Raw genomic sequence first — 55867 nt, forward strand, 5'->3', positions numbered from 1 at the left:
GCCGGGCTCAAGGTCGACAACGGCGTCGTCGTGGACGAGCGGCTGTGCTCCTCCCACCCGGACATCCATGCCGCGGGCGACGTCGCGAACGCCTACCACCCCCTCCTGGGCAAGCACCTGCGCGTCGAGCACTGGGCCAACGCCCTCCACCAGCCCGCGACGGCGGCCCGCGCCATGCTGGGCCGGGAGGCCGTCTACGACCGGCTGCCGTACTTCTTCACCGACCAGTACGACCTGGGCATGGAGTACACCGGCCATGTGGAACCGGGCGGGTACGACCGCGTGGTCTTCCGCGGCGACACCGCGGCCCGCGAGTTCATCGCCTTCTGGCTCTCCGGCGGCCGGGTGCTGGCCGGGATGAATGTGAACGTCTGGGACGTCACCGAGCCGATCCGGGCGCTGGTGGCGAGCGGGCGGGCCGTGGACCCCGAGCGGCTCGCCGACACCGACGTGCCGCTGGAGGAGCTGCTCCCCTGAGCGGCGGCCGGCGGCCGTCCTCACGCGGCCCGGCCGGCGGCTGTGTGGCCGCCGTAACGACGGGTGATCGCTGGGCGTGACACCCGGTTAACGGGCGATTCCTACCGTGGTGCACAGCAGCCGACCACGAAGGGATCCGCCCGTGACCGCACCGGAACCGCAGGCCGAGAGCATCACGCAGGTGCGGACGGCCTGCTCGTACTGCGGTGTGGGGTGCGGGATCGTGCTGGACGTCGCGACGGGCCCGGACGGGCGGCGGACGGTCCGCAGGGCGGCCGGCGACAAGGCCCACCCGGCGAACCGCGGGCGGCTGTGCACGAAGGGCGCGACCAGCGCCGAGCTGCTCGCGGCGCCGGGGCGGCTGTCGAGCGCCCTGGTGCGCGCCGACCGCGGCGACGCGCCGGCGGCCGCGGCGATGGAAACGGCGGTCAAGGAGACCGCGGGGCGGCTGCGCGCCATCGTCGACGAACACGGCCCGGACGCCCTCGCCCTCTATGTCTCGGGCCAGCTGACCCTGGAGGCGCAGTACTTGGCGAACAAGCTCGCCAAGGGCTTCGTCCGCACCCGGCACATCGAGTCCAACTCGCGGCTGTGCATGGCGAGCGCGGGCAGCGGCTACAAGCTGTCGCTGGGCGCGGACGGCCCGCCCGGTTCGTACCAGGACTTCGAGCACGCCGAGGTCTTCTTCGTCATCGGCTCGAACATGGCCGACTGCCACCCGATCCTCTTCCTGCGGATGATGGAACGGGTGAAGGCGGGCGCCAAACTGATCGTGGTCGATCCCCGGCGCACCGCCACCGCGGCCAAGGCCGACCTCTTCCTGCAGATCGCGCCGGGCACGGACCTGGCGCTGCTCAACGGCCTGCTGCACCTGCTGGTCGAAAACGGCGCCACCGACCCGGAGTTCATCGCCGAGCACACCGAGGGCTGGGAGGCGATGCCGGACTTCCTTTGCGACTATCCGCCCGCGACGGTCGCCGGGCTCACCGGGATACCGGAGGCGGACCTGCGCCGGGCAGCGGAGTGGATCGGCGCCGCGGGCGACTGGATGAGCTGCTGGACCATGGGCCTGAACCAGAGCACCCATGGCACCTGGAACACCAACGCGCTGGTCAACCTGCATCTGGCGACCGGCGCGATCTGCCGCCCCGGCAGCGGCCCGTTCTCGCTCACCGGCCAGCCCAACGCGATGGGCGGCCGCGAGATGGGCTACATGGGCCCGGGCCTGCCGGGCCAGCGCTCGGCGCTGGTGGCCGGGGACCGGGCGTTCGTCGAGGAGCTGTGGGGCCTGGAGGCGGGGACGCTGCGGGCGGACGAAGGGGGCCAAGGGACCGTCGAGATGTTCCGGCGGATGGCGGACGGGGACATCAAGGCGTGCTGGATCATCTGCACCAACCCCGTCGCCTCGGTCGCCAACCGCCGCACGGTCATCGAGGGGCTGGAGGCGGCGGACTTCGTCGTCTCGCAGGACGTCTTCGCCGAGACCGAGACCCACGCCTACGCCGATGTGGTGCTGCCGGCCGCCATGTGGGGCGAGACCGAGGGCGTGATGGTCAATTCGGAGCGCAATCTGACGCTGGTGCGGCCGGCCGCCGACGCCCCGGGCGAGGCCTGGCCGGACTGGCGGATCATCGCCCGGATCGCCTGCGAGATGGGCTACGAGGACGCCTTCGGATACGAGAGCGCGGAGGAGATATTCGAGGAGATCAAGCGCGCCTGGAATCCGCACACCGGCTACGACCTGCGCGGAGTGAGCTACGAGCGGCTGCGGCACACCCCCGTGCAGTGGCCCAGTGCGTCCGCCGACGGCCCCGACCGCAACCCCGTGCGCTACCTCAACGACGGCACCAGCCAGACCCTGCGGGAGCGGCCGGACGGCACCCGCCCCCGGCTGTCCTTCCCCACGGCGAGCGGCCGGGCCGCCTTCTTCGCCCGTCCGCACCTCCCGGCGGCCGAGCTGCCCGACGACGACTTCCCGTACGTGCTGAACACCGGCCGGCTGCCGCACCAGTGGCACACCCTCACCAAGACCGGCAAGGTCGCCAAGCTGAACAAGCTCAACCCCGGCCCCTTCGTGGAGCTCCATCCCGACGATGCGCGGGCGCTGGGCATCGCGGAGGGCGACACCGTCGAGGTCGCCTCGCGGCGCGGCCGGGCGGTGCTGCCCGCCGTGCCGACCGACCGGGTGCGGCCCGGGAACTGCTTTGCGCCCTTCCACTGGAACGACCTGTTCGGCGAGTACCTCAGCGTCAACGCGGTGACCCATGACGCGGTCGACCCGGTCTCCTTCCAGCCCGAGTTCAAGGCGTGCGCGGTGTCGCTGGCCCGGGTGGCGGGCGAGGCGGGGCACGGACAGGACGGGACGGACCCGACGCGGACGGGCGGCACGCCCGGGGCCGACGCGGGCCAGGGCCCCGGTACGGCTCAGCACCCCGGTACGGCGGGCGCGGTGGCCGTGCTGACCGAGGTGTTCCAGCTCGCCGGCTCCGCCCCGCCGGTGCTGGCCGAGCACGAACGCCGCTATCTGTCCGGATTCCTCGCCGGGCTGGGCGCCGGGCCCGCCGGCGGCACACCCGTGCTGCCCGACCGGGCGCCCTTCGCTCCAAAGAGCGCGCAGTGGGTCAATGGCGTGCTGGCCGGGATGTTCTCGCGGGCGCCGGACGCCCGGCAGACGCCCGCGGCGGACCCGGCGGACGCCCCCGCCGAAACGCCCGGCGCCCCGCCCGCCCGTACGGTCCTCGTCCTGTGGGCCTCGCAGACCGGCAACGCGGAGGAGGTCGCCGCCGACACGGCCCGGCGGCTGCGGGGCAGCGGGCGGGAGGCGACGCTGCTGAGCATGGCCGACAGCGCACCGGCGGCGCTGCCCCGCGGCGCCGATCTGCTCGTGGTCACCAGCACCTTCGGCGACGGCGACGCCCCCGACAACGGAGCGGGGTTCTGGGAGACCCTCAGCGCGCCGGACAGCCCGCGGCTGGAGGGGGTGCGCTACTCGGTCCTCGCGCTGGGCGATTCGTCGTACGACGACTTCTGCGGTCACGGCCGCCGGCTCGACGACCGGCTCGCCGAACTGGGCGCGCAGCGGCTGGCGCCCCGTACGGACTGCGAACCGGACTACGAGCAGCCCGCCGGGCAATGGCTCGACCAGGTCCTCACGGCCCTGGCATCCGGCGCGGAGCCGGGCGAGGGGGCGGATCCGGGCGGCGGTGCGGGGCCCGAGGGCGGTGCGGGGCCGCAAAGTGGCGGGGACACCCGCGCCACCACGGGCCGGGCCCCGGAGGTCCCCGCCCCGGAGGCCGTACCCGCGGCGCCCACGCCCGCCCGGCCCTCCAAGGCCGCGCCCGCCATCGTCCGTCTCGTCGGCAATCAGCTGCTCAGCCGGGCCGGGGCCGCCAAGGAGGTGCGGCAGTTCACCTTCGACACCCGTGAGGGCGAGGGCGCACCGCTGGAGTACGAGGCCGGGGACGCGCTCGGGGTGCTGCCGCGGAACTGCCCGGACCTCGTCGCGGAGTGGCTCGCCGTCACCGGTCTCGACCCGGCCGCCGGCGTCGACCTCGCGGGCCTCGGCACGGTGCCGCTGGGCGAGGCCCTGCACCGCCATCTGGACATCGCCCGGATCACCCCCGGCCTGCTCCGGCTGGTCGCCGAACGCACCGGTGACCGTGTCCTGAAGAAGCTGCTGCGACCGGACAACAAGGGCGAGTTGGCCCAGTGGACCTGGAGCCGGCAGGCCGTCGACGTCCTCGCCGAACACCCGGTACGGGCCGGTGCGGCGGAGTGGGCCGGCGTCCTCAAGCGCCTGCAGCCGCGGCTGTACTCCATCTCGTCGAGCCCGCTGACCGATCCCGGCCTGGTCCGTCTGACGGTCTCCGTGGTGCGCTACGAGAACCGCCGGGGGGACCGGCGCAAGGGCGTCGCCTCCACCTTTCTGGCCGATGCCGAGCCCGGGTGCCCGGTGCCGGTGTTCGTCCAGCGCGCCGCCCACTTCCGTCCGCCGGCCGATCCGGCCACCCCGATGGTGATGGTGGGACCCGGCACCGGCGTGGCGCCCTTCCTCGGCTTCCTCGACGAGCGGCGGGCCCGCGGCCACCGCGCCCCCAACTGGCTCTTCTTCGGCGAGCAGCGCCGGGCCACGGACTTCTACCACGAGGAGGCCCTCGGCCGGCTGCGCCGCGAGGGGCTGCTCACCCGGCTGGACACCGCCTTCTCCCGCGACCAGCGCGCCAAGGTCTACGTCCAGGACCGGATGCGCGAACACGGCGCCCAGCTGTGGTCCTGGCTCCAGGACGGCGCCCACTTCTATGTGTGCGGCGACGCGTCCCGGATGGCCAAGGACGTGGACCGTGCGCTGCGGGACATCGCCGTCGCCCACGGCGGGCTGGCGGAGGAGGCCGCCGCCGGCTACGTCAAGCAGCTCGCGGCGGAGAAGCGCTACGTCCGCGACGTGTACTGAGGATTCCGCCGGCCGGGCCCGGGGCACACGCACCTTCGCCGTCATCCACCACATGAACCACGTCATCACCGCGTGAACGGAGCGCTCCAGCGCCAGCCCCTCGGATTCACTTCTTGAACGGGCCGACCACGGGCATGGGACGGAGGATGGGGAGGAAGGAGAGCGCCATGACCCTGACGACCGTCCACGCCATGACCACCGAACCGCGGCCGAGGGGGCCCGAGCGGGTGCCGAGCGATCCGGACCCGGTGCCGTACGACCCGGTCCCCGCCGAGCCGGAACCGGATGAGCCGGGCCCGGTACCGGCGGAACCGCCCGGCGCGGAACCGGACGAGCACCCGGCCCCCGAACCGCCCGACTGACCGGCCCGCCCCGGTCGCCCGCCCTGTCCGGGGAGCCGCTGCCCCCTGCCGTCGTCGCCCGGAAGGCGGCGACCATGCAGGTACTCTCCGGCGGCCGGATCCGGCCGGGCCGCCGGCCGCACTGCGCACGCTGTGAACACCCGTGGCACGCGACCCTGACAGGGAGATGAGCATGCACGACGCGGAGAACGCGGCAGGGACGGGGACGAGCGGGAGTCCGGCGGCGCCGGGCCCCCTCGACGCCGCCGAGCTGCACCGGCTCGACGCCCACTGGCGGGCGGCCAACTACCTGGCCGTCGGGCAGATCTACCTGATGGCCAATCCGCTGCTGACGGCCCCGCTGCGCCCCGAGCACATCAAGCCGCGGCTGCTGGGCCACTGGGGCACCTCGCCGGGCCTGAACCTGGTCCACACCCACCTCAACCGCGTCATCAGGGCCCGCGAGCTGGAGGCCCTGTGCGTGTGGGGGCCGGGGCACGGCGGCCCCGCCGTGGTGGCCAACTCCTGGCTGGACGGCACGTACTCCGAGACGTACCCCGATGTCGGCCGGGACGGCGAGGGCATGGCCCGGCTCTTCCGGCAGTTCTCGTTCCCCGGCGGGGTACCCAGCCATGTCGCCCCGGAGACCCCGGGATCGATCCACGAGGGCGGTGAGCTGGGCTACTCCCTCACCCATGCCTACGGCGCCGCGTTCGACAACCCGGAGCTGGTCGTCGCCTGTGTGGTGGGCGACGGCGAGGCGGAGACCGGGCCGCTCGCCGCGTCCTGGCACGCCACGAAGTTCCTGGACCCGGTGCACGACGGCGCGGTGCTGCCGGTGCTGCACCTCAACGGCTACAAGATCGCCAACCCGACGGTGCTCGCCCGGATCCCGCGGGACGAGCTGGACGCCCTGCTGCGCGGCTACGGTCACGACCCGCTCCATGTCGCCGGCGACGACCCGGCGACGGTCCATCAGGCACTGGCCTCCGCCATGGACACCGCCCTGGACCGGATCGCGGACATCCAGCGCCGGGCCCGCACCGAGGGCGTGACGGAGCGGCCCCGCTGGCCCATGATCGTGCTGCGCACCCCCAAGGGCTGGACCGGACCGCACGAGGTCGACGGGCAGCCCGTCGAGGGCACCTGGCGCGCCCACCAGGTCCCGCTGCCCGGCGTGCGCGAGAACGCCGGGCACCTGCGGCAGCTGGAGGACTGGCTGCGCTCGTACCGGCCCGACGAGCTGTTCGACGAGGCGGGCCGGCCGCGCCCGGACGTGCTCGCCTGTGTGCCCGAGGGGTCGCGGCGGCTCGGCGCCTCTCCGCACGCCAACGGCGGCCTGCTGCTGCGCGATCTGCCGGTCCCGCCGCTGGAGCGGTACGCGGTGGAGGTCGGCAAGCGCGGCAGCGAACTGCACGAGCCGACCCGGGTGCTCGGCGGGCTGCTGGCGGCGGTCATGGAGGCCACGGCCGAGCGCCGCGACTTCCGCGTGGTGGGCCCCGACGAGACCGCGTCGAACCGCCTGGAGGCGCTCTACGACGCCACCGGCAAGGCCTGGCAGGGCACCTCGCTCGACACCGACGAGCACCTCGCGCACGACGGCCGGGTCATGGAGGTGCTCTCCGAGCACCTGTGCCAGGGGTGGCTGGAGGGCTATCTGCTCACCGGCCGGCACGGGCTCTTCTCCAGCTACGAGGCGTTCGCGCACATCGTCGACTCCATGGTCAACCAGCACATCAAATGGCTGCGCACCGCGCGCCGGCTCCCCTGGCGGCGCCCCATCGCCTCGCTGAACTACCTGCTCACCTCCCATGTCTGGCGGCAGGACCACAACGGCTTCTCGCACCAGGACCCCGGCTTCGTCGACCACATCCTCAACAAGAGCCCGGAGGTGGTCCGGGTCTATCTGCCGCCGGACGCCAACACCCTGCTCTCGGTGGCCGATCATGCGCTGCGCAGCCGCGACTACGTCAATGTGATCGTGGCCGGCAAACAGCCCGGCTTCGACTGGCTCACCCTCGACGAGGCCCGCGCCCACTGCGCCCGCGGCGCCGGCGCCTGGGAGTGGGCGGGCACCGAGGACGGCACCGAACCCGATGTGGTGCTGGCCTGCGCCGGGGACGTGCCCACCCAGGAGACGCTGGCGGCGGCGGGTCTGCTGCGCCGGCATCTGCCGGAGTTGGCGGTGCGGGTGGTGAACGTCGTCGACATGGCCCGGCTGCTGCCGCCGGGAGAGCATCCGCACGGCATGCCGGATCCCGAGTACGACGCGCTGTTCACCCGCGACAAGCCGGTCGTCTTCGCCTACCACGGCTATCCCTGGCTGATCCACCGTCTCTGCTACCGCCGCACCGGTCACCGGAACCTGCACGTCCGCGGCTACCGGGAGGAGGGCACCACGACCACTCCCTTCGACATGGTCGTGCGCAACGACCTCGACCGGTACCGGCTGGTGATGGATGTGATCGACCGGGTCCCGGGCCTGGGGGTGCGCGCGGTCGCGGTGCGGCAGGCGATGGCGGACGTCCGAACCCGCCACCACGCCTGGATCCGGGAGCACGGCACGGACCTGCCGGAGGTCGCCGACTGGACCTGGGCGGACTGACGGCACCGGGCCGTCAGGCGTCCGCCTCCGACGGAGTGCCGCGCGGCGCGGTGACGGGGCGGCCGCGCCCGGGCATGCCAGCCTGAGGCCCGGCTACCCGGGCCTCAGGAGGTACGCGGATGGCTCGACGGCTGGCCACGGGAGCCGAGCTCCTCGGCTGGTGGGCGGGGTTGACCGGGCTGTGGCTCGTCCTGATCGGCCCCGTGGACACGCTGGAGTGGGCGGTGGGCGGCGGCGCCGCTGCTGTCCGGCGTCATGGTCGAACTGGGCCTGTACGGCACGGCCCGCGTCTACTGGACGGTCTTCGCGGGCCCCGCGGCATCCCGGCGCCGGATGCGCACCGGGCGCTGCTGGTGCTGGGCGTGCTGACCGCCGTGCTGGGTGCGGTGCTGTGCGTCCTGGTCTCCGCGGTGACCGGGGGCGCGGTGCTGCTCGCCGGGGCGCTGGCGGTGGGTCTGGTCCCGGGCCTGCGCACGGGCGTCGGCCGGGCCGCCGACGCCTTCACCGACCACGCCGGTTACGTCGGGGCCGTCCTGTACGGCAGGGCGGCAGCGCCCGCGCCCACTTCCCCGCCGCACTGGGCTCTCTCCGGTGTCCTGTGGGGCCTGCTGGCCACCGCACTGGCCGTGGCCTTCGCCCTGGTCTCCGTGCGCCGTCCGGTACGCCAGGAGCCGGCGCAGCGGGCCGGTCCGCCGCGCCGGCTGCACTCCGGTCATGTCGGCGACTACGTCGCCTGGTTCCTGGCGGGCGTCACCCTGCTGGCGGCGCTGGTCGTGTGACGGCGGGAAGGGGCGGCTGTGCTCCCGGGCGCAGGGCCGGTGCCGGCCGCCCGCAGGTCAGGACCCCGCCGCCGCCCGTACGTCCTCGACGACCGAGCGGTCGAGGGCCGCGCGCACCAGGCCGGAGGCGAAGGCGGCGGCATCGTCCGGCCCGACCAGCCGGGCCAGCTTCCGGCCGTCGCCCGGCAGGCCCAGCCGCTCCGCCCCCTGGACGGCCTTGGCGTCGAGATACGGGGCGAGTTCGGGCCAGACGCCCTGCACCTCGCGCAGGAAGATGTCGCAGCCCGCGGGCCCCAGGCCCGGCACCTTCCGCAGCGCGCCGCGCAGCGCGGCGGTGTCGCCGCCGGCCTCGTCCCGCATCCGCCGCAGATCGCCGCCGTAAGTGTCCAGCAGCAGTGCGGCGCCGTCACCGAGCTGGGTGGCGGTGCGCTCGTCGTAGCGCCGGTAGCCGCCCTCCCCCAGGGCGTCGACCCGTTGCTGCCAGGTCGCCTCCGCCATCCGCCGCGGCGTGCGCATCCCCGCGTCGAACAGGGCGCGCGCGGACGCGACCGCCACCGACGCGCGGATCCGCGCGCTGAGCAGCCCGGCCAGTACCAGCACCTGGTACAGCGGCTGCGGTGTGTTGCCGAGGCGGATGCCGCTCTGTGCCGCGAAGGTCTCGCCGTGCCGCCCCAGCAGGGCGTGCGCGAGGGCCCGCTGTCCGCCGCGGGGACTCATGGCGCGCCCCCGGTACATCGCCGCAGGTCGCAGGGGGAAGTACGGGCCACGCGCTGTCCTTTGCCGGTCCGTTGGGTGGTGTGCTGTCACCGTCCCCGGTCCGCACGGCGGGAAACCGCCGCTGCTCCATGGGGCGCAACGGCGCACCGGGTGCGGAGCCACGCCCCGGCGGCTACGCTCGCGGCGGCTGTCCCACCGACGACGGGGAGGCGACGCTTGTCCCGGCACGCTGAGGCCGCGCACCACGCCACCGGACACCCCGCCGGCCGCCCCGACGGGGGCACGGACCAGGAGGACGCCCGGACCGCCGTCACCGTCTTCGTGGCGCTCGGCGCCAATCTGGTGATCGCCCTGGCCAAGCTGCTCGGCGGGCTGTTCACCGGCTCACCCGCGCTGCTCTCCGAGGCCGCGCACTCGGTGGCCGACAGCCTCAACGAGATCTTCCTGCTCGCCTCGCTCAAACGCAGCACCCGCGCGCCCGACAGCAAGCACCCCTTCGGCTACGGGAAGGAACGGTACTTCTGGTCCCTGCTCGCCGCCGTCGGCATCTTCGTCATGGGCGGCTGCTTCTCCTTCTTCCAGGGCATCGAGGCGTTGCGCGCGGACCACGCGGAGACCCGTACGGGCTATGTCGTCGGCCTCATCGTGCTGGCCGTCGCGCTGGTCGCCGAGGGCTCCTCGCTGATCCGGGCGCTGTCGCAGGTCCGCGGCCGGGCCCGGCAGGCCGGTCAGAGCATGCGGAAGGCGATCCGGTCGGCCGACGACCCCGCGCTGCGGACGGTGCTGGCCGAGGACTCGACCGCCTGTTTCGGTGTGGTGGTCGCCATGCTCGGCGTGGGACTTCACATGATCACCGGCGAGGTGCAGTGGGAGGCCTGGGCATCGATGATCATCGGCGCCCTGCTGGTGTTCGTCGCCTACCAGCTCGCCAAGGAGTCGCGCGGCCAGATCATCGGGGAGGCCGCCGACCCGGCGCTGCGCCGGGCCCTCCGGAATTTTCTGGAGGAACAGCCGGAGATCGACACCGTGACCACCCTGCTGTCGATGCGGCTGGGGACCCGGTCGACGCTGGTCGCGGCCCGTGTCGACCTCGCCGCCGGACTGGACAGCGAAGAGGTCGAGGAGGTCCTGGTGCGGCTGAAGACGGCCGTCCGGGAGCGATGGCCGATCGCCGACCAGGTCTTTCTGGACGTCACCGAGGCCTCGCCGGGGGACCGGGCACGGGCCCACCGGGAGCGGCGCCACCTGGACGCGGCGGTGGACGGCGCGCCCGAAGCGGACGAGGCGGAGCCGGGGCCGTGAGGCCCCGGGACGAGCGGCTCACCGCAGCGCGTCCAGCCGCCGCCGTGCCGGACGCAGTGAACACCCCCGGGCCGGCACCCCGGACCAGGGCCGCGACCCCGCCTGCTCCAGGACGGCGGCGACGTCCTGCAACGACCAGCTCTGCGCCGTGAGGTGCGGGTCGTCCAGCTGCTCCCGGCTGATCGGCGCGGCGACCGGGGCGCCCGCTTTCGGGCGCAGCGACCAGGGGGCGACCGCGGTCTGCGCGTAGGCGTTGCGCTGGACGTCGAGGTAGAGCCGGTCGCCGCGCGACTTCTTGCGCACGGCGGTGGTGAGCCGGTCCGGATGACGCTCCGCCAGCACCTGTGCCACCTGCTGGGCGAAGCCGCGTACCGCGTCGAAGTCGCCCGCGCCGTCCAGCGGAACGGTGACATGCAGCCCCTTGGACCCGGTGGTCATCAGGAGGGACGGCAGGCCGAGCTCGTCGAGCAGCGCGCAGAGCTGCCGGGCGGCCTCGCGTACCGCCTCGAAGTCCGGGCCCGGCGGGTCGAGGTCGAACACCAGCCGGTCCGGGTGGTGGGGGCGGCCGGCGCGCGACAGCCAGCGGTGGAACGTGAGGCATGCCTGGTCGGCGAGGAAGAGGAGGGTCGCCTTGTCGTCGCAGACGGTGTGGGTGACGGTGCCGCCCTCCTTGGCGACCCGCACCCGCCGGATCCAGTCGGGATAGTGGTCCGGGGTGTCCTTCTGCATGAACTGCGGGCCGCCCGGCCCCTCCGGAAGCCGTTCCAGCATCAGCGGCCGCCCCCGCAGCTGCGGAACCATCGAGGCGGCCACCCGGCGGTAGTAGCCGACCACGTCGGCCTTGGTCAGGCCGTCGTCGGGGAACAGCACCTTGTCCGGCCGGTGGATCTCGACCGTGCGGCGGCCCGCGCGCACGGTGTCCGTTCCCGTGCCTGTGCCGCTGTCCGAGGTCTTCATGCGGGCGGGGTTACCCGCTTTGGCCCGTCGTACGCTCGCGCATCCGGGTGGCGGGGCACGCGGGGCGTCCGTTCGCCTCCCGTGTCGCCGGGCGCCCCGCGGGGTCGCAGAGTGTGGGGTGGGCGGCCCGTGCGCCGGTACGCCCCGTGCCCGTACGCCGGTACGCCCCGTGCCCGTACGCCGGGCAGCAGAGTGCCCGGCAGCCGGGTGCCGTGCGGACCGCTTCCGCATGGTCGGCGCGGGACCGGCAAGGAGAGCAGCATGCCGCAGCGGTGCGAGCGTGCGGCGCTCGGCCGCCGAGGAGCGACGCAGGAGGAGGAGATGACGGTGCGACAGCCCCCAGGACCGCCGGGCCCCGGCCATCCGGACCCGGTGCCGCCCACTCCCGGTCCGGGCCCCGGCCCGCCCGGACCCACGCCGGGCCCGGCACCCGGCCCCGTCCCCGCCCCGGGACCCGATCCCGTACCTCCTGCGCCACCGACGCCCGAGCCGGACCCCGTCCCCCCGAACCCGCCACCGCCGACGCCGGGCCCGGAGCCCGGCCCCGCGCCCGGCCCGGTCCCCGCCCCGGGCACCGCCCGGCGGGCGCGCGGCGTCAGTGGGCGGTGAGCCCGCCGTCGACGACGACTTCGGAGCCGGTGACGAACGAGGACTCGTCGCCGGCGAGGAAGAGCATCGCGGGGGCGACCTCGTCCGCCCGGCCCGCACGGGCCATGGGCGTGCGCACGATGTCCGGCTGCCGGTCGCCCTGTTCGTCCAGCAGGTCCTGGATCATGGGCGTGGCGATCACGCCGGGGTGGACGGAGTTGACCCGTACGTTGTCGCGGGCGTACTCGACCGCCGCGGTCTTCGTCAGCAGACGGACGGCGCCCTTGGACGCCGTGTACGCGGCAGCGGCGCCGCCGCCCACCAGCCCCAGCACCGACGAGGTGTTGATCACCGACCCGCGGCCGCTCGCCCGCAGGAGCGGCATGGCCGCCTTCATGCCGAGCCAGGTGCCCTTCTGGTTCACCTCGACGACCCGGTCCCAGGACGTCTCGTCGGTGTCCTCGATACCGGGCCAGTCCACGATGCCCGCGATGTTGACGAGGACGTCGAGGCGGCCGAAGCGCCGGCGCACGGTGGCGATCACGGTGTCCCAGGCCCGGGCCGAGGTGACGTCGAGGACCGCGGTGACCACCTCGCCCCCGTGCTTGGCGAGCCGTTCCCCCATCTCCGCGAGCGGCTGCCGGTCCACGTCCGTGAGGACCAGCCGCGCCCCCTGCCGCGCGAAGAGTTCGGCGGTTGCCGCTCCGATGCCGCCGGTCGCGCCGGTGATCAGCGCGACCTTGCCGTGCAAACGTCCGCTCATGGGCTGAAGTCCTCGTCTCCGTCGTCCTGTTCCTTCGCCGGGCCGCCCCGTGCCGTGCGGCAGTGGATGCCGCCTCGTGGGGGGGGCCGGCGGCGGGGCGCATCCGGGACGCCCCGCCGACCGATGCTGCGCGGGCCGCCGGGCCCCGGCCAGGTCGCATCGTGCCCGGGTGCGTCACACCCAGGCACCGCGCCGGGCCCGCGGCCTAACCTGACGGGCATGGCTGACAACGACCTCGGAGACTTCCTGCGGGCCCGCCGGGCGGGCGTGCGGCCACAGGACGTCGGCATGGCGAGCTACGGGCTCCGCAGAGTCAGCGGACTGCGCCGCGAGGAGGTCGCCGTCCTGGCCGGTGTGAACGCGGACTACTACACCCGCCTGGAGCAGGGCCGCGAGCGCCACCCCTCACCGCAGGTGCTCGATGCCCTCGGCCGCGCCCTGTGCCTCGACGCGGACGCCAGGACACATCTGTTCCGGCTGGCCGGGGCCGTCCCCGACGACCGGTTCGCCCCCACCGTGGAGACGGTCAGCACCACCCTGGGCCAATTGATGGACGGCTGCCCGCACACCCCGGCGTTCGTGATCAACCGGGCCCTGGACATCCTCGCCGCCAACGCCCTGGCCGACGCCCTGTATTCCCCCTTCGAGCCCGCCGACAACCTGGCTCGTATGGCGTTCCTCGACCCCGCGGCCCGGCCCTTCTACGCACAGTGGGACTGGACCGCCGAGGTGACGGTGGCCAACCTGCGCCAGGCGGCGGGGCTCGCACCCGACGACCCGCGGCTGCGCGAACTCCTCACCGTCCTCACCGGGCACAGCGCGGAGTTCACCCGCCTGTGGAACACCCATACGGTGCGCGGCAAGACCCGCGACGCCAAGCACTTCCTCCACCCGGACGTCGGCCCGCTCACCCTGACCTACCAGGCCTTCGACGTCCGCGACGCCCCCGGACAGCAACTCGTCGTCTACCAGGCCGAACCGGAGAGCCCCAGCGCGCACGCGCTCAGCCTCCTCGGCTCCATCCACGCCACCCGCCGTCAGCCCGCCCCGCGCCCCCGGCCGTAGGCCCTGCCGCGCTGCCGCTTCGTCCTCACGTCGTCCGCCCCGTCGCCCTCGTGGGCGTCGCGGCCCCGTCGTCGGAATAGATCACCAGCGTCTGTTCCGGCTGCCCGGCCAGGTGGAACGCGGTGTAGGCGAAGTCGACCGTCCCGCGTCGCGGGTGCCGCAGCCGTTTGCGGCCGCCGTGCCGGTCCTGGACGTCGTACCGCGGCCACCAGTCGCGCACTTCCGGGCTGCCCGCCTTCAGCTCGTCGATCAGCCGGGTGTAGCGGGGGTCGCCCGGGTGGCGTCCGGCCAGCGTCCGCAGCCGGGCGAGCAGGCCGCGGGCGTCCGGCTCCCAGTCGACCAGGACGTCCCGGGCCGCGGGATCGAGGAACACCCAGCGGGCGAAGTTCGCCGGCCGGTCCGCCGCCGCGGTGAGGTTCGGGAAGAGCTCGTCGGCCGCCGGGTTGCAGCTGAGCACGTCGTAGGTGCCGCCGATGATGTAGGCCGGGTGCGGCTGGAGCAGGAGGGGCACGGCCGCCACCTCGGCGGCGAGCGGCTCGGGTTCCTCCGCTCCGGCCGCGGGTGCGTGCCCGGCGAGGCGGCGCAGATGCCCGCGCTCGTACGCGTCGAGGCGCAGCACCGAGGCCAGGGCGTCGAGCACCTGTTCCGAGGCGCGGATGTCGCGGCCCTGTTCCAGGTACGTGTACCAGGTGGCGCTGATCCCGGCGAGCAGCGCCAGTTCCTCCCGGCGCAGCCCCGGCGTCCGCCGCCGGGAGGTGGCCGGCAGGCCGACCTCCTCGGGGGTGAGCCGCTCCCTGCGGCTGCGCAGGAATGCGCCCAGTTCACGGCGTTGCTCCGGCTGCCTGTGCATGGTGGCAATTCTAGTTCCAGAATAAACGCATTCTGGATACCAGGCTCAGCTCCTCGCAGACTGGGTTCCGCGTGGGGGTCATGGGCTCTCACCGCGGTCTTCCCGGCGCCGGGCGGCCCCGGGTGCGCCGCGGCGTTCCGGGCGTGCGCCGGCACCGGCAGCGAGCGAGAAGAAAGAGGAAGACACCATGGCGGGAATCGACGGCAAGGTCGTGGCGATCACGGGAGCGAGCAGCGGCATCGGTGAGGCGACCGCGCTGCTGCTCGCCGAGCGGGGCGCCCGGCTCGTGCTCGGCGCGCGCCGGACCGAGCGCCTCGCGGATCTGGTGGCGCGGATCGAGGCGTCGGGCGGCACGGCCGTCCGGACGCGCACGGACGTGACCCGGCGGGAGGATCTGCACGCCCTGGTCGCCCTGGCCGTCGAACGGTTCGGCCGGCTCGATGTGCTGGTCGGCAACGCCGGGGCCGGTACGATCTCGCCGCTCGACGATCTGCGCGTCGACGAGTGGGACCGGATGGTCGACGTCAACCTCAAGGGCGTCCTGCACGGCATCGGCGCGGCGCTGCCGGTCTTCCGGGCGCAGGGCACGGGCCACTTCATCACCACCGCCTCCACGGCCGCCTTCCGCGTCGTCCCGGCCATGGCGGTCTACGCCGCCACGAAGGTCGCCGTCCGCGCCCTCTGCGAGGGCCTGCGCCAGGAGGCCGGTGACGCCCTGCGGGTGACCACCGTCTCGCCCGGTGCAATCCACACCGACTTCGCCGAAGCCTCGACGAATCCGCAGGTCAGAGCGCAGATCGCGGAGATGAGGGACCGGCTAGCGATACCGCCGGAGGCGATCGCCCGCGCCATCGCGTTCGCCGTCGAGCAGCCGGCGGCCGTGGATGTGAACGAGATCGTCGTCCGGCCCACGGCCCAGAGCTGAGCCCGCTCCCCCCGGCGGCTCCGCACCGGCCGGGCAACGTCCCGCCCGCCCCGACGACGCCACGATCCGACGAGGCGTTACCGGCTTTCCCGTACGGGATCGTTAGGCTCGGCGGGTGGGGAATTCCGAGGAGTGCGCCGAACGCGCGGGGCCGTTCACCACCCGGCTGACCTGGCGTCTCGATGCGGGTGACACCGCCGTCTGGGAGTCGCGGGCGGCCCGCAAGCGCGGGACCCTCGCGGTGCGGCCCGCCGGGGCCACCCGGAGCAGCCCGCGGCGCGCCGACGAGGCGACGCTGGTCCGGCTGCGCCGGCTCAACGGCACCGCGGCGGTCTCCTTCGTCGTCGGCGGGGCGCTGTTCGCCCTGGGTGCGGCGCTCGCCCAGTTCGACTCCGCCGGCCCCACCGCGACCGCCACGATCTACTTCGTCGGCGGCGTGTTCTTCACCCTGGGCGGCTACGCCTCCCTCGTCCAGGCCATCAACGCTCCGCGCCGGGAGAGCCGGGCGGGTGCGCTGACCGTGCACCGCTTCCGGTGGTGGAGCTACGAGCCGGGCCGGATCGACTGGGTGAGCACGTTCGTGCTGTTCGCCGGAACGCTGGTGTTCGGCGTCAACCTGCTGGATTCGTTTCTGCAGGGGCTCACGGTCCAGCAGATGAACCGGCTGGTCTGGGCGCCCGACATGATCGGTTGCCTGCTGTTCCTGATCTCGGGGCAACTGGCGGTCGTCGAGGTCTGCCACCGTCCGCTGTGCCTGCACCGGCGCAGCATCGGCTGGTGGATCGTCGTGGTCAACCAGCTCGGGTCGGTGCTCTTCATGGTGGCCGCACTGGCCGCCTTCACCCGGCCGGAGACCCGGAGCCCGGTCAACGTCGGCATCGCCAATGGGGGGACCCTCACGGGAGCGCTGTGCTTCGCGGGGGCCGGGGTTCTGCAGGCCTTCGAACGTCCCTGACATGCGGCTGACCGGGTCGTGTGCCACCGTTGACTGCACTGCACGACGGTCGGCAGGTCCGGTTCGGACGGCCAGGTTTCTCAAGTGAGGAGTGACCCATGGCCACTCAGAAGCACAGCGTGGGCGGTTGGACCGCCTTCGCCGCAGTTCTGATGATCTTCGGTGGCGCGATGACCTTCCTGGAGGGCATCTCCGCCATCGCCCAGGACCACCTCTTCGTCACCACGCGGAACTACGTGTTCTCCTTCAGCCTCACGGGCTGGGGATGGATCCACCTCATCCTGGGCATCGTCATCCTGCTCGCGGGTGTCGCCCTGCTCGCCACCGGCGCGCTGTGGGCGCGGACGATCGGTGTCATCCTGGCGGGCTTCGGCGCGCTGGCGAACTTCCTGTGGATCCCCCACTACCCGTTCTGGGCGATCGTGCTGGTCGCCATCAACATCTTCATCATGTGGGCACTGTGTACGGGCAACCACCATCACGACTCGGTCTCCCGGTGACCTGAACCACCGATCCGGCCTGGGCCATGACCTCCGTACCCACCCCGCAGGAACGCGCGGAACAGGGCAGGGCACTTCGCTCCGAAGTGCCCCGCTCGCGTCATGCGGAGTTCACTGCCACGCCCGCCCGTGACGATCCGGTGGACATCATCGAGCGGCAGTCGGCCCTGCGGGTAGCGGAGTTGGTGCCGCTGCGCTACGGCCGGATGCTGGAGTCACCCTTCCGCTTCTACCGCGGCGCCGCCGCCATCATGGCGGCGGATCTGGCCACCACCCCGTCCACGGGGCTGCGCACCCAGCTGTGCGGGGACGCCCATCTGCTGAACTTCCGGCTGCTGGCCTCCCCCGAGCGCCATCTGATGTTCGACATCAACGACTTCGACGAGACCCTTCCCGGGCCCTGGGAGTGGGACGTCAAACGGCTGGCGGCCAGCTTCGCCATCGCGGGGCGGGGGAACGGCTTCCCCGAGAAGGTGCGGACCGGCATCGTCCGGGCCGCCTGTGCGTCCTACCGCGAGCAGATGCGCAGCTATGCGGACATGCGCACCCTGGAGGTCTGGTACGCCCACGCCGACATGGCCGACGTGGAGGCCGAGGAGGCCGAGCAACTGGACGACCGGGGCCGGGCGGCGCTGTCCCGCACCATCGCGGAGGCCCGTACGCGCGACACCGTGCAGGCGTATCGCAAGCTGACCCGCAGGAGCGGCGGTCAGGTGCGGATCGCCGCCGATCCGCCGTTGATCGTGCCGCTGGACGATCTGCTGCCGGACCTCGAGCGGGACCAGCTGGTGGACCAGATCCACGGCATGGTCCGGGGCTACGCCCGCAGTCTGCGGTCGGACCATCGCCGGCTGCTGGAGCAGTACCGGGTCGTGGACGTGGCGCGCAAGGTCGTCGGGGTCGGCAGTGTGGGCACCCGCTGCTGGATCGTGCTGCTGCTCGGCAAGGACCTGGACGACCCGCTGCTGTTGCAGGCGAAGGAGGCGGACGAGTCCGTGCTCGCCCCCTACGCCGGGCAGGGCCCGCACACCAACCAGGGCGAACGCGTCGTGGCCGGCCAGCGCCTGATGCAGGCCGCGGGCGACATCTTCCTCGGCTGGGAGCGGACCACCGGCATCGACGGGCGTCAACGCGACTTCTACCTGCGCCAGTTGCGTGACTGGAAGGGCATCATGCCGACGGATGCGATGGTGCCGACGGGCATGCGGCGGTTCGCCGTGCGCTGCGGGGCCACCCTGGCCCGCGCGCACGCCAGGTCCGGCGACCGGATCGCGATCGGCGCCTACCTCGGCAGGAGCAGCGTCTTCGACGACGCGGTGGCACGGTTCGCGGAGCGCTACGCGGACCGCAACGAGCTCGATCACCAGGCGCTCAGGGAGGCGGTACGGGAGGGCCGGGTGACGGCCGCGTCCGCCTGAGCGGCGGGGCGGCAGGTCGGCGGGGCCTTGCCCGGGCGCGGCGCCGGTGGCGGGCCACCGTCACCCGATCGGCACGCCCGGATTCGTAGGAGATGTACGCCCCGTCCGCCCCGCCTAGCATGGTGCCGAATGGCTCCGAAGAAGGCGGCCCCCATGCGCCCCACGGCGAAGTTCTCCATCAGCTTCGGCCTGGTCACGATCCCGGTCGCCGCGTACAACGCCACGGACAGCTCCACCTCGGTCAGCTTCGCGCGGATCCACACGGCGGACGGCGGGCGGGTGCGCAACCAGCCGGTGTGCTCGCTGGAGGGCATCGAGATCCCGCCGGACGAGATCGGCCGGGGCTACAAGCCCGAGGGCGGCGACACCGTCGTACCGCTGAGCGACGACGACCTGGACGCGCTGCCGCTGCCGACCGCGAAAACGCTGACGATCCTGGCCTTCGTCGCGGGCGGCGACATCGACCCGCTGCAGATGGGCAAGGGCTACTACCTGGGCATCGACAGCCCCGCCGCGGCCAAGCCCTATGTCCTGCTGCGCGAGGCGATGGAGCGGCACCGGCGCGTCGGGCTCGGCAAGATCGCGCTGCACGGGCGGGAGCAGCTCGCGATGATCCGCCCGATGGAGGGCGCGCTGGTCATGCAGGTGCTGCTGTGGCCGCACCAGATCCGCCCGATGGACGGGGTACTGCCCGAGCGGCAGGCGGAGGTCGCCCGCAACGAGGTGTCGGCCGCCGAAGCCCTGATGGACTCCTTCGGGGAGCTGTCCGAGGACGATCTGCACGATCACTACCGTGAGGCGCTCGAAGAGATCGTGGCGGCGAAGCTGGCGCATCGCGAGCCGGAGTTCCCGGAGGGCGAGGAGCGGCCGGCTGGTCAGGTGATGGACCTGATGGCGGCCCTTCAGGACAGTGTCCGCGCGGCCAAGAAGTCCCGCGGCGAGGAGGCGGACGAGGGCGCGTCGGGCGGTGCCGGGCCGGGCCGGGCCGCGAAGAAGGGCACGGCGAAGAAGACGGCGAAGACCGCAGCGGCGTCGGAGGCGAAGCCGGGCGCGAAGAAGTCCGCCGCCGCGAGGAGCACCGCCAAGAAGACCGCCGCGACGAAGGCCGCCGCCGAGAAGTCGGCCCCGGCGAAGAAGACCGCGAGCAGGGGCGGACGGCGGGCCGGCTGAGCCCCCGTCGGAGGCGACCCGTCCGCCCGCCACCCGGAAATCCGCACATAAGGTGCCCGCGCCGGGGTACGCGCCCCTCAACAGGCCTTGACGACCGAACAATTACGGAGGCTGACGCCATGGGTATCGGCGGGTGCATCGGTCTGCTCGCGGTGGGGGCCATCCTCACGTTCGCCGTCGACTGGCACATAGCCGGGATCAATGTCGACCTGGTGGGGATCATCATGATGATCGTCGGCGTCATCGGCCTCGCCACGTACGTGAGCATCCTCAAGCGGCGGCGCACCCAGCCCCCGTCCCCCGGCGCCCCCGTCGTCGACGTGGAGGACAACCGCTACTACCGGTAGTCGCCGGCACGGCCCCCGCTCCGCCGCCGCGGGTCCGCCCTCAGCCGCAGGAGACCGGGCCCTTCGGCAGCGTGCCGTCCAGCAGGAAGTCCTCGACACGGCGCTGCACACAGGGGTCACCGGTGGTGTAGGCGGCGTGCCCCTCCCCGCGGAAGGTCAGCACGACGCTGGAATTGTCCAGCTCACGGGCCATGTTGAAGGCGCCTTGGTACGGGGTCGCCGGATCGTTGGTGGTCGCGACGAGCAGCATCCGCGGTGCGTCGGGCGCCGCGACGTCACGGGAGGCGTCGTCGCCCGCAACCGGCCAGGAGTAGCAGTCCAGCAGGGTCGGCGCGATGTCCGGGCCGAACAGCGGTGAGGCCTTGGTGAGTTCGCGCTCCGCCCGGGGGTAGTCGCGTCCGTCGTAGCGTTCGGAGGTGTCCCGGCAGGCGATCGCCCGGAGGGAGAGCTGGTCCTGCGACGGCAGCTCGTCCTGGCCGACCCGCCGGGCCGGGACGGCGGCGTTGCGGGCGGCGCTGCTGCCGCCGGTGTCGCTCAGGCGGAGGATCCCCGAGGCGTCGCCGCGTCCCAGCTGCGCCAGCGCCTGGCGCAGCTGGGGCCAGTCGCTCCTGCTGTACATCGCCTCGCGCAGGGCGTACACATAGCTGGTCTCGTCCACCGTCTCCCCGTTCGCCTTCATCGGCCGGTCACCCAACTTCCGGTACCAGTCGCGGAGTTGGTCCTGTGCCTTGTGCTCGTCGGTGCCCAGCGGGCAGTCCGTGCGGCGGGTGCAGTCGGCCGCGAAGTCGTCCAGCGCCCGCTGGAAGCCCCGGGCCTGGGACAACGCGGTCTGCCAGGTGTTCTTGGTCGGGTCCTCGACGCTGTCCAGGACCATCCGGCCGACCTTGCGGGGGAACTCATGGGCGTAGACGGCACCGAGCTTGGTGCCGTACGAGAACCCCAGGTAGTTGAGCTTGTCGTCCCGGACCGCGGCGCGCAGGACGTCCATGTCCCGGGCGACATCGGGGGTGCCCACCCACCGCAGCAGCCCGCCGGAGTAGCGGCCGCAGGCGTCGTTGATGCGCTTCTCCTTGGCGGCGAGGCTGTCGGCGCCGCCGGCGGACGGGGCGAGCTTGCTGCCGCAGGAGACCGGGTCGGTGTGGCCGGTGCCGCGCGGGTCGAAGCTGACGATGTCGTAGCGCTGTCCCAGACGGGCGAAGGCGCTCCCGCTGTCGATCAGATAGTTGACGCCGGAAGCACCCGGGCCTCCGGGGTTGATGACCAGCGAGCCGAGCCGCTTGCCGGGCCCGGTCGCCTTCAGCCGGATCAGCTGGACCTGCATCGTGCTCTGTTCGGGGTTGCGGTAGTCCCGCGGCACCTCCAGGCGGGCGCACTCCAGCCGCCCCCGAAAACCGGGCGGCTGTGCCGCGCTGTCGGTCGTCGCGCCGTTCTGCAGGTCCTTCCCGCAGTGTTCCCACGACAATTTCTGCTGGTAGAACGAGGTCAGATCCGGGTCATCGGCTGCCGCGGCGGCCGGAGTTCCGCCGAACGCCGCCAGCAGTGCCACCACCGCCGCAACGGCCAACGGGCGCGCGGACATCCGGCGCCCGCGAACACACCGCGCTCCCCCTACTCCCACACGAGACGGTGCACGGCGCGTTCCGGGCATACCTCCGAGCCTAGGTGCGTCACCCGGCTCCCGCACACCTGCCGTGACGCGCCGCCGTTCACGCCGCGCGACACCCGTACGACCCGCCGTGCACCCCGCCACGCAGCAGGACCGGATACCTCCTCAGGGTGACCGCGCAGAGCCCTCCGGACCGCTCGAGATGCGCCTGTCAGGACTCCGATCACTCTGGAGATAGGGCAGCACTCCGCCGCTGTGTGGCGGCGCCCGCACGAACGCCGATCAGCACACGTCCGGGAAAGGGTGACGCACCCATGAATGACGGAACCAAGGTCCTGCTGGCCGCCGCACTTGCCGGCGGCTATGTGCTGGGCCGTACGAAGAAGGGCCGGTTCGCGCTCACGGTGGCGTCGTATATCGCCGGACGGCAATTCGGGCTCGAACCACGCCAGCTCGTGACCCAGGGGGTACGCAAACTCAGCGAGATCCCCCAGGTCGCCGAGCTGGGGGACCAACTGCGCGGAGAAGTGCTGGACGCGGGCCGCAAGGCCCTGACGACGGCCGCCAACCGCCGTCTGACGGGCCTCGCCGACACCCTCCACGACCGCTCCCTCAAGCTCGACGGCATCGGGCTGGAACCGGAGGAGGAAGAGGAAGAGGAAGAGGAGGACGAGGGGGAGTACGCGTACGACGAGGAAGAGGAGCCGGAGGAGGACGAGGAGGACGAGTACGAGGAGGACGAAGAGGAAGAGCCCGAGGAGGAGTACGAGGACGAGGAAGAAGACGAGGAAGAGGAAGAGGAACCGGAGGAGGAGCCCGAGGAGCCTCCGGCACGGCGCACCGCGGGGGCCGCCGGGAAGAAGGCCGCAGCGGGACGGGCGGGCGCGAAGAAGACCACAGCGAAGAAGACCGCGGCGAAGAAGACCGCCGCCAAGAAGGCGGCACCGGCGAAGAAGACCGCCGCCAAGAAGACCACGGCGGCCAAGAAGACCGCCGCCAAGGCCCCGGCCAAGAAGGCGGCACCGGCGAAGAAGGCCGCGGCGAAGAAGACGGCAGCCAAGAAGACGGCCGCGAAGAAGGCCCCGGCCAAGAAGACCGCTGCCAAGAAGACGGCCGGGAGGACCGCGGCGAAGAAGGCTCCCGCGAAGAAGGCTCCCGCGAAGAAGACCGCCGCGGCCAAGAAGTCAGCACCTGCCGCGAAGAAGACCGCCAAGAAGACATCATCGCGCTCCGAGCGCCGGAGGTAACCGGTCATGGCCAAGACGGGACAGGACAACGCGGACTCGGGACTGGATCGGCTGCGCGGCGAACTCGGCGACTACGCCACGAAATGGGTGGGGAACCTGGCCGAGAAGGCCGGCGACAAACTGATGGATGTGACGGGGCAGCTCACCGACGTCGCGGAGAACGGCGGATCGCTGTCCAAGATCGCGGGAAATCTCCTCGGCGGCGACTCTCCTGTCAAGGCCGCCGTCAAGGGGACCGCGGAGAACGTCAAGGACACCGTGGTGGACAAGGCCAAGGGTCTCTTCGGCGGAAAGAAACGCAAATCCGGGGACAAGAAGGTCACCAACATCATCGAGGTCCTGGATGTCGGGGTGCCCCTGCGTACCGCCTACGACCACTGGACGCAGTACGAGAAGTTCAGCGGCTTCACCAAGGGTGTGCGCAATGTGTCGCTGCACGACGAGACGACCAGTGACTGGAAGGCCAAGGTCGGCCCGTCCACCCGGGGATGGAAGGCAACCGTCCAGGAGCAGGTGCCTGACGAACGCATCATCTGGACATCCGAAGGTGCCAAGGGCTCGACCCGCGGTGCCGTCAGTTTTCACGAACTGGCGCCCAACCTGACCCGCATCGTGCTGGTCGTCGAGTACTACGCCTCGGGATTCTTCGAGAAGACCGGCAATGTCTGGCGGGTCCAGGGACGTCGGCTCCGGCTGGACTTCAAGCATTTCCAGCGCTACGTCACCCTCACCGACGAGGAGCCCGAGGGCTGGCGCGGCGAAATCCGTGACGGCGAGGTCGTCCGCACCCACGAAGAGGCCGTGGAGGACGAGGAGGCCGAAGCGGCCGAGAACGAAGAGGGCGAGGAAGAAGAAGCGGACGAGGAGTACGACGGCGAGGAGGGGGACGAGGAGTACGACGAGGACGAAGAAGAAGCGGACGAGGACGAGGAAGAGCCCGAGGAGGAGTACGAGGACGAGGACGAACTCGCTGATGAGGAGGAAGAAGAGGACGAGGAGGAAGAGGAGTGAGCAGGCCGGCACATGCCGCGGTCGTGCCGGGCGGCGGCACCGTCGCCGGGCGGCCGCCCGTGCCATACGGACGGCCGCCCGGCGCCGGCTGACCCCTTCGGGGGCCGCTCAGCGGCCGAGGGCCCGGCGCAGCTGCTGCTTGTCCATCGAGGAGCGGCCGTCGATCCCGCGCTTCCTGGCCTCCTCGTACAGCTGGTCCCTGGTCGGCCCCTGGGCCCCACTGTGGGAGCGTTCGCCGCCCCGCTGCGGGGCGGACTTGCGGTCCTGGGTGGAGACCCGGCTCGCCGTGCGGGATTCGCCCGCGCGCGCCCGCTCCTTGTTCACGGTGCGTGCGGCGATCTCCTTGGCCCGCTTCGTGGAAGCGCCCCGTTCCTCGGCGCCCTCCTTGATGTGCTCGTACTGGCGCTCGCGCTTCTTACTGGAACCGGCAGGCATGCTGTCCTCCTCGACCTGGGCAGGTGGCTGCCGCACCGGGCCACGGGCACGGTGCGGTCGCCGTACCGTGTACGGCACCTTCCACTTCAGCCCGGATGGCCGCGCCGCGCTACTCGGAGCGCCGGGTGGTGCCCGGGCCGCCTGACTGGCCGAACGCTTCCCTGCGGCTGCCCCGGGCGCCGTCGCCCCTGGCCGCCCGGGATTCCCGGCCCGAGCCACGGGCGAACGCCCAGTTCAGCGGCGGGTGGGCGCAGTACGCCGCGCCCCGGCGCCCGTTAGCGTCGGAGGGAGCAGGCGACCGGTGCCGCGGTGTCCCGCGGGACCGGGCCCGTCTGCGCCGACCGGCGCCCAAGGGAAGGGATCGTCATGCGCGCGCTCCTGGCCGCTCCCCCGATCGAGGGGCTCACCGCCGTCGTCACCGGCGGCTCGCGGGGCCTCGGGCTGCTGCTGGCCCGCCAATTGCTGCGGCGCGGCTGCGACGTGGTGCTGCTGGCCCGCGACGACGCCGAACTCGGCAGGGCCGTCGCCCGGCTGGCCCAGTGGCGCGGCGGCACGGTGCGCGGTGTGGTGTGCGATGTGCGGGACCGGGCCGCGGTGCACGACCGGCTCGCGGAGATCGCCCGGGACCACGGCGGGCTGGACATCGTCATCGCCAACGCCGGCATCATCCAGGTCGGGCCGGCGGAGGCACTGGGACCCGACGGGTTCCGCGACGCCATGGACTCCGTCTTCAACGGCGCCCTGAACACCGCGCTGGCCGCGCTCCCCCACCTCCGGCGCAGCCCGGCCGGCGGCAGGCTGGCTCTCATCGGGTCGGTCGGGGGGCTGCTCGCGGTGCCGCATCTGCTGCCGTACTCCTGCGCCAAGTCGGCGGTGGCGGCGCTGGCCGAGGGGCTGCACGCGGAGGAGGGCGCGCACGGTGTGTCCGTGACGGCGGTCCACCCCGGGCTGATGCGCACCGGGTCGCATCTCCATGCCCTCTTCGGCGGGGACCGGCGCCGGGAGTACGCCTGGTTCTCGGCGCTGGCGGGGGCCCCGGTGCTGTCCATGAACGCCGAGCGGGCCGCGGAGCGCATCGTCTCCGCGGTGCAGCGGCGGCGCCCGCGCATCGTGCTGACGCCGGCCGCCCGGCTCGGCGCCAGGGTGCACGGGCTGGCGCCGGTGGCCACCACCCGGCTGACGTCGGCGCTCGCCCGGGTGCTGCCCCGTGACGGCGCCCGCGGCACCGTCGACGGGTCCACGGTCGCGGCAGGGGAGCAGCCGCCGGCCCGGCGGCTGCGCAGTGTGCTCGGCGCCCTCAACGAACGGGCCGCCGACCGCTTCAACCAGCGCTGAGGGCGCCTCAGTGCCGGAGGGCGTCCCTGCCCTTCTCCACCGTCTGCCTCATGCGCCCCATGGCCTGTTCCGCCCTGCCCCGTCGTTGCAGGCTCTTGTTGCCGAGCGCCTTTCCGGTCCGCTCCTTGGCCATTCCCTCGACGATCTGGCCGATGTTCCTGGTCTTCTTCCCGATGCCCATGTCGTGCTCCTCCCTGGTCATTCGGCGGGTGGCAACAGCGTCCCCAGCGGCCCGAGATCCAGGTTCAGGTCCTGCATCGTCAGGTCGTAGCGGGCGCAGAGTTCGACCATCCGGTCGTGGAGAATCATCAGCGTCGCTCCCAGGCGCTCCTCCTGTTCCTCGGTGAGGTCTCCGGCGTCGACCCGTTGCAGGGCCTGGCGTTCCATGAGCTGGCGCAGCAGCTCGACCAGGGTGAGGACGAGCTTGATCAGGTCCCGCTCCACCGTGTCGGGGTCGGCGCTGACCCGGTGGGCCGGCCTGGGCGGTCCCGGGCCGGACGGGGGCCGGATGTCCTGCGGTGTCGTGGGCAGCAGCCGGAAGGCGCGGGCGGCCGCATCGGCGACATCGTCGAAGCGGCTCCCGGGGCGGCGGTCACCGGCTGTCATCGTCGTCCCCCGCCAGGGGTGCGGTGGCGCGCCACGGGGACGGGTTCTGTTCGCTGATGGAGACGATCAGCGCGCGCAGCGAGACGCGTACGAGGTCGATGTCGGCGATGGACAGGACGATGTCGCCGGTGAGGACGACGCCTCCGCTGAGCAGCCGGTCCAGCAGGTCGATCAGGGCGATCTGCCGGTCCGGCAGTGGCTCGTCCGCCCGTGCCGGCGGTCCGCCCGCCGGCCTCACGGGGCGGCCCGCTTCAGCGGTGCGGCTTCGGGGGGCGTGGCGAAGGAGTACGGGGCCCAGGGGCCGGTGACCTCGACGCGCACCCCGGAGCGCCCTTCACCGGCCCGGAGGACGTCGGCGCGGAAGCTCTCGCCGTGCTCCAGCGGCACCAGGTAGGCGTCGTTGATGACGTTCTCCCCCGGGCCGCGGGCGAGTTCGCCCTGCTGCACCCGGTGCTGGACCCGGTCGACCGCATGGCCGCGGGCCGCGTCCTCGACGCGGCGGGCGACCTCTTCGGCGTCCCGGTAGGCGTCTTCGCGGGCGTGCCGCTGGGCCTTGCGGTGGCTGAGGTAGGCCCGCCCGGGGCTCAGGTCCGCGTCCGCGGAGGGCGTCGCCGGCCGGTCGGTGGCCGCGGGGGCCTCGACATAGATCTTGACGCCCCACTCCGTGTGCGCGGCGAGGGCCGACAGCCGGTCGGCGAACGCCTCCTGGCGGGCGTCGAGCATCTGCCGCACCCGCTCGTCGTCGAGGTAGACGGTCGCCAGCCGGAGCGGCAGGACGGTCGTCCGGGCGGCCAGCGCCTCGATCACCCGGTGGTGGGCGCGCGCCACCGACTCCAGCCACTCCAGGTCCTCCAGGTGCGCGCGCAGGGCGGTCTCTTCGAAGTCCGGCTCCGGGACCGGGCCCACCGCGACCACCACCTCACGGTGGTGCGGCGCGCGGACCAGGTGCACCGGTCCGTCCGCGACTCCCGGCAGGCCGCCCAGTGCCTCCTCCAGCGTGCCGTCGGCGTCCTGCGCGACGGCATAGGCGTAGGTGACGACCTCGTTCATGAGTCGTCCCGCCGCTTGCCGCGGGAGCCGGGCGCGGCCCGTTTGCCACGCGGGGAGCGGGAGGTCCGCGCGGGACGTGCGGGGCGGCGGGAGGCGGCGGGCCGGCTCTCCTCCTCGGACTCCTCCGCCTCGGCCTCGCCGTCGTCCTCGGCTTCCTCCTCGTCCTCGGCCTCGTACTCGGCGTCCTCGTACTCCGCTTCGCCCTCGACCACCGGCAGTTCGCCGCCCTCGCGCAGGGCCGCGATCTCGGCGCGCAGCCGTTGGTTCTCCTCCGCGAGCGAGTGGTGACCGTCGGCGGCACGGGAGGAGAGCGACGGGTCGTGCTCCCACCAGTCGATGCCCATTTCCTTCGCCTTGTCCACCGAGGCGATCAGCAGGCGCAGTTTGATGGTGAGCAGTTCGATGTCCAGCAGATTGATCTGGATGTCGCCCGCGATGACGATGCCCTTGTCCAGGACCCGCTCCAGGATGTCGGCGAGATTGGCCGAGGAGCCCTGGCCGCTGTACTGGCCGGCCCTGGACGGGTAGTCCCCCATCCTCCGGGCGACGGGTTCGTTCACGGCCGCTGCACCTCGATTCCCTCATCTCCCGGCGTGGGGACCGGACCGCGGGTCCGGGCCCCGCCGCCGCGCCGGCCGCCGCGGTCAGGTGTCGGTGCCCTGGACATGTGCCCTGATCTCGTCCAGCTTGTCCAGCAGTTCGTCCTCGCGCCGGTCGAACGTCTCCTCGTCGATGTCGCCCGCCAGCAGCGCCCGCTCCAGCTCGGCGAGTTCCCGCTCGACGGGTTCGGGGTCGTAGTACTCGTTCTCCGCTGCCTCCAGGGCGCGTTCCATGACCCAGGCCACGCCGCGCACCGGCGCCAGGGGAAGGGTGGCGAGTTGAGTCAGCAGGCCCATGAGAACTCCCTACACAAAGCTGTACGCGGGCAGGGGGCCGAGCAGCCGGAGGTCGAAGTCCTCCCCCAGCTCCTTGGCGAGGTCCTGCTCCGCGCCGACGAAGCTCTTCTCGTTGTCCCGCTCCACCAGGAAGGACACGCTCAAGAAGTCGTTCCCGGTGGGCTGAGACGTGCGGTCCTCCCGGGCGAACCCCTGCAGCCCGTCGAGGACTTGGGCGGCGAGCCGGTCCTGGCGTGCCTGCACTTCCCGGGAGACCATCTCGCCGAGGGCGAGCGGAAGGTCGGGGCCGCCGGTGCCGCTTCTGATCTGTTCGTTGAGCGCGCGGGCCTCGTCCGACTCCTGGAGGATCTGCCGCAGCATCGCGTCCTCCTCCTGGGCGGCCTTGAGGTGGTATTCGACGCACCCCTCCAGCGCCGCCAGCCGCTCGGAGAACTCCTCCACCCGCTCCTTGAGCACGGCCAGTACGGCCTCGTCGTCGGCGGTCGTGAAGCCGAACTGCAGGGGCAGTACGGTGCCGTCGGCCATCAGCCGTTCCTGGACGGCCTGGTGGGCGGCGAGGTCCCGGCGTTTGGGACGCAACTCCTCGGGTGCGTCGCTCACGACCGCGGACAGCTCCTTGCTCTTCACGGTGCGGAGCGTGGACGGGGGGTCTCCCACGCCGTGCAGGTCGTCCAGCTTCCGTGGATGGGTGGACGCGACGATGGAGTAGACGTAGACGGACATCGCTCACTCCTTCCGGCGCCGGGCCGGCCGGCGAGCCGGGCGCTCGCGCCGCCCGGCGGGCTCCTTGTGGCTCTCCTCGCGCTCCTCGTCGTCGCCGCCCTTGAGGGCGTCGGACACCGCTTCCGCGGCCCCGGACAGGGCGCCCTTGGCCTTGCCGTGCGAACCGCCCTCGGTGACCTCGCCGACCAGGTCGGTCAGCTGGGAGGGCGCCTTGCGCCCCTCCTCCAGGTCGAGGCGGTTGCAGGCCTCGGCGAAGCGCAGGTAGGTGTCGACGCTGGCCACGACGATGCGGGCATCGATCTTGAGGATTTCGATACCCACCAACGACACGCGCACGAAGACGTCGATGACCAGACCGCGGTCCAGGATCAGATCGAGAATGTCGTAGAGATTTCCGGAGCCCCCTCCGCCGCCGGTGGCGACGGGTCCTCCGCCTTGCGGCACCACAGTCACGGTGCCTCCCTTCACCGGCCCGCCCCGGCCTGTGCGGAGCGGCCGTGTCGTTCGCCTGGCGAACGGTCCGCCGCGGCTCGTCCCGGCCTCAACGCCGGTCGATCTGGCCTCGGGTGTAGCGGCGGGTGCGCTCGTAAGCCACCAGTTCGCCCTCCTTGTCGAGCACCACCCGGTAGGTCGCCATCACGCTGGTGGTCCCGGGGACCCGTTCCAGCTCCAGGACTTCCACGTCCGCCTGCCAGCCGTCCTCCGTCGGCTTCACCGAGGAGACGGACTCGGGCGCCCGGCCCAGCAGCTCCTTGAGCTGCTCGGCCGCGTACCGCATCGCACGTGGCGCGGAAACGCGACGGGCCGTGCGCTCCGTTTCGCTTTCGCTCTCGCGGCTGCCGGCCCGAACACTGCTGGATTTCCTGGCGGTCTTCCTGGCGGTCTTCTTACTGGACGGACGCCGGACTTCTCCGGTCTCGTCCTCGTCGTCTGCGGCCATGTTCCCTCTCCGAGATCGGAGGCGACATGCTGCCCGCGTCCCTGCTACGAGACGCCATTACATGATATACGGGCTGAGCTCAGCGCATCTTGGGCTGGTCAGGGCCTTACCGGGAGGTATCGGGCAGGTCTGCGCGCGAGTGCCGCGGCCCGGTCGGCGGCGTAACGTCGGCACTGTCCCGGGAAGACGCCGTGAGAGTCCCGGGAGAGAGGTCATGACGGTCTCGGCACGGGGAGAACCGGCGCGCCGGAGTGAGTCCCGATGGCACGACAGCTGTCCGAAGGTGTGCGGTGACCGGCGGCGCCGGATCCGATCCGGTGGGCCGGGCGCTGCTGCGCGCGATGCGGGACACCGGGGCGTCCGCGGGCGGGCTGTACGTACCGGCGGACGAGGAGCCGGTCCTGCGGCTGACGGTCATGATCGGGCTGCCGGCCCCGTTCCTGGAGCCGTGGAGCCGAGTGGCGCTGGCAGCGCCGATCCCGGTCGCCGTCGCCGCCCGCGAACGGCGGCTGGTGTGGGTCGGCGGCCAGCAGCAGCTGGCCCGTGACTTCCCCCGTACCGCGGTGGCCGTGCCCTATGACTTCTCGCTGGCGGCGGCTCCGGTGGGTGAGGGGAGCGGCACCCGGGGCGCGCTGCTCCTGCTCTGGCCGGCCGGCCATGCACCGCGGCTGTCGGCGGGCGAACGCCGGGCGGTGGCGGCCTCGTGCCGGCGCCTGGCGGCGCTGCTGGACGCGGGCCGACGGCCCGACGGCGCGTCCCCCCGCTGTGCCGCCCCACGGGTGCTGTCCGTCCCGCCGGTCCGGACCCTGGGCCCGGACGAGGCGCAGGCGGCGGGCGACTACCTGGAGCGGCTGCCCGGCGGCTGCTGTGCCCTGGACCTGGACGGCCGGATCACCCTGGTCACGACCGGCGCGGCGGAGCTGCTCGGCGAGCGGGCCGACCGGCTGATCGGCTCGCGCCCCTGGGAGGTCCTGCCGTGGCTGCGCGACCCGGCCTTCGAGGACCGCTACCGCGCCGCGGTGATCAGCCGTCGGCCGATGCCGTTCACCGCCCTGCGGCCCCCGCACCAGTGGCTCACCTTCCGGCTGTTCCCGGACGCCACGGGCCTGAGCGTGTGGATCAGCCCCTCGGACAAGGACTACGGGCCGGTGGAGCCCGCTCCCACGCCGGCGGAGGTCGTGCCCGCGCGGGCCGGCCAGATCTACCACGTGCTGCACCTCGCGGCCGCCCTCACCGAGGCCGTGGGCGTCCAGGACGTGGTCGGTCTCGTCGCCGACCAGATCGTGCCGGCGTTCGGGGCCCAGGGCATGCTCATGTACGCCGCCGAGGCGGGCCGGCTGCGGACCATCGGCCACCGCGGCTACCCCGCCGAGGCCGTCGCCGCCTTCGAGGGCGTCGCCCTCGGCGCGGCCCACAGCCCCGCCGTCCGGGCCCTCGCCACCGGCGAGCCCAGCTTCTTCACCACCCCCGAGGAGATGGAACGCGACTACCCGGGGCTGCCGCGGCTGACCGGCAAGGCGGCCCGCGCCGTGCTGCCGCTGATCGTGTCCGGCCGCCCGGTCGGCTGCTGCATCCTCGCCTACACCCAGCCGCGCACCTTCACCCAGGAGGAACGCCAGGTCCTCACCTCGCTGGCGGGCCTGATCGCCCAGGCCCTCGACCGGGCCCGCCTCTACGACACCAAGCAGCAACTGGCACACGACCTCCAGGCCGCCCTGCTTCCGCACGGCCTGCCCTCGGTACCGGGGTTCGCCGTCGCCGCCCGCTACCTCCCGGCGACCCGCGGTATGGACATCGGCGGCGACTTCTACGATCTGATCCGCCTCGGCGACGACAGCATCGCCGCCGTCATCGGCGATGTGCAGGGCCACAACGCGGCCGCCGCCGCCTTCATGGGACAGGCCCGCACCGCCGTCCGCGCCTACGCCACCGCGGGCGCCTCCCCCGCCGGGGTACTGGCGCGGACGAACAAGCTGCTGAACGACCTGGACCCGGATCTGTTCACCAGCTGTCTCTACGTCCACATCGACCTGCGCACGCGGCGGGCCTGCCTGGCCGGCGCCGGCCATCCGCCGCCCCTGCTCCGCCACCCCGACCGGCACACCACGGTGCTGCACGTGCCCCCGGGGCTGCTGCTGGGCGTCGAGCCCGATGCCCGGTACACCGCCACGGAGATCACCCTGCCGCCGAGGTCCGTACTGGCCCTCTACACGGACGGCCTGGTCGAGACGCCGGGGGCCGATCCGGAGCGCTCCGTGGCCGACCTCGCCCGGCGCCTCAACGACGCACCGCCGGTGGGGCCCGAGCGCCTCGCCGACACCCTCCTGGAGTACCGGCAGGACGACGCGGACCGGCAGGACGATGTGGCGCTCATGCTGCTCGCCGCCTTGCCGGCCGGGCCGTGGACACCCGGCTGACCCCTGCGCGCGGCGCGGCACGGCGGTGCACTGCCTTGGTGTGACGTCATGTCACCCGGCCCTCCCCCGGCTGCCCGGCTTCCGTTTCCTTCGGTGGGCCGGCTCGTTGAGGCAGCCGTGGCAGCTGCGGAGAGTGGAAACGGCCGGGCCGGAGGCGGTGCCACGGAGCCCGGCGCCCGGGCGGGACGGTGGCAGCTGGGCTGCCGGCTGGTGACGGGAGCCGGGGAGGAGTACGTCGTCACGGCGTCCCTGGTGCGCCGGCGCCGCACGACGGTGGACGGGTCCCCTCGGTGGGGGCACGGACTGGTCCGGTCGTTCATCGATGTGGGGCGGCGCCGCCACCGGGCCCAGTCGTGGGCGGACCGCGGGGCGGTCGCCGTCCTGCGGGCAGCGGCGGCCGGTGCCTCGGGGACGGACGCCCTGGTGCGGGCGGCCCTGCTGGAGGCGTTGGCCGACGGGCTGCCGGTGGCTCCGGACCGGCTGCTGGCGGAGCCGGTGCGGGTGGGCAGCGGCCCGGGCGATCCCGGCCGGGCCGGCCTCGACCGGGCGGACCTCGTCCTCGGCGAGGCGGGGGCATGGCGCGCGGCGGACGGGGGCGGGCACCGGCTCACGCTGCACGGCGAACCGGCCGAGTGCGACCTGGTCTTCGCGCCCCGGGCCGCCCTCGGTGCCGAGGAGCCGGACGACGACGGCCCGGGCGGCGCGCACTGCGACGTCACCGGCCGGATCACGGTGCCGGGCGCACGGGACGCGGTCGTCGTCTCGGGCGAGGGGTGGTACGCGTCCGGCGCGGAGGACGGCCTGCTGGCCGAAGTCCCGTGCGGGGGCCGGGACATCGGCCGCCGGCGCCTCATGGTGTTCCTCGACGACGGCTGGCGGGTGACCGCCGGCGGCGAGGAGCACGTGGAGACGGCCTCCCGCACGGTGACCGGCCGGCGGACCTGGCTGACGGCGCACGGCCCCGACGGCCGGGCGGTGCCGGCGGAGGACGTCCGGCTGCGCCCGCACCGTCCCTGGACGTCGCTGTCCACCCTGAACCGCTACCCCACGTCCTGGGAGATCGCTTCGGACCACCTCCGCCTGCGGCTCCACGTCACCGCGCACTTCCCCGACCAGGAAGTGCGCACCATGCTCACCGGCCAGGGCTTCCTGTGCGCGGCGGCGCGGGTGAGCGGCACCCGGGCCGGGCGGCCGGTGACGGGCTGGGCGGTCGTCACGGCGGTGCCCGCGCAGCGGATCGGGGACCTGGAGGAGTACCTGGGCCGGCTGCAGGAGGTGACCCGGCGCGAGGTCCGCCGGCTCTACCCCGACCGGCCGTCGCCCGCCCTGACGACCTCGCTTCTCGGCGGGACGGGCGCCTCGCTGGACGGCTTCGCGGACACCGCGGTGCACGAGTCCCTGGTACGTCCGGTGCGGCACCTGGCCGATCCGGGCGGCCGGGGGTGGCGGGCCTATGTGTGCTGTGCCGCGATCGAGCTGCTGGGCGTGCGCGCCGACCGGTTCGCGCCGCTGCTGGCGGCGGTCGAGGTGATCCACAGCGCCAATCTGGCCATCGACGACATCCAGGACGGCGCGCTGCACCGCCGCGGTGTACCGGCCGTGCACCGGGTCTTCGGGGTGCCGGCGACCGTCAACGCCGCCACGGCCGCCTACTTCGCCCTGGACCGCGTCATGGACGAGGTGCTGCCCGACGACGACCGGCTGCGGCTCGCCGTCTGCCGGACGTATCTGCGCATGCTCCGGGCCGCGCACGGCGGCCAGGCCCTGGACCTGGCCGGCCACACGGCGGAGATGGACGCGGCGGTGGCCTCCGGTGACGCGCGGCCGCTGCTGCGGCGGCTGCGGGCGGCCCACCGTTTCAAGACCGGTGTCCCGGCCCGTGCCTTCGCGGAGCTCGGCGCCCTCGCCGCGGGCGCCACCGGCACCCGACCCGCCGCGATCGGGGCGTACTTCGAGGCGGTGGGCACGGCGTACCAGATCTCCGACGATGTGCTCGACGTCCTGGGCGCCACCGCGCCGCGCTCCGGCGGGCGCCGCAAGCACTCCGGCGAGGACCTGCACGCGGGGAAGGTGACGATGCCGCTCGCCCATTGCGTCGGCCGGCTGCCCGCCGACCGGATGGGGCAGCTGTGGAAGGCCGTGCGCGACGGCGGGGCGACGGCCGGCACCGTCCACGAGGTGGCCACCGCCATCGCGGACTGCGGCGCCGTCCTGGCCTGCCGGCAGGAGGCCCGCGTCCTGGTCGACGACGCCTGGCACCGGCTGGCTCCCCTGCTGCCGGGCTCCCCGGCCAAGATCATGGTCCGCTCCCTGGGGCGGTACGCGGCCCTGCGCGAGGCGGAGGTGCCGGCCGACGCGCCGGGCCGGGACCCCGCGGAGGGCTCCCGGCGCGGGTGAGTCCTCACCGGAGAGCGCCGGCGGCGGCCCTTACGACCCGCGGGCACGGCGGTGTCATGGCCGGTGCCGGCGCGGGGGCGCCGTCCCGCCGGGGGCGGTGAGCGGCAGCGCCCGGCGCCGGGTTACGGCCAGGATGGCCATGTCGTCCCGGTGGTGGTCCCCGGTCCAGCGGCCGACGTCCTTGGTCAGGGCGTCCACCAGGGCCTCCGGTTCGGTGAACCGCCGTCCCATGCGGCGTGAGGAGACCGGATCGTAGAAGGTGCCCTGCGCGTCCCTGGCCTCGGTGACACCGTCGGTGACCAGCAGCAGCGAGGCGCCCGGCGGCAGCCGCACCACATCGACGGGCGCCGAGCCGGCCGTCGGGGCGTCCCCCAGCCCCATGCCCAGGGGCAGCTGCGGCAGGCTCGGGTCGAGCCGTACGAGCCGGCCGCCGTGGACCAGGTACGGCGGCGGATGCCCCCGGTTGACCAGGCTCAGCGCCCCGCCGTCGGCGGAGACCTGGGCCAGCACGGCGGTGGTGAAGCCCTCGCTGGAGGTCACCGGGCCGCCCCTGGCCGCCGCCCTGGCCATGGCCTCGTCCAGTCGCTGGACCAGGGCGGCCAGGGTGGGGGCGTACTCGGCCTCCTGACGGAAGGCCCCGATCGCGACGGACACCGCGGCGACGGCCTCCAGGCCCTTGCCCCGCACATCCCCGATGATCATCCGCACCCCGTACGGGGTCTCCTGCACCGCGTACAGATCGCCGCCGATCCGCGCCTCGGCCTGTGCGGTGGTGTACCCGGCGGCCACCGCCAACGGCCCGACCTCGCCGGGCGGGTCGGGGAGCACCGCCAGCTGGACCGCCTCCGCGACGTCCCTGGCCAGGGCGAGGTCCCGGCCCTGGCGTCGCAGGAGCCGGTTGACCGCGAGCGCCAGCACGCCGATCAGGCCGACCACCGCCAGATCGACGTACCGTGCCGTCGCCGGGCGTCCGCGTTCGAGATCCAGTCCGACCGAGACCACACAGGCGGTGCACACGACGACGAGCGCGGCGCGGAAGGAGAGCATGGCGCCCGCGACCAGCGGCGCGGCCGCCAGCAGCGGGAGTCCGATGTACGGCTGCGGCGCGAAGAGGTCGAGCAGGACGCCGACCACCAGGGCCAGCGCCGCGAGCAGCCACGACACCCTCGCCGGCGTGGGCTGCAAGCTCTTCACCGTGCCTCCCCTGCTGCCGGGTCGCGGGCGCGACGCGGAAGGGCGGAGCCGCCACAGAGGTCCCGTACGCACCATGCCGGCCCATGTCCTGCCGGCACCGTCCGATGGATTCACATATACGCCTTGCGGGCCGGATGCGCCCGCTGCTCCACCGGGACCGCCGGGTCCCGGTGCCGGCGGGGCGGCGGGCGCCGTCGGCCGATGAAGGAGGAACAAACCAGGCGTAGGCTGACGAAGACCGCCGTATTGCACCGTGAGTGAGCGATGGAGGCGGCGTATGACCGATCCTCGCGGCTTCCTCAAGTTCCCCCGCCGGCCCGTGCCGCCGCGCCCGGTCGAGGAACGGCTGAGCGACTGGGACGAGGTCCACGCCGGGCAGGCGCTGCTGCCGCTGGTGTCCGAGCAGGCCGACCGCTGCATGGACTGCGGCATCCCCTTCTGCCACAACGGCTGCCCGCTGGGGAACCTCATTCCCGAGTGGAACGCGTACGCGGCGCGGGGCGACTGGCGGGCCGCCGCCGAGCGGCTGCACGCGACGAACAACTTCCCCGAGTTCACCGGGCGGCTGTGCCCGGCGCCGTGCGAGGCCGCCTGCGTGCTGGCCCTCAACGCCGATCCGGTGACGATCAAGAACGTCGAGGAGGCCATCGCCGACCAGATCTGGGCGTGCGGATACGCGGCACCGCATCCGCCGGAGCGGCTCAGCGGGAAGTCCGTCGCCGTCATCGGCTCGGGCCCCGCGGGGCTGGCGGCGGCGCAGCAGCTCACCCGGATCGGGCACACCGTCGCCGTCTACGAGCGCGCCGACCGCATCGGCGGGCTGCTGCGCTACGGCATCCCCTCGTTCAAGATGGACAAGCGGCATCTGGACCGCCGGATCGAGCAGATGCGGGCGGAGGGCACCAAGTTCCGCACCCACGTGCAGGTCGGCAGGGACATCGACGCCACCGAGCTCCGGAGGCGTCATGACGCGGTGGTCGTGGCCGTCGGAGCCACCCGGCAGCGGGAGCTGTTCGTCCCCGGCCGCGAGCTGTCCGGCATCCACCAGGCCATGGACTACCTGCCCCTCGCCAACCGGGTCGTGGAGGGCGACTACGCCGCGCCCCCCGTCACCGCCGAGGGCAGGCATGTGGTGATCGTCGGCGGCGGGGACACCGGGTCGGACTGCCTGGGCACCGCCCTGCGCCAGGGCGCGGCCTCGGTGGTGCAGCTGGACATCAACCCGGAGCCCGGCGATGCCCGGGCGGACGGCGAGCCCTGGCCCGTCTATCCGAAGGTCTACCGGATCTCGCACGCCCATGAAGAGGCGCGGGGCCGGGAGGGCAGTGATCCGCGGGTCTTCTCCTCCGCCACCCTCCACTTCGAGGGGACCGCGGCCGGCCAGGTGCGCGCGCTGTGCCTGACGCAGGTGGAGCCCACGGCCAGGAGGCCGCGGCCGGACACCGAGCGGGTGATCCCGGCGGAGCTGGTGCTGCTCGCCCTCGGCTTCTCCGGCCCCGAACACAGCACCGGTCTGATGGGGCCGCTGGGGCTCGCACTGGACGGGCGGGGGAACTTCGCCCGGGACGGCGGCTTCGCGGCCGAGGCGGCGGGCCCGGCCGGGCGGGACGGGGTCTTCGTGGCCGGCGACGCGGGGCGCGGCCAGTCCCTGGTGGTGTGGGCCATCGCCGAGGGACGGTCCGCCGCGGCCGCGGCGGACCGCTATCTGACCGGTTCCACCGCGCTTCCCGCCCCGATCGGCCCCCGGGACCGGCCGATGGTGGCGTGACGCCGCGGGGAGCCGTCGCCTTCTCCGTCCCTCCCGAGGGGTTGACGAGACGTACCCGTGTACGGATCGATGGGTTTTACCCGGCCCCCGACCAGGGAAGCAGCGAAGGCACCACGCCACACAGAGCACAACGACACCAGCACGCAACAGTGCCACCAGCACCCCCATCGCCCGATACTTGATCCACCGAGTCCCGGCACGTCGGAGGCCGAAGCGAACATGACTGACGGGCCGCCAGGAGGGTGCGGCGTCCGCCGGCCGCCCTCCCGTCGGCCCGCCCGGTTCCGCTGCGCCTCCGACCTGTCGGGACACGCCGGAGCATGTCAAGATCAGCACAGCTCGACACGCCACCTGACCTGGAAGAACGCAACTCAGAGGCCTGCACCGCTCCACTCACCGGGAGGTACCCATGAAGATGCTGATCAACGTCGCCGAGACCGTGGTCGCCGATGCGCTGCGCGGGATGGCCGCGGCGCACCCCGAACTGGTGGTGGATGCCGAGAACCGGGTGATCGTACGGCGGGACGCACCGGTGGAGGGGAAGGTGGCGCTGCTGTCCGGGGGCGGCAGCGGGCACGAGCCGCTGCACGGGGGCTTCGTCGGGCCCGGCATGCTGGACGCCGCGTGTCCGGGCGAGGTCTTCACCTCGCCGGTGCCCGATCAGATGGTGCGGGCCGCCGCGGCCGTGGACAGCGGCAGCGGGGTGCTGTTCATCGTCAAGAACTACACCGGGGACGTGCTCAACTTCCAGATGGCGGCGGAGCTGGCGGAGGACGAGGGGGTCCAGGTGGCCAGCGTGCTCGTCAATGACGATGTCGCGGTGACCGACTCGACGTTCACGGCCGGGCGGCGGGGCACCGGGGCGACGCTCTTCGTGGAGAAGATCGCCGGTGCCGCGGCGGACGAGGGCATGCCCCTGGAGCGGGTGGAGGCCCTGGCCCGGCAGGTGGTGGACTCCTCGCGCAGCTTCGGGGTGGCGCTGAGCGCCTGCACGACGCCCGCGAAGGGCAGCCCGACCTTCGATCTCCCGTCCGGGGAGCTGGAGTTGGGCGTCGGGATCCACGGCGAGCCGGGGCGCGAGCGGCGGGCGATGATGACCTCGCGCGAGATCGCGGACTTCACCGTGGACGCGATCCTGGAGGACCTCGATCCGAGGCTGCCGGTGCTGGTGCTGGTCAACGGCATGGGGGCGACCCCGCTGCTGGAGCTGTACGGATTCAACGCCGAGGTGCGCCGGGTGCTCGACGAGCGGGGAGTGGCGGTGGCCCGCACGCTCGTGGGGAACTATGTGACGTCGCTGGACATGGCGGGCTGCTCGGTGACGCTGTGCCAGGTGGACGGGGAACTGCTGCGGCTGTGGGACGCGCCGGTGCAGACGCCCGCGCTCCGCTGGGGGCGGTGAGACCGCAGCCGTATCCGTATGGGGGTCGGCACACGCCCCAGTGGCCTGACGACTCCGCTTTCTTCGCTCAGTGCCCGAACAACCAAGGAGAGTAGTCCGTGTCCGAAACGGTGCTGGATGCCGCGTTCTTCGTACGCTGGATGACGGCGGCCGCCGCCGTCATCGACCGGGAGGCCGACCGGCTCACCGAGCTCGACTCCCCCATCGGTGACGCCGACCACGGAAGGAACATGCAGCGCGGCTTCGCGGCCGTGGTCAAGATGCTGGAGACCGAGCCGCCGGCGACCCCCGGCGCGGTGCTGACGGCCGCCGGGCGGCAGTTGATCTCGAGTGTGGGCGGGGCGTCCGGGCCGCTGTACGGCACACTGCTGCGGCGGGCCGGCAAGGTGCTGGGCGAGGCGCCGCAGGTGTCGGTCGAGGAGCTGCGGTCCGGGCTGGCCGCCGGGGTCGACGCGGTGGGGCAGCTCGGCGGGTCGGCGCCGGGCGACAAGACGATGCTCGATGCGCTGGTGCCGGGCGTCACGGCGCTGTCGACCTCCTTCGCCGCGGCGGCCGAGGCGGCCGAGCAGGGGGCGCTGGCGACCGTGCCGCTGCAGGCCAGGAAGGGCAGGGCGAGCTACCTCGGAGAACGCAGCATCGGGCACCAGGACCCGGGGGCGGCCTCGTCGGCGCTGCTGTTCGCGACGCTCGCGGAGGTGGCCCGGTGAGCGCGGAGACGACGGGCGGTGCGGCCGGCGGCGAGGGTGTGCCGGTCGGAGTGGTGCTGGTGTCGCACAGCGGCCCGGTCGCGGAGTCCGTGGCGGCGATGGCGGCCGGGCTGGCCGGCGGCGGCAACACGGCCCCGGTGGCCGCCGCGGGCGGTACCCCTGACGGCGGGCTGGGCACCAGCGCGGAGCTGATCATCAAGGCGGCGCGGACGGTCGACCGCGGCGCGGGCGTGGCGATCCTGGTCGACCTGGGCAGCGCCGTGCTGACGGTGAAGTCCCTGGTCGCCGAGGGCGACGAACTCCCCGCGGGCGCACGGCTGGTGGACGCGCCGTTCGTCGAGGGCGCGGTGGCCGCCGTGGTCACCGCGTCGTCCGGCGCCGATCTGGACGCGGTCGCGGCGGCGGCCGGGGAGGCGTACGGCTACCGCAAGGAGTGAGCCCGGTGCGCGAACGGCCGCCCGCTCGCCCGGCGTTCAGGGCTTGCGGGCCACGCCCGCATAGCAGGCGGCCTCCGCGTCGGTGACATGGGTGGCGTCCTCGGGACGGTCGGGGCGCCACTGGTGGGAGAGGGTGACACCCGGCTCCAGCAGCTCCCAGCCGTCGAAGAAGCGCAGGAAGGCGGCGCGGGAGCGGAACTGGAGCCGGGTGCCCGCGTCGCCGTAGATCTTGATGATCTTGTCCATCGCCGCGGGGCTGAAGTCCGGTGTCGCATGGCTCATCGCGAGGGTGCTGCCGCTGGGGAGCGCGGCCTTGAGGGTCTCGACGATGGCGTGGGCGCGGTCCTGGCCGTCGTCGGGGACGAAGTGCATCAGGGCGTTGAGGCTGAGCGCGACCGGGCGGGTCAGGTCGAGGGTGTCGAGCAGCTGGGGCGCCGTGAGGATGCCGGCCGGGTCGGTGACGTCGGCCTGGACGTACGCGGTGCGCCCCTCGGGGGTGCTGAGCAGCAGGGCCGCGGCGTGCGCGAGGACGATCGGGTCGTTGTCGGTGTAGACGACCCGGGCGTCGGCGGCGACGCCCTGGGCCACGTCGTGGAGGTTCGGCGGGGTGGGGATGCCGGTGCCGATGTCGAGGAACTGCCGCAGGCCGGAGGCGGCGACGACGCGGGTGGCGCGGTGCATGAACTCGCGGTTGATGCGGGCGGCGACCAGCGCGGCGGGGAAGACGCCCAGCACCTCGCCGGCGGCCATCCGGTCGGCCAGGAAGTTGGTCTTGCCGCCCAGGAAGTAGTCGTAGATCCGGGACGAGTGGGCCCGGTCCAACTGGAGGTCCACCACGGACCCGTGCTCGCTCATCGGCTGCTGCCTCCCCAGTACGGCCGGCGGCTTCCTGCCGCTCCGGCGCGCCTCCCCGGCGCACGGTGACGCCCCCTCGTCGCCCGCGCACTCCCGGCGGCGCGTCAACCGCCGCCGTGCGCCCGGCTGTTGGAGCACTGCCCCGTACGCCCCGGATCATGCCGGGGCGCGCCCGTCAAGGTTCCCGGCGCCCGGCCCGGCCGGCGCACTTCGGTTGGCACGTGCCACGGTCACGCGTAGTCATATGAATACGCAGCGGCAGATTTTTGCCCGCCCGATGCCACAAAAGGGCCCGCTTTCCGGTTCATTGGAGGGTGAGGGCAACCCGTCCTCCCGCGGTCGGCGGCGCTTCGGCGCCCGGCTCGGTGCACGGCGAAACGGAACGAGGACTGCTCGTGAGCGCAGACCGGGACCGACTGCTACCGGCGTGCGCCCCGGCGCATGTCCATACGGCGGAGTTAGCCGCACTCCCCCGCTGTTCGCTCCCGGCCCTCACCCCGGACCCGGCCGACCGGCAGCTGTCGATCACCTTCGAGGCGTTCCTGGCGACGCATGCGCGCAAGTGGCTGACGTACGCCTATCTGCACACCGGCAGCGAGGCTGCGGCGCGCGAGGTGACCCGGTCGGCGTACGGACAGCTGGGCCGGCTGTGGCCGCATGCGCTGCGGCAGGCGTCGGTGGAGGCGTACGCCTGGTCGGTCCTCAAGGAGAGCGTCGTGGAGTGGCTCTACGACCATCACCAGCCCACCGCGCTCACCGAGACCGCCGCGTTCGCCGTCGTGACCCATGCCCTGCTGCGCGAGTGCCAGCAGCAGTTCGCGATGCTGGAGAGCCAGTTGGGGCTGTACGCGGCCATCGCCCGGCTGCCGGAGCGGCAGTGCGATGTGATCGTGCTGCGTCATGTCATCGGGTACAGCGACGCGCAGATCGGCTCCTTGCTCGGTGTCGACGAAGTCACCGTCCGCTCCTACGCAAGCCGAGGCAAGCGCAAGCTCGCTGCCGCGCTCGGTATCGATCAGGGATATTCCAGGGGGAACTGACCATGTCGCACATCCTTCCCACCGGCCGCAGGGAGACCGTCGAGACGCTGCTCAGCGCCGCCGCGGCGGTGTCCGGCATCGACGATCTGCCGGGGTTCGGCGACCTCGACGCCACGGGCGTGCTCGGCGGCCCCGGGGCCCCCGTCCCGGCGGGGGGCGCAGCAGAGGGGCGGTCGGCGGCGGAGCGGGCGGTGCGGGCGGGCCGTGGCGCGCCCAGCCCCTACCCCAGCGCCCGCGACGAGGCCACCCACGAGCTCCAGCTGGCCTGTGCGCTGGTCGTCAATGCCGCGGCGGCTGCGGCGAGCCTGGAACGGCTGGTGGACGAGCACCACATCGACCCCGAGGGCGCACTGGTCTTCGCCTGTCTGCTGCACATCACCGGACGCCATGACGCGGCCCACTTCTGGTGGCACTTCGGCGCCGGGGCCGGCAGCCGGACCGCCGCCTACTGCCTCTACCTCTCCCACCGCCGCAACGGCGAGTACCGCGACGCCGCCTACTGGCGCGAGCAGGCCGCGCACGCGCCCGACGAGGAGCGCCGCTCGGCGGCCGCCTTCGACGACAAGCAGCTGCTGCCGGACGCGGCCCGCCACAATCTGCTCGTCCAGTGGCACAGCGGGCTCGCGCCGACCCTGCCGAGCGCCCTGGAGAATGTGATCAACCGGCTCGTGGTGGACAGCGACGACGAGGACTTCGGCGAGATCCCGCGCCCCTCCCCCACGCTCGTCCGGGACCTCGGCCGGGCCGAGTAGCGGGGCGCCGCACCGGCGGGCCCGGCCGCCCGGCTACCGGTCTCAGCTGTCGCCGGACTCCGCCGCCGGATCCTCCGCCACGGGCGGCCACGCCGGGCGGCTGGCGTCGGGGACCGTGGCCAGCGCATGGCCGACGGTGGGGTAGCAGGAGAAGACGCTCAGGGACTGGGTGCCGACCAGCAGCCGCAGCATCCGTACGCCGAGCGAGGCCAGCAGCAGCCTGCCCTCCAGGCGCCGGCACAGCCATTCCAGGGCGAGCAGGCAGCTCAGCCCGCGCGAGTCGCAGAAGCGCAGCGCGGTCAGGTCGAGCACCAGGAAGCGGTGGCCGGCCGACACCACGGACCGTGCCTCGGCGAGGAACGCCTGCTCGGTACGGAGGTCCAGGTCCCCGCTGACGCGCAGGACCGCGCACTCCTCCGCCTGCACGATCGCAGTGACCGCCAACGACCGCATCTCCGAGCTCATGCCGTCCAGACTAAGCGCCGCCGTCTCCGGCACCACCGCTGCGGTCCGCCGGCGCACAACCGACCGCCCCGGGCAACCGGGCCCACAGGGGGCGCACGGGCCCGCTGCCAGGGCAGTACGGGCACCCGTTCGTGCATGTGGCCAAGGTGACAGCGCTCCGGAGCGGACAGAAACGGTCACGTTTTCCGCCGTCGCGGGCAGCCATCCGCACCGTTGCGGTTGCTATAAACCTGATACGGGCGGAAACGGGCAGTCCCGTGACCGAACGGAAACCGAAAACCGTAAGAATTCGGGCAGGAGTGAGCCATGAGGGCCGAGGAACGCCAGCACCGCATCCTCGCGCTCGCCCGGCGGTCCGGCCGGGTCGAGGTCGCCGATGCCGCGGTGGAGTTCGGGGTCGCCCGCGAGACCGTGCGGCGCGATCTGAGCGAGCTGGAGCGCCGGGGGCTGATCCGGCGGACGCACGGCGCGGCGTATCCGGTCGAGAGCGCCGGGTTCGAGACCACGCTGGCCCGGCGGGAGACCCAGCAGGTGGAGGAGAAACGCCGGATCGCGGCGGCCGCCGCGTCGCTGGTGGGAGAGGCCGAGACGGTGTTCGTCGACGAGGGCTACACCCCCGAGCTGGTCGCCACGCTGCTGCCCGCCGACCGTCCGCTGACCGTGCTCACCGCGTCGCTGCGCACCGCGTCGCTCGTCGCGGCGTCCGAGTCCACCACCGTCCTGCTGGCCGGCGGGCGGGTGCGCTCGGGGACCCAGGCGACGGTCGGGTCCTGGGCCCGGGACATGCTCGCCCGCTTCGTGATCGACCTGGCGTTCCTGGGGGCGAACGGCATCTCCCGGGAGCACGGCCTGACCACCCCGGATCCGGCGGTCGCGGAGGTGAAGGAGCAGGCCGTCCGCTCCTCGCGGCGGCGGGTGCTGGTCGGGGTGCACAGCAAGTTCGGCGCCAGCAGCTTCTGCCGGTTCGCCGAGGTGCGTGACTTCGACGTGATCGTCACCGACGCGGGCCTGTCCGCGCCGGAGGCACACCGCTACTCACTCCTGGGGCCGCAGGTGCTCCGGGTCTGACCGGGGCGGGGCCGCCCGGACGACCGGCCCCGCAGCCCGGCACCCCCCATACCCCACACCGACCGCCGACGGTCGCCCCCGAGCGCCGGACGGCTCCCCGGCGTACCCGCACACCGGTGTCGTACGCCCCCCAACCGCCGCTGGAACGGCACCGCCGGCCCCCCGTCCCCGTCCGACGTCCCCCTCCCCCGACCCCCGTCCCCGCATCCCCGTCCCCCGAAAGGTACGAGCCGTGAGAGCAAGATCCCCCGGACCAGGCCGCGGCGGCCGCTCCCTAGGGCTGACCGCCCTCGCCGCCGCCCTGGCACTGACCACCGCCGGCTGCTACCGCGGCGCCGGCGAGGCGGGCAACGACAGCCGTCACACCATCAACGTCCTGATGGTCAACAACCCGCAGATGGTGGATCTGCAGCGGCTCACCGCCGAGCACTTCACCAAGGAGACCGGCATCAAGGTCCACTTCACCGTGCTGCCGGAGGACGACCTGCGCGACAAGATGAGCCAGGACTTCTCCAGCCAGGCCGGGCAGTACGACGTGGCCAGCGTCAGCAACTACGAGACGCCCATCTACGCCCGCAACGGCTGGCTCTCCCCCCTCGGCGAACGGGCCGCCGGGGACCGCACCTTCGACCAGGGCGACATCCTGCCGCCGGTCCGCTCCTCCCTCACCGCCGCCGACGGCAAGGTCTACGCGGAGCCGTTCTACGGCGAGTCGTCCTTCCTGATGTACCGCAAGGACCTCCTCAAGGCCGCCGGGCTGAAAATGCCCGCCCGGCCCACCTGGCACCAGGTCGCCGCGCTCGCCGCCGAGCTGGACGGCTCCCGCAAGGGCCTCAAGGGCATCTGCCTGCGCGGCCAGCCCGGCTGGGGCCAGCTGGCGGCCCCGCTGACCACCGTCGTCAACACCTTCGGCGGCACCTGGTTCGACAAGGACTGGCGACCGCAGGTCGACAGCCCCGCGTTCACCGAGGCCACCCGGTTCTACGTCGATCTGGTGCGCCGGCACGGCCAGGCGGGCGCCCCGCAGGCCGGCTACACCGAGTGCCTCAACGACATGCAGCAGGGCAAGGTCGCCATGTGGTACGACGCGACGGCCGGCGCCGGGTCGCTGGAGAGCGGCGACTCCAAGGTCGCCGGCAAGGTCGGCTACGCGCCGGCGCCGGTGGAGCGGACCCGTGAGGCGGGCTGGCTGTTCACCTGGGCCTGGGGCGTGCAGAAGGCCAGTACGCACCAGGACGCGGCCTGGCGGTTCGTGCGCTGGGCCTCGGGCAAAGGCTACGAGCGGCTGGTGGGCCGCGAGCTGGGCTGGTCGAGGGTGCCGGGCGGCAAGCGGGCCTCCCTCTACCGCAACCCGGAGTACACCAAGGAGGCCGGGGCGTTCGCCGGCCCGACCGAGCGGGCGATCAGCTCGGCGCGGCCCGGCGACCCCGGCGTCCAGCCGCGCCCGGCCCCCGGGATCCAGTTCGTCGGCATCCCCGAGTTCGCCGACCTGGGGACCAAGGTCTCGACCGAGATCAGCGCGGCCATCGCCGGCAAGCAGAGCGTGCCGGAGGCCCTGAAGAAGAGCCGGCGACTGGCGCAGGAGGTGTCCGATGCCTACGCGCACCACTGAGCCGGCCCCCGCGGCCGTCGCGCCCGCCACCCGCGGTCCGAGCGCCCGCGCCCAGCGCACCGAGCGGGCGAAGAACTGGGCCCGCCGCGCGCCCCTCCTCCCCGCGCTGGTCTTCCTCGTCGTCGTCACCCAACTCCCGTTCGTGGCCACCGTGGTGATCTCCTTCACCCGCTGGAACGCGCTGGCCCCCGACAACCGCGGCTTCGCCGCCCTCGACAACTACCGCGCCGTGTTCACCGACCCGGCGATGCGGGCCTCGGTGGGCACGACGGTCCTGCTGACCGTGACCGTGGTGCTGGTCAGCCTGCTGCTCGGGCTCGGTCTGGCACTGCTGCTCGACCGCGGCTTCCGCGGGCGGGGCATCGTCCGCACCCTGCTCATCACGCCGTTCCTGATCGTGCCGGTCGCCTCCGCGCTGCTGTGGAAGCATGCGCTGTACAACGCCTCGTACGGGCTGCTCAACGGCTCGCTGACCTGGATATGGCGGCTGTTCGGCAGCGAGCATCCGCCGCAGCCGGACTGGATGACCGACTCGCCGCTGGCCGCGGTGGAGATGTCGCTGATCTGGCAGTGGACACCGTTCATGATGCTGATCCTGCTGGCCGGGCTGCAGAGCCGGGCGTCGGACGCCGTCGAGGCGGCCCGGATGGACGGCGCCTCCGCCTTCGACATCTTCCGCTACCTCACCCTGCCGCATCTGCGTCGCTACCTCGAACTGGCCGCGCTGCTGGGCACGGTGTACGTGGTGCAGAACTTCGACGCGGTGTTCACCATCACCTCCGGCGGCCTGGGCACCGCCAACCTTCCGTACACCATCTACCAGACCGTCTACCAGTCCCACGACTACGGACGGGCATCCGCGCAGGGCGTGGTCGTGGTGCTGTGCTCGCTGCTGGTGGCGACCTTCGCACTGCGCACCGTGTCGTCCCTGCTGCGCGAGGAGGTCACGTCATGACCACCCTGTCCACGGTCCGCGGCCGCGCCGGGTCGCCCGCCGCGCGGCGCCGGCGGCGCACCGGCAGCCTGCTGGGCCTGGCGGCCTGGCTGTGCGGCATCGCCTTCTTCCTGCCCGTCGCCTGGATGGTGCTGACGTCCTTCCACAGCGAGACGGACGCGGCGACCAACCCGCCGAGCGTCGGCGCCGGGCTCAGCCTGCACGGCTACCGCGAGTTCTTCGGGGCGACGGGCAGCGGCGTCAGTCCCTGGCCCCCGCTGATCAACTCGCTGACCGCCTCCGTCGTCTCCACCCTGCTGGTGCTGCTGCTGGCGGTGCCCGCCGCCTACGCGCTGGCCATCAAACCGGTACGCAAATGGAGCGACGTCCTCTTCTTCTTCCTGTCGACGAAGATGCTGCCGCTGGTGGCCGGGCTGCTGCCGGTCTACCTCGTCGCGCAGAACACCGGGATGCTCGACAGCATCTGGCTGCTGGTCATCCTCTACACCTCGATGAACCTGCCGATCGCGGTGTGGATGATGCGCTCGTTCCTCGCCGAGGTCCCGGTGGAGATGCTGGAGGCCGCCTCCATCGACGGCGCGGGGCTGGCCACCACCCTGACCCGGATCGTCGCGCCGGTCGCGATGCCGGGGATCGCGGCGACGGCCCTGATCTCCTTCATCTTCAGCTGGAACGAGCTGCTGTTCGCGCGGGTCCTGACCGGTGTCGTGGCCGGTACCTCGCCGGTGTTCCTGACCGGACTCGTGACCAGCCAGGGCCTGTTCCTGGCCAAGGTGTGCGCCGCCGCCACCGTCATCTCCCTCCCGGTGCTGATCGCCGGGTTCGCCGCCCAGGACAAACTGGTCCAGGGCCTGTCGCTTGGAGCCGTGAAATGAAAGCCGCAGTGATCAGCGCACCGGGCAAGGTCGAGGTCGGCACCGTCGCGGACCCGACGCCCGGTCCCCGCGAGGTCGTGGTGTCCGTCGCCGCCTGCGGGCTGTGCGGGACCGATCTGCACATCCTCCAGGGGGAGTTCGCCCCCACGCTGCCCGTCGTGCCGGGCCATGAGTTCGCCGGCACCGTCGTGGCGACCGGCGGCGCGGTCACCGAACTCGCCGAGGGCGACCGGGTGGCCGTCGACCCCTCCCTCTACTGCCACGAGTGCCACTACTGCCGCATCGGCCGCAACAACCTCTGTGAGCGATGGGCCGCCATCGGGGTGACCACGGCGGGCGGTGCCGCCGAGTTCGCCGTCGCCCCGGTCGCCAACTGCGTCAAGCTGCCCGACCACGTCCGGACCGAGGACGCCGCCCTCATCGAGCCGCTCTCCTGCGCCGTCCGCGGCTACGACATCCTGCGCTCCCAGCAACTGGGCACCCACGTCCTCATCTACGGCTCGGGCACGATGGGCCTGATGATGCTCGAACTCGCCAAGCGCACCGGCGCGGCCGGCGTCGATGTCGTCGACATCAACCCCGCCCGGCTCGCCACCGCCCGCACCCTGGGCTGCAGCAACGCGGCCGGATCCGCCGACGAGCTGGACCGCCCGCGCGGCTGGGACGTGGTCATCGACGCCACCGGCAACGAACGTGCCATCCAGGACGCCCTGGGCCGGGTCGGCAAGGGCGGCACCTTCCTCCAGTTCGGCGTCGCCGACTACGCAGCGCGCGCCACCATCGAGCCCTACCGGATCTACAACCAGGAGATCACCATCACCGGCTCGATGGCCGTGCTGCACAGCTACGAACGGGCCGCCGAGCTGTTCGCGGCCGGTGCCCTGGACCCGGAGGTCTTCATCAGCGACCGCCTGCCGCTGGACCGCTATGCCGAGGCGCTGTCCCGCTTCCGGGCGGGCGAGGGGAGGAAGATCCAGGTACGGCCGTGAGCCGGCGCCCGGTGAGCGCCGGGCCGCCGGGCCGGCGCGCGGGGGCGAGTTCACCGTGCAGGAGCGCCGTGCCCAGCGGCGTGAGGGCGTGGATGACCGAGCCTCCGTCGCGCCGGCTGCGCGCGAGGTTGGCCTCGCGCAGGGCGCTCACGTGCTCGCTGGCCGACGGCGCGGAGACCCGTAAGCGGCGGGCCAGTTCACCGGTGGTGGTGGGGGCGTCGAGCGCGGCGAGGATCCGGGCCCGGGTGCGGCCGAGGAGGGCGGACAGCGCCTGCGGATGACAGCTGCGGGTGGCGGCGGGCGCCCAGTCCGTGGGGTGCTGGACGGGATAGACGAGGACCGGCGGGAGCCCGGGGTCGGCCAGGGCGATGGGTCTGCGCCAGCAGAAGTGGGAGGGGATCAGCCGCAGTCCGCGTCCGCCCAGGCGCAGATCGCGCTCCCGTGGGTAGTCGACGTGCAGCACCGGCGGCTCCCAGCGGAGCGCGGGCCGGAAGGTGTGGAACATGGCGTCGACGCCGCCGCGGCAGAGCATGCGGGTACGGCCGCTGCGGTCGCAGTCGACCGTGGCGGCCGCCCCCGTCCAGTCGGGGGCGACCACCGCGCGGTACACCTCCTGGAAGGCGTCGGCCAGCGCGTCGAGCGGCTCGCGGCTTCCCCCGGCCAGCGCGCCGGTCCAGCGCGGGAGCCGGGCCGGCAGCGCCGCCCGGGCGGATTCCGCGGTCAGCCGCACCCGGGGGGTGTCTCGCAGCGCCTCCAGGCCCGCGGCCAGCCCGTCGCGGGACGCGTCGGGAGTGAGGAAGTCCGGGAAGTAGCGCGCGTCGGCCGGGGCCAGGACGCTGATCAGCCGGGCGGCGCGGGTCAGGCCCCGCTCGTCGAGTTCACGGCGCGCCCGGGCCCGCCAGGCGCCGTACACCGGCGCCCCGTGTCCCGGCGGCACCAGATGGTGCATGGCCAGCACCGTTTCCCACAGTGGGTCGGGCTCGGCGGCGATCTGTACCCGCGCGACATCCCGGTCGTCGAAGTGAATGCGCAACATGCGGCCCCCGCGGCATGCTCATGACCCCGTCGCCGGGGCCCCCCGTTCGGGGCCGGTCACCCGGCCCCGCGGCAAGCCTGCCCGGCGTCAAGGGAGGTGTCCAGGGCGACTTGTGGCCTTCGGTGTGCGCCGGTGGTGGAGGCGGGGAGCGCGGGGCGCCCGGGTTCAGGACCGGCTCGCGAGCGCCTGCGCCAGCCGCTCCAGGAACACCCGCTGGCCCACGACCAGCCGCTCGTGGGCCTGTTGCGGGGTGCACCAGGCGACCCGGTCGATCTCGGGGAAGGTGCCGGTCGTCCCGGAACCGCGCGGCCACTCCATCTCGAAGGTCCCCGGCACGATCATCTCCGGGTCGAGGTCGCTCTCGACGGCCCACACCGTCACCACCTTGCCGCTCGGCTGGCGGGCCTCGCCCAGGGCGACGCACGGCCCGTCGGGGGGCGGCATCCCCAGCTCCTCGGCGAACTCCCGCCGGGCCGCGTCCCACGCCTCCTCCGGCGGTACGTACTCCCCCTTGGGCACCGACCACGCCGCGGCCTCCCGCCGTTCCCACAGCGGCCCGCCCATGTGCGCCAGCAGCACCTCGACGCCGTCCGCCGTGCGCCGGTAGAGCAGCAGCCCGGCACTGCGCTTCCCCGCCACGGCGGCTACGCCGCCCCGCCGTCGTGCGCGCCGAGCACCGTCTCGACGGTGTCCGCCTGGGCCGCCGTCTTGTCCTCCCGGTAGCGCACCACCCGCGCGAAGCGCAGGGTCACGCCCGCCGGGTAGCGCGTGGACGTCTGCAGGCCGTCGTAGGCGATCTCGACGACGAGTTCCGGACGCACCGTCACGACATGGCCGTCGTCCGCCACGGCGAGCTCCCGCAGCCGCTCGGTCTGCCAGCCGAGGGTGGCGTCGGTGAGCCCCTTGAAGGTCTTGCCCAGCATGACGAACCCGCCGTCCGGGCCACGCGCCCCGAGGTGGAGGTTGGAGAGCTTCCCGGTGCGCCGGCCGTGGCCCCACTCCGCCGCGAGCACCACCAGGTCCAGGGTGTGCACGGGCTTCACCTTCAGCCAGGCGGCGCCCCGGCGGCCGGCGCTGTAGGGGGCGTCCAACGCCTTGACGACGACGCCCTCGTGACCGCGGCGCAGGGTCCGGGACCAGAAGTCCTCCGCGGCCGCGCGGGCCGTGGCGTCGGACGGGTCCGCGACGACCTGGCGGCGCACCCGCAGGTGCTCGGGCACCAGCCGGGCCAGCTCCGTGTGCCGCTGCTCGCCCGGCAGTTCCAGCAGGTCGCGGCCGTCGACCGACAGGACGTCGAAGAAGACCGGGGAGAGCGGCAGGGCGGCCCGCGCCGCGACGACGTCCACCCGCGAGCCGAACCGCCCCGCGACCCGCTGGAACGGCACCGGGCGGCCCTCCCCGTCCAGGGCGATCACCTCGCCGTCGAGGATGAAGCGGTCGGCCGGCAGCTCCCGGGCGACGGCGGTGACCTCGGGGAGCCGGTCGGTGACCTCGTCCAGGGTGCGGGTGTGGATCCGGACGTCCGGCCCGTCCCGGTGCACCTGGACGCGGATGCCGTCGAGCTTCTCCTCGACCGCGCAGGCGCCGAGCCGGTCCACCGCCTCGGCCACCGTCTTGGCGCTGTGCGCCAGCATCGGCCCCACGGGCCGCCCGACGGTGAGCCGGAACGCCGCGAGCGCCGGCGGCCCCTCGGCGAGCAGCGCCCGGGCGACGTCCGGCAGGGACCCCGCCAGCATCACGGCCCGGCGGACGTCGGCCGCGGGCACCTCGGTGGCGGCGGCGAGCCCTTCGACCGCGATGGCGTCCAGCGCGCCCTGCCGCACCTCGCCGGTGAGCAGGCCGACCAGGAACCGCTGTTCCTCCCGCGTCGCCGCGGCCAGCAGCTCCCGGACCAGCCGGCGCCGCTCCCCCTGCGCCCCGGCGCCCGAGACGCCCGCCAGCCCGGTCAGCGCCGCGTCGACGTCCCGTACGGTCAGCGTGGCGTGCTCCGCGGCCGCGACCGGCTCGCGCAGCACGCTCCAGCCGATCCCGATCCGCCCCTGGGGCAGCCGCCCGGCCAGGTACGGGATGACCACCGGGACGTCCTCCGGGGCGGCGGCCCGGAACAGCCCGGCCAGCAGCGCGATCTTCCGCGAACGCGCCGAGGTCGCGGCGACGTCCCCGGAGACCTGTGCGAGAGCGGCCAGCAGCATAGGGCCATGGTGCCCCCGCGGCGCCGTCGGCGCTTCCCCGGCGGCGGGGGCCGCGGGGGGGGGTGCGGGGGGGTGCGGGCCGCGGCCCGGCGCGGCGAGGTGGCGCGGGTCGTCCCGGCCCGGGTCAGGGGGCGAGGTACGAGTGGAAGAGGTTGTCCGGGTCCCACTGCGCCTTGATTTCCTGGAGGCGGTCCCAGGCGGCGGGGGTGTACGAGCGGCGGGCCCGTGCGGCGTCGGCCTCCAGGTCGGTCTCCGCGATGTAGTGGAAACCGTCGCCCCGCGGGTTCACGCCGGCCATGGTCTCGCGCAGCCAGCGCTGCTGGAGCTCGTCCTCGGCCGGGTCCTCCCAGACCGCGTAGCAGACGAGGTAGGACTCGCCGAGCGGGGAGAAGGCCATGTTCCGCAGCAGGGCGGGGCGCTCGGAGACCGGCTGCACGGGCGCGAGCACCAGGGACTTGGCGGACGGGGCGCGGGCCACCGCGTCGGCGATACCGGTCAGCTGGGTGGCGGGGTCCTCCGGTGACCACAGGGTGTCCGCCGCATACCGGTGATCCGGCGGCCAGGCGGCCGCCGCGCCCTCGTGCAGGGCGGCGAACGTGGTCGGTGCGGCCTCCTGCCGGTCGACGGCGAGCTCGCCGAAGGGGCAGTCGGCGAACGGCCGCAGCGCCTGCAGGGCTTCGCTGCGGCTGGTGGCGAACGCCGTCGCGGCGACCGTGATCCGGGGGCCTGCCGGGGCCGTGGCGGTGGGCGGTCCGGACGGCACGAGGAGGAAGGACGTCTCGACGTACGGGGGGAGTCCGAGAGCGGTCCGGGTCGCCCACCGCGTCACCCGGGCGACCTCGGCCAACGGGAAGGTCAGGGACGTCGTCATGATCGAGGCGGGGTGGGGGTGCAGGGCGAGGCGGAAGCGGGTGACGATGGCGCAGAAGCCCGGTCCGGCGCCCCGCGCGGCCCAGAAGAGGTCGGGATTCTCGGTTTCGCTGCAGGTGACCGTCCGGCCGTCGGCGGTGACGGCCCGGATCTCGCGGACGTCGGCGCAGGACGCCCCCCAGGCACGGGAGTTCCAGCCCAGGCCGCCGCTGAGCAGAAACCCGCCGACCGCCACGGTGGGGCAGTGGCCCACCGGGAAGGCCAGATCCTGCGGGGTCAGGGCGGCGACCAGTTCCCGGCCGGTGGCGGCGGGCTGCACCGTGGCCGTCGCCGGGGTGTCGCCGGTCGCGGGCGCGGGGCGGCACTCCCGGAGCGCGGAGAGGTCGAGCAGCAGCCCGTGGTCGCGCAGCGGCGAGCCGGACCAGTTGTGCCCGCCGGAGTACGTCGAGATGCGCAGTCCCTTGGCGCGGGCGTGGCCGACGGCGTGGGCGACGTCCGCTTCCGTGGCGGCGCGCACGATGACGTCGGGGAACCGGCGGGGCCGCCGCTCGTTCCACACCGCGGCGGTCCGGGCCCGCTCGTATCCGGCATCGCCGCGCCGGATCAGCGTGCCGCCCGGGTCCGCCGCCGGACTCGGTCCCGCTGGGCCCATGGCGCCCTCCTCACCAGATCTGGTGGGTGATCAGGCCGAAGACACCGATGCACACCAGGTAGCCGAGCACCACCAGCGCGAAGCCCAAAACCTGCGCCCGGCGGTTTCCGGCGACCCTGGAGGGCACCAGCCAGAAGGCGAACACCCGGTTCACGAGCGGCATCAGCAGCCAGGTCAGCGCACTGACGCTCAGGACGTTGGAGAGGAACAGGCCGATGTACTCGCGGACGGTGAGCTTCTCCAGCCCCACGCCCACGGTGAGGTTGAGCACCATCACCGTCGGATAGAGCGCCAGGACGACGGACATCGCCTGTTTCCAGTTGGGCGGCGCATTGCTCTTGCCGCCGTCGAACCGGAACCAGCCGCTGAACGCCGAACCGACCTTGCGCACGTCGTAGGAGGTGAAGTACTTGCTCCCCTCCTTCAGCAGTTTCGCCCGCACCTCGGAGGCGAGCCACGCGTCGAGGTGCTCACGGGAGTCGAAGCGGAAGACGACGACCCAGTGCTCCTGCACGCCCTCCACCGGCTTGAACAGTTCGGACCCCATGAAGCCCGGCGCCTTCTCCTGCGCCTTGAGGGTCTTCTCCTGCCAGGTGAGGAACCCCTGCTCCGATCCCGGCTTCACCTCGTGGGAGATGACCGCGGTGACGACGTCGGGAGCCGGCTGCGCGGGGGTGCCGCCGTGGAGCACCTCCGCCGTCGGAGGGCCCTCGAAAAGCCCGCGCGCTTCGTCGAGCAATGCCTGCCGGCGGCCGGATTCCAGCCAGGCGGTCAGCCGGTCCATACCGGAAAAGCGGAATACGGCGACCCATTCGTTTTCTTCGCCGGGGCCGGGCGGGAACACCTCGGCGCCCACGAAACCCTCGAATTCGCGGGCGGCCTGATTTGTCCTGTCCTGCCAGCGCTGATACTCGTCGGTCCGGCCTTCGCGCACCTTCTGCGAGGTCACAACGGTGGCGTTGTCTGCCGCGGAACCACGGCTTGCACGGGCACTCACCTTGAGTAGCCTAGTACATAAGAGATTTACCCGGCAAATGGGGCATTTGCCAATCCGCTCCGCAGAGGAATCGATGCCGATCGGAGACTCCGAATGGAACACAAAGAACTTCTCGCAGAGGCTGTACGGCTCGCCACGGAATCCGTGGAGAACGGCTGGGGCGGCCCGTTCGGCGCGGTGCTCACGCGGGACGGGAACATCGTCGCCCGCGGGCAGAACCGCGTGCTGCTGACCGGCGACCCCACCGCGCACGCCGAGATGGAGACGATCCGGAAGGCCATCCAGACCCTCAACCCCGAGGCTCCGAGCATCGCCGTGGAGCACCAGAACGAGAGCACGCTGGAGTACGTCCCGCGGCCGCCCGGGTCACCCGACCCGGTCCCGGAGCGGGCCCGTATGCTCCAGGGCACTTCGATCTACATCAGCGGTGCGCCCTGCCCCATGTGCATGAGCGCCATCTACTGGTCGCGGATCGACGCCGTCTACTACAGCTGCGACCTCGAGGACACAGCGAAGATCGGCTTCGACGACACGTTCCAGTACGAGGACTTCAAGAAGCCGCTCGACCAGCGCCGGATCAAGATCGAGCAGATCTACCCCGAGATGGGCGCCGAGTCGTACGCGACCTGGATGAACCGGCCGGACAAGCACCCGTACTGACGGAGGGTCACCGGCCGGCGCCGCGGAGGCGGAACAAGGCACGGCCCAGGGCGGCCGCCCGGCGCACCGGGCGGCCGCCCCTTGGGGGCTCGGCCCGTGTCACGTCCGGCCCGCCCGCACGCGTGCCCTCAGGGCGCGCGGCGGGCCGGCCGGCTCACTCGTACATCACGTACTCCGGCTGCGGCCGCAGGGCCAGCACCTCCTTCGGCGTCATCAGGCGGCTGCCCTTGGCGTCCTCCTCGTAGAACAGCTTGAACCCGGTGTGGACGCCGTCGGGCAGGTCCTTGACCAGTCGCCCCCAGGTCCCGCGCTTCAGACCCGGCGAGCCGATGCCGTCGGCGCTCTTGATGAGCGCCACACCGGGCTGCGGCCGCAGGGCGGACTGGTCGCCCACGACGGACGTGGCGACCTGATGGAAGACCAGCGGCTTCTCCGGCAGATCGTGCGCCCGCACCAGCCCGGACAGGTA

General features: G+C 73.2%; 54 protein-coding genes (2 of these 54 cut by a window edge). 30 read left to right on the forward strand and 24 right to left on the reverse strand.

The window, feature by feature from the left end:
* The 5 genes from AB0411_RS22085 to AB0411_RS22105 form a co-directional block, all read left to right on the forward strand.
* Window positions 1–477, forward strand: partial view of an NAD(P)/FAD-dependent oxidoreductase gene (locus AB0411_RS22085; RefSeq protein WP_366418990.1) — the final stretch only. It extends 756 nt beyond the left edge of the window; 477 of the gene's 1233 nt are visible here — the last part of the coding sequence; its start codon lies beyond the left edge, outside the window; the stop codon is at window positions 475–477.
* Between the two features lie 142 nt (window positions 478–619).
* Complete coding sequence (locus tag AB0411_RS22090) at window positions 620–4927, forward strand: bifunctional nitrate reductase/sulfite reductase flavoprotein subunit alpha (protein ID WP_366418991.1); 4308 nt, start codon at window positions 620–622, stop codon at window positions 4925–4927.
* A 167-nt stretch (window positions 4928–5094) separates the two neighbouring features.
* Window positions 5095–5289 carry a hypothetical protein gene (locus AB0411_RS22095; protein WP_366418992.1) on the forward strand — a complete coding sequence of 65 codons (195 nt, stop codon included), beginning with the start codon at window positions 5095–5097 and terminating at the stop codon, window positions 5287–5289.
* 172 nt (window positions 5290–5461) lie between these two features.
* Window positions 5462–7873 carry a phosphoketolase family protein gene (locus AB0411_RS22100; RefSeq protein WP_366418993.1) on the forward strand — a complete coding sequence of 804 codons (2412 nt, stop codon included), beginning with the start codon at window positions 5462–5464 and terminating at the stop codon, window positions 7871–7873.
* 119 nt (window positions 7874–7992) lie between these two features.
* Window positions 7993–8652 (forward strand): hypothetical protein, encoded by a 660-nt coding sequence (locus tag AB0411_RS22105; RefSeq protein ID WP_366418994.1) that lies wholly within the window; start codon window positions 7993–7995, stop codon window positions 8650–8652.
* A 57-nt stretch (window positions 8653–8709) separates the two neighbouring features.
* On the opposite strand, the gene AB0411_RS22110 is transcribed toward AB0411_RS22105, so the two are convergent.
* Window positions 8710–9369, reverse strand: a complete 660-nt coding sequence (locus AB0411_RS22110; protein ID WP_366418995.1) for an endonuclease — start codon at window positions 9367–9369, stop codon at window positions 8710–8712.
* A gap of 216 nt (window positions 9370–9585) precedes the next feature.
* On the opposite strand from AB0411_RS22110, the gene AB0411_RS22115 reads away from it, so the two are divergent.
* Window positions 9586–10671 (forward strand): cation diffusion facilitator family transporter, encoded by a 1086-nt coding sequence (locus AB0411_RS22115; RefSeq protein ID WP_366418996.1) that lies wholly within the window; start codon window positions 9586–9588, stop codon window positions 10669–10671.
* 18 nt (window positions 10672–10689) lie between these two features.
* On the opposite strand, the gene ligD is transcribed toward AB0411_RS22115, so the two are convergent.
* Complete coding sequence (gene ligD / locus AB0411_RS22120) at window positions 10690–11628, reverse strand: non-homologous end-joining DNA ligase (RefSeq protein ID WP_366418997.1); 939 nt, start codon at window positions 11626–11628, stop codon at window positions 10690–10692.
* Window positions 11629–12223: 595 nt separating this feature from the next.
* A complete protein-coding gene (locus AB0411_RS22125) occupies window positions 12224–12979 on the reverse strand; it encodes an SDR family NAD(P)-dependent oxidoreductase (protein WP_366418998.1) in 756 nt (251 codons plus the stop codon).
* 219 nt (window positions 12980–13198) lie between these two features.
* On the opposite strand from AB0411_RS22125, the gene AB0411_RS22130 reads away from it, so the two are divergent.
* A complete protein-coding gene (locus AB0411_RS22130; protein ID WP_366418999.1) occupies window positions 13199–14044 on the forward strand; it encodes a helix-turn-helix transcriptional regulator in 846 nt (281 codons plus the stop codon).
* Window positions 14045–14069: 25 nt separating this feature from the next.
* On the opposite strand, the gene AB0411_RS22135 is transcribed toward AB0411_RS22130, so the two are convergent.
* Entirely contained in the window at window positions 14070–14894 is an 825-nt protein-coding gene (locus tag AB0411_RS22135; RefSeq protein ID WP_366419000.1) for a helix-turn-helix transcriptional regulator, read from the reverse strand.
* 187 nt (window positions 14895–15081) lie between these two features.
* Between AB0411_RS22135 and AB0411_RS22140 the strand changes: the two genes are divergently transcribed.
* From AB0411_RS22140 to AB0411_RS22165, 6 genes are all read left to right on the forward strand, one after another.
* Window positions 15082–15819 (forward strand): SDR family oxidoreductase, encoded by a 738-nt coding sequence (locus AB0411_RS22140; RefSeq protein WP_366419001.1) that lies wholly within the window; start codon window positions 15082–15084, stop codon window positions 15817–15819.
* A 115-nt stretch (window positions 15820–15934) separates the two neighbouring features.
* The gene (locus AB0411_RS22145) at window positions 15935–16774 is read left to right on the forward strand and encodes a hypothetical protein (RefSeq protein ID WP_366419002.1); all 840 of its coding nucleotides are present in this window, start codon (window positions 15935–15937) and stop codon (window positions 16772–16774) included.
* A gap of 98 nt (window positions 16775–16872) precedes the next feature.
* The gene (locus tag AB0411_RS22150) at window positions 16873–17274 is read left to right on the forward strand and encodes a DUF7144 family membrane protein (protein WP_366419003.1); all 402 of its coding nucleotides are present in this window, start codon (window positions 16873–16875) and stop codon (window positions 17272–17274) included.
* A 26-nt stretch (window positions 17275–17300) separates the two neighbouring features.
* Window positions 17301–18692 carry a DUF2252 domain-containing protein gene (locus AB0411_RS22155; protein WP_366419004.1) on the forward strand — a complete coding sequence of 464 codons (1392 nt, stop codon included), beginning with the start codon at window positions 17301–17303 and terminating at the stop codon, window positions 18690–18692.
* 153 nt (window positions 18693–18845) lie between these two features.
* Complete coding sequence (locus tag AB0411_RS22160) at window positions 18846–19862, forward strand: Ku protein (RefSeq protein WP_366419101.1); 1017 nt, start codon at window positions 18846–18848, stop codon at window positions 19860–19862.
* 119 nt (window positions 19863–19981) lie between these two features.
* Window positions 19982–20209: a DUF6458 family protein gene (locus AB0411_RS22165; RefSeq protein WP_086716430.1), complete on the forward strand. Its 228-nt coding sequence runs from the start codon at window positions 19982–19984 to the stop codon at window positions 20207–20209.
* A gap of 40 nt (window positions 20210–20249) precedes the next feature.
* On the opposite strand, the gene AB0411_RS22170 is transcribed toward AB0411_RS22165, so the two are convergent.
* Window positions 20250–21788 (reverse strand): alpha/beta hydrolase, encoded by a 1539-nt coding sequence (locus AB0411_RS22170; RefSeq protein ID WP_366419005.1) that lies wholly within the window; start codon window positions 21786–21788, stop codon window positions 20250–20252.
* Window positions 21789–22129: 341 nt separating this feature from the next.
* On the opposite strand from AB0411_RS22170, the gene AB0411_RS22175 reads away from it, so the two are divergent.
* Both AB0411_RS22175 and AB0411_RS22180 read left to right on the forward strand, forming a co-directional pair.
* On the forward strand, window positions 22130–23062 hold the full coding sequence (locus AB0411_RS22175) for a histone H1-like repetitive region-containing protein (RefSeq protein WP_366419006.1): 933 nt from the start codon (window positions 22130–22132) through the stop codon (window positions 23060–23062).
* A 6-nt stretch (window positions 23063–23068) separates the two neighbouring features.
* Window positions 23069–24073, forward strand: a complete 1005-nt coding sequence (locus tag AB0411_RS22180) for an SRPBCC family protein (protein WP_366419007.1) — start codon at window positions 23069–23071, stop codon at window positions 24071–24073.
* Window positions 24074–24181: 108 nt separating this feature from the next.
* Here AB0411_RS22180 and AB0411_RS22185 read toward each other — a convergent pair whose 3' ends face one another.
* Entirely contained in the window at window positions 24182–24508 is a 327-nt protein-coding gene (locus tag AB0411_RS22185; protein WP_366419008.1) for a plasmid stabilization protein, read from the reverse strand.
* 366 nt (window positions 24509–24874) lie between these two features.
* Between AB0411_RS22185 and AB0411_RS22190 the strand changes: the two genes are divergently transcribed.
* Window positions 24875–25843, forward strand: coding sequence for an SDR family NAD(P)-dependent oxidoreductase (locus tag AB0411_RS22190; RefSeq protein ID WP_366419009.1), 969 nt, complete (start codon window positions 24875–24877; stop codon window positions 25841–25843).
* A 7-nt stretch (window positions 25844–25850) separates the two neighbouring features.
* Here the strand turns inward: AB0411_RS22190 and AB0411_RS22195 are convergent, their stop codons facing one another.
* The 9 genes from AB0411_RS22195 to AB0411_RS22235 all read right to left on the reverse strand — a co-directional run bounded on the left by AB0411_RS22195 (window position 25851) and on the right by AB0411_RS22235 (window position 30058).
* On the reverse strand, window positions 25851–26024 hold the full coding sequence (locus AB0411_RS22195) for a CsbD family protein (protein WP_366419010.1): 174 nt from the start codon (window positions 26022–26024) through the stop codon (window positions 25851–25853).
* A gap of 17 nt (window positions 26025–26041) precedes the next feature.
* Window positions 26042–26449 carry a gas vesicle protein K gene (locus AB0411_RS22200; protein WP_086716425.1) on the reverse strand — a complete coding sequence of 136 codons (408 nt, stop codon included), beginning with the start codon at window positions 26447–26449 and terminating at the stop codon, window positions 26042–26044.
* A complete protein-coding gene (locus tag AB0411_RS22205; RefSeq protein WP_260637460.1) occupies window positions 26436–26687 on the reverse strand; it encodes a gas vesicle protein in 252 nt (83 codons plus the stop codon). Before AB0411_RS22205 ends, AB0411_RS22200 begins: the two co-directional genes overlap by 14 nt.
* Window positions 26684–27499, reverse strand: coding sequence for a GvpL/GvpF family gas vesicle protein (locus AB0411_RS22210; RefSeq protein ID WP_366419011.1), 816 nt, complete (start codon window positions 27497–27499; stop codon window positions 26684–26686). Before AB0411_RS22210 ends, AB0411_RS22205 begins: the two co-directional genes overlap by 4 nt.
* Entirely contained in the window at window positions 27496–28059 is a 564-nt protein-coding gene (locus tag AB0411_RS22215; RefSeq protein ID WP_437042909.1) for a gas vesicle protein, read from the reverse strand. The genes AB0411_RS22210 and AB0411_RS22215 overlap by 4 nt, the downstream gene beginning before the upstream one ends.
* Before the next feature lie 84 nt (window positions 28060–28143).
* Window positions 28144–28395 carry a gas vesicle protein GvpG gene (locus AB0411_RS22220; protein WP_086716421.1) on the reverse strand — a complete coding sequence of 84 codons (252 nt, stop codon included), beginning with the start codon at window positions 28393–28395 and terminating at the stop codon, window positions 28144–28146.
* A 9-nt stretch (window positions 28396–28404) separates the two neighbouring features.
* On the reverse strand, window positions 28405–29118 hold the full coding sequence (locus AB0411_RS22225) for a GvpL/GvpF family gas vesicle protein (RefSeq protein ID WP_366419012.1): 714 nt from the start codon (window positions 29116–29118) through the stop codon (window positions 28405–28407).
* A 3-nt stretch (window positions 29119–29121) separates the two neighbouring features.
* The gene (locus AB0411_RS22230; protein WP_366419013.1) at window positions 29122–29571 is read right to left on the reverse strand and encodes a gas vesicle structural protein GvpA; all 450 of its coding nucleotides are present in this window, start codon (window positions 29569–29571) and stop codon (window positions 29122–29124) included.
* A gap of 88 nt (window positions 29572–29659) precedes the next feature.
* Window positions 29660–30058 (reverse strand): gas vesicle protein, encoded by a 399-nt coding sequence (locus AB0411_RS22235; protein ID WP_366419014.1) that lies wholly within the window; start codon window positions 30056–30058, stop codon window positions 29660–29662.
* A 290-nt stretch (window positions 30059–30348) separates the two neighbouring features.
* On the opposite strand from AB0411_RS22235, the gene AB0411_RS22240 reads away from it, so the two are divergent.
* On the forward strand, window positions 30349–32475 hold the full coding sequence (locus AB0411_RS22240; RefSeq protein WP_366419015.1) for a SpoIIE family protein phosphatase: 2127 nt from the start codon (window positions 30349–30351) through the stop codon (window positions 32473–32475).
* 117 nt (window positions 32476–32592) lie between these two features.
* Window positions 32593–34872 (forward strand): polyprenyl synthetase family protein, encoded by a 2280-nt coding sequence (locus AB0411_RS22245; RefSeq protein ID WP_366419016.1) that lies wholly within the window; start codon window positions 32593–32595, stop codon window positions 34870–34872.
* A 54-nt stretch (window positions 34873–34926) separates the two neighbouring features.
* On the opposite strand, the gene AB0411_RS22250 is transcribed toward AB0411_RS22245, so the two are convergent.
* Window positions 34927–36066 (reverse strand): PP2C family protein-serine/threonine phosphatase, encoded by a 1140-nt coding sequence (locus AB0411_RS22250; protein ID WP_366419017.1) that lies wholly within the window; start codon window positions 36064–36066, stop codon window positions 34927–34929.
* A 277-nt stretch (window positions 36067–36343) separates the two neighbouring features.
* On the opposite strand from AB0411_RS22250, the gene AB0411_RS22255 reads away from it, so the two are divergent.
* The 4 genes from AB0411_RS22255 (at window position 36344) to AB0411_RS22270 (ending at window position 40380) form a co-directional block, all read left to right on the forward strand.
* A complete protein-coding gene (locus AB0411_RS22255) occupies window positions 36344–37834 on the forward strand; it encodes a glutamate synthase subunit beta (protein WP_366419018.1) in 1491 nt (496 codons plus the stop codon).
* A gap of 409 nt (window positions 37835–38243) precedes the next feature.
* The gene (dhaK, locus tag AB0411_RS22260) at window positions 38244–39236 is read left to right on the forward strand and encodes a dihydroxyacetone kinase subunit DhaK (protein ID WP_366419019.1); all 993 of its coding nucleotides are present in this window, start codon (window positions 38244–38246) and stop codon (window positions 39234–39236) included.
* Window positions 39237–39346: 110 nt separating this feature from the next.
* Complete coding sequence (dhaL, locus tag AB0411_RS22265; RefSeq protein WP_366419103.1) at window positions 39347–39943, forward strand: dihydroxyacetone kinase subunit DhaL; 597 nt, start codon at window positions 39347–39349, stop codon at window positions 39941–39943.
* Window positions 39940–40380: a PTS-dependent dihydroxyacetone kinase phosphotransferase subunit DhaM gene (locus tag AB0411_RS22270; RefSeq protein ID WP_366419020.1), complete on the forward strand. Its 441-nt coding sequence runs from the start codon at window positions 39940–39942 to the stop codon at window positions 40378–40380. The genes dhaL and AB0411_RS22270 overlap by 4 nt, the downstream gene beginning before the upstream one ends.
* Window positions 40381–40416: 36 nt before the next feature.
* Here the strand turns inward: AB0411_RS22270 and AB0411_RS22275 are convergent, their stop codons facing one another.
* Complete coding sequence (locus AB0411_RS22275) at window positions 40417–41235, reverse strand: SAM-dependent methyltransferase (RefSeq protein ID WP_366419021.1); 819 nt, start codon at window positions 41233–41235, stop codon at window positions 40417–40419.
* Between the two features lie 395 nt (window positions 41236–41630).
* Here AB0411_RS22275 and AB0411_RS22280 point away from each other — a divergent pair, with 395 nt between their 5' ends.
* Together AB0411_RS22280 and AB0411_RS22285 are read left to right on the forward strand one after the other, a co-directional pair.
* A complete protein-coding gene (locus AB0411_RS22280) occupies window positions 41631–42275 on the forward strand; it encodes an RNA polymerase sigma factor (protein WP_366419022.1) in 645 nt (214 codons plus the stop codon).
* A 2-nt stretch (window positions 42276–42277) separates the two neighbouring features.
* Window positions 42278–43027, forward strand: a complete 750-nt coding sequence (locus AB0411_RS22285; RefSeq protein ID WP_366419023.1) for a hypothetical protein — start codon at window positions 42278–42280, stop codon at window positions 43025–43027.
* Between the two features lie 42 nt (window positions 43028–43069).
* On the opposite strand, the gene AB0411_RS22290 is transcribed toward AB0411_RS22285, so the two are convergent.
* Window positions 43070–43492 (reverse strand): STAS domain-containing protein, encoded by a 423-nt coding sequence (locus tag AB0411_RS22290; protein WP_366419024.1) that lies wholly within the window; start codon window positions 43490–43492, stop codon window positions 43070–43072.
* 306 nt (window positions 43493–43798) lie between these two features.
* Between AB0411_RS22290 and AB0411_RS22295 the strand changes: the two genes are divergently transcribed.
* The 5 genes from AB0411_RS22295 (at window position 43799) to AB0411_RS22315 (ending at window position 48991) form a co-directional block, all read left to right on the forward strand.
* On the forward strand, window positions 43799–44560 hold the full coding sequence (locus AB0411_RS22295) for a DeoR/GlpR family DNA-binding transcription regulator (protein WP_366419025.1): 762 nt from the start codon (window positions 43799–43801) through the stop codon (window positions 44558–44560).
* A gap of 232 nt (window positions 44561–44792) precedes the next feature.
* A complete protein-coding gene (locus AB0411_RS22300; protein ID WP_366419026.1) occupies window positions 44793–46172 on the forward strand; it encodes an ABC transporter substrate-binding protein in 1380 nt (459 codons plus the stop codon).
* Window positions 46153–47127, forward strand: coding sequence for a carbohydrate ABC transporter permease (locus AB0411_RS22305; RefSeq protein WP_366419027.1), 975 nt, complete (start codon window positions 46153–46155; stop codon window positions 47125–47127). Before AB0411_RS22300 ends, AB0411_RS22305 begins: the two co-directional genes overlap by 20 nt.
* Complete coding sequence (locus tag AB0411_RS22310; protein WP_366419028.1) at window positions 47124–48002, forward strand: carbohydrate ABC transporter permease; 879 nt, start codon at window positions 47124–47126, stop codon at window positions 48000–48002. The genes AB0411_RS22305 and AB0411_RS22310 overlap by 4 nt, the downstream gene beginning before the upstream one ends.
* Entirely contained in the window at window positions 47999–48991 is a 993-nt protein-coding gene (locus AB0411_RS22315; protein WP_366419029.1) for a zinc-dependent alcohol dehydrogenase family protein, read from the forward strand. The genes AB0411_RS22310 and AB0411_RS22315 overlap by 4 nt, the downstream gene beginning before the upstream one ends.
* Here the strand turns inward: AB0411_RS22315 and AB0411_RS22320 are convergent.
* From AB0411_RS22320 to AB0411_RS22340, 5 genes are all read right to left on the reverse strand, one after another.
* Window positions 48903–50027, reverse strand: a complete 1125-nt coding sequence (locus AB0411_RS22320; protein WP_366419030.1) for a winged helix-turn-helix domain-containing protein — start codon at window positions 50025–50027, stop codon at window positions 48903–48905. The genes AB0411_RS22315 and AB0411_RS22320 overlap by 89 nt on opposite strands.
* Window positions 50028–50192: 165 nt before the next feature.
* Window positions 50193–50666 carry an NUDIX domain-containing protein gene (locus tag AB0411_RS22325; RefSeq protein WP_366419031.1) on the reverse strand — a complete coding sequence of 158 codons (474 nt, stop codon included), beginning with the start codon at window positions 50664–50666 and terminating at the stop codon, window positions 50193–50195.
* A 5-nt stretch (window positions 50667–50671) separates the two neighbouring features.
* Window positions 50672–52219 carry an ATP-dependent DNA ligase gene (locus tag AB0411_RS22330; RefSeq protein ID WP_366419032.1) on the reverse strand — a complete coding sequence of 516 codons (1548 nt, stop codon included), beginning with the start codon at window positions 52217–52219 and terminating at the stop codon, window positions 50672–50674.
* A gap of 124 nt (window positions 52220–52343) precedes the next feature.
* Complete coding sequence (locus tag AB0411_RS22335; RefSeq protein ID WP_366419033.1) at window positions 52344–53741, reverse strand: FAD-binding oxidoreductase; 1398 nt, start codon at window positions 53739–53741, stop codon at window positions 52344–52346.
* Window positions 53742–53751: 10 nt separating this feature from the next.
* Window positions 53752–54738 carry an antibiotic biosynthesis monooxygenase gene (locus tag AB0411_RS22340; RefSeq protein WP_366419034.1) on the reverse strand — a complete coding sequence of 329 codons (987 nt, stop codon included), beginning with the start codon at window positions 54736–54738 and terminating at the stop codon, window positions 53752–53754.
* A 93-nt stretch (window positions 54739–54831) separates the two neighbouring features.
* Here AB0411_RS22340 and AB0411_RS22345 point away from each other — a divergent pair, with 93 nt between their 5' ends.
* The gene (locus tag AB0411_RS22345; RefSeq protein ID WP_366419035.1) at window positions 54832–55398 is read left to right on the forward strand and encodes a nucleoside deaminase; all 567 of its coding nucleotides are present in this window, start codon (window positions 54832–54834) and stop codon (window positions 55396–55398) included.
* Window positions 55399–55552: 154 nt separating this feature from the next.
* Here the strand turns inward: AB0411_RS22345 and AB0411_RS22350 are convergent, their stop codons facing one another.
* Window positions 55553–55867 carry the 3' portion of a hypothetical protein gene (locus AB0411_RS22350; RefSeq protein ID WP_366419036.1) on the reverse strand. Its footprint extends 792 nt past the window's final position, so 315 of the gene's 1107 nt are visible here — the last part of the coding sequence; its start codon lies off the right edge, out of view; its stop codon occupies window positions 55553–55555.

It is taken from the genome of Streptomyces angustmyceticus, from assembly GCF_040701845.1.
Lineage (GTDB): Bacteria > Actinomycetota > Actinomycetes > Streptomycetales > Streptomycetaceae > Streptomyces > Streptomyces angustmyceticus_A.

Excerpts from the sequence above, each read along its gene's own strand:
- AB0411_RS22235 (WP_366419014.1), bottom strand. The coding sequence starts at position 30,058 with ATGGCCGCAGACGACGAGGACGAGACCGGAGAAGTCCGGCGTCCGTCC.
- AB0411_RS22095 (WP_366418992.1), top strand. The coding sequence starts at position 5,095 with ATGACCCTGACGACCGTCCACGCCATGACCACCGAACCGCGGCCGAGG.
- AB0411_RS22310 (WP_366419028.1), top strand. The coding sequence starts at position 47,124 with ATGACCACCCTGTCCACGGTCCGCGGCCGCGCCGGGTCGCCCGCCGCG.
- AB0411_RS22170 (WP_366419005.1), bottom strand. The coding sequence starts at position 21,788 with ATGTCCGCGCGCCCGTTGGCCGTTGCGGCGGTGGTGGCACTGCTGGCG.
- AB0411_RS22335 (WP_366419033.1), bottom strand. The coding sequence starts at position 53,741 with ATGGGCCCAGCGGGACCGAGTCCGGCGGCGGACCCGGGCGGCACGCTG.
- AB0411_RS22110 (WP_366418995.1), bottom strand. The coding sequence starts at position 9,369 with ATGAGTCCCCGCGGCGGACAGCGGGCCCTCGCGCACGCCCTGCTGGGG.
- AB0411_RS22190 (WP_366419009.1), top strand. The coding sequence starts at position 24,875 with ATGCGCGCGCTCCTGGCCGCTCCCCCGATCGAGGGGCTCACCGCCGTC.
- AB0411_RS22175 (WP_366419006.1), top strand. The coding sequence starts at position 22,130 with ATGAATGACGGAACCAAGGTCCTGCTGGCCGCCGCACTTGCCGGCGGC.
- AB0411_RS22185 (WP_366419008.1), bottom strand. The coding sequence starts at position 24,508 with ATGCCTGCCGGTTCCAGTAAGAAGCGCGAGCGCCAGTACGAGCACATC.
- AB0411_RS22135 (WP_366419000.1), bottom strand. The coding sequence starts at position 14,894 with ATGCACAGGCAGCCGGAGCAACGCCGTGAACTGGGCGCATTCCTGCGC.
- AB0411_RS22180 (WP_366419007.1), top strand. The coding sequence starts at position 23,069 with ATGGCCAAGACGGGACAGGACAACGCGGACTCGGGACTGGATCGGCTG.
- AB0411_RS22140 (WP_366419001.1), top strand. The coding sequence starts at position 15,082 with ATGGCGGGAATCGACGGCAAGGTCGTGGCGATCACGGGAGCGAGCAGC.
- AB0411_RS22315 (WP_366419029.1), top strand. The coding sequence starts at position 47,999 with ATGAAAGCCGCAGTGATCAGCGCACCGGGCAAGGTCGAGGTCGGCACC.
- AB0411_RS22225 (WP_366419012.1), bottom strand. The coding sequence starts at position 29,118 with ATGTCCGTCTACGTCTACTCCATCGTCGCGTCCACCCATCCACGGAAG.
- AB0411_RS22160 (WP_366419101.1), top strand. The coding sequence starts at position 18,846 with ATGCGCCCCACGGCGAAGTTCTCCATCAGCTTCGGCCTGGTCACGATC.
- dhaK (WP_366419019.1), top strand. The coding sequence starts at position 38,244 with ATGAAGATGCTGATCAACGTCGCCGAGACCGTGGTCGCCGATGCGCTG.
- AB0411_RS22330 (WP_366419032.1), bottom strand. The coding sequence starts at position 52,219 with ATGCTGCTGGCCGCTCTCGCACAGGTCTCCGGGGACGTCGCCGCGACC.
- AB0411_RS22295 (WP_366419025.1), top strand. The coding sequence starts at position 43,799 with ATGAGGGCCGAGGAACGCCAGCACCGCATCCTCGCGCTCGCCCGGCGG.
- AB0411_RS22165 (WP_086716430.1), top strand. The coding sequence starts at position 19,982 with ATGGGTATCGGCGGGTGCATCGGTCTGCTCGCGGTGGGGGCCATCCTC.
- AB0411_RS22195 (WP_366419010.1), bottom strand. The coding sequence starts at position 26,024 with ATGGGCATCGGGAAGAAGACCAGGAACATCGGCCAGATCGTCGAGGGA.
- AB0411_RS22320 (WP_366419030.1), bottom strand. The coding sequence starts at position 50,027 with ATGTTGCGCATTCACTTCGACGACCGGGATGTCGCGCGGGTACAGATC.
- AB0411_RS22200 (WP_086716425.1), bottom strand. The coding sequence starts at position 26,449 with ATGACAGCCGGTGACCGCCGCCCCGGGAGCCGCTTCGACGATGTCGCC.
- AB0411_RS22255 (WP_366419018.1), top strand. The coding sequence starts at position 36,344 with ATGACCGATCCTCGCGGCTTCCTCAAGTTCCCCCGCCGGCCCGTGCCG.
- AB0411_RS22210 (WP_366419011.1), bottom strand. The coding sequence starts at position 27,499 with ATGAACGAGGTCGTCACCTACGCCTATGCCGTCGCGCAGGACGCCGAC.
- AB0411_RS22345 (WP_366419035.1), top strand. The coding sequence starts at position 54,832 with ATGGAACACAAAGAACTTCTCGCAGAGGCTGTACGGCTCGCCACGGAA.
- AB0411_RS22125 (WP_366418998.1), bottom strand. The coding sequence starts at position 12,979 with ATGAGCGGACGTTTGCACGGCAAGGTCGCGCTGATCACCGGCGCGACC.
- AB0411_RS22150 (WP_366419003.1), top strand. The coding sequence starts at position 16,873 with ATGGCCACTCAGAAGCACAGCGTGGGCGGTTGGACCGCCTTCGCCGCA.
- AB0411_RS22155 (WP_366419004.1), top strand. The coding sequence starts at position 17,301 with ATGACCTCCGTACCCACCCCGCAGGAACGCGCGGAACAGGGCAGGGCA.
- AB0411_RS22290 (WP_366419024.1), bottom strand. The coding sequence starts at position 43,492 with ATGAGCTCGGAGATGCGGTCGTTGGCGGTCACTGCGATCGTGCAGGCG.
- AB0411_RS22105 (WP_366418994.1), top strand. The coding sequence starts at position 7,993 with ATGGCTCGACGGCTGGCCACGGGAGCCGAGCTCCTCGGCTGGTGGGCG.
- AB0411_RS22130 (WP_366418999.1), top strand. The coding sequence starts at position 13,199 with ATGGCTGACAACGACCTCGGAGACTTCCTGCGGGCCCGCCGGGCGGGC.
- ligD (WP_366418997.1), bottom strand. The coding sequence starts at position 11,628 with ATGAAGACCTCGGACAGCGGCACAGGCACGGGAACGGACACCGTGCGC.
- AB0411_RS22220 (WP_086716421.1), bottom strand. The coding sequence starts at position 28,395 with ATGGGCCTGCTGACTCAACTCGCCACCCTTCCCCTGGCGCCGGTGCGC.
- AB0411_RS22100 (WP_366418993.1), top strand. The coding sequence starts at position 5,462 with ATGCACGACGCGGAGAACGCGGCAGGGACGGGGACGAGCGGGAGTCCG.
- AB0411_RS22305 (WP_366419027.1), top strand. The coding sequence starts at position 46,153 with ATGCCTACGCGCACCACTGAGCCGGCCCCCGCGGCCGTCGCGCCCGCC.
- AB0411_RS22285 (WP_366419023.1), top strand. The coding sequence starts at position 42,278 with ATGTCGCACATCCTTCCCACCGGCCGCAGGGAGACCGTCGAGACGCTG.
- AB0411_RS22275 (WP_366419021.1), bottom strand. The coding sequence starts at position 41,235 with ATGAGCGAGCACGGGTCCGTGGTGGACCTCCAGTTGGACCGGGCCCAC.